This is a genomic window from Sphingomonas sp. TX0543 (genome assembly GCF_048565505.1).
Taxonomy (GTDB): Bacteria; Pseudomonadota; Alphaproteobacteria; order Sphingomonadales; family Sphingomonadaceae; genus Sphingomonas.
On record NZ_JBLZUS010000002.1, the window covers coordinates 747501 to 804848 of the forward strand.

The window sequence follows — 57348 nt, forward strand, 5'->3', positions numbered from 1 at the left end:
CAGGATGAAGGTGCGGTAACACGCACTGGAGGTCCGAACCGATTAACGTTGAAAAGTTACCGGATGAGTTGTGTTTAGGGGTGAAAGGCCAATCAAGCCGGGAAATAGCTGGTTCTCCGCGAAAACTATTGAGGTAGTGCCTCGGATGGACACCCGAGGGGGTAGAGCACTGGATGGATGCGGGGGTCGCGAGATCTACCAACTCTAACCAAACTCCGAATACCTAGGAGTGATATCCGGGAGACAGACGGCGGGTGCTAAGGTCCGTCGTCAAAAGGGAAACAGCCCTGACCTACAGCTAAGGTCCCCAAGTCACGTCTAAGTGGGAAAGCATGTGGGAATCCCAAAACAACCAGGAGGTTGGCTTAGAAGCAGCCATCCTTTAAAGAAAGCGTAACAGCTCACTGGTCTAAACAAGGGTTCCTGCGGCGAAGATGTAACGGGGCTCAAGACGTGCACCGAAGCTTAGGGTGTGTCGCAAGACACGCGGTAGCGGAGCGTTCCGTAAGCCTGTGAAGCGATCTGGTAATGGGTCGTGGAGGTATCGGAAGTGCGAATGCAGACATGAGTAGCGATAAAGAGGGTGAGATGCCCTCTCGCCGAAAGACCAAGGGTTCCTGCGCAAGGCTAATCCGCGCAGGGTGAGCCGGCCCCTAAGACGAGCCCGAAGGGGGTAGTCGATGGGAATGCGGTTAATATTCCGCAGCCTGGTGGTGTGTGACGGATGGTGTGTGTTGTACGTCCTTATCGGATTGGACGTGCTTCGAAACTGTCCCGGGAAATAGCCCCACCGTATAGACCGTACCCGAAACCGACACAGGTGGTCAGGTAGAGTATACCAAGGCGCTTGAGAGAAGTGTCCTGAAGGAACTCGGCAAATTGCCTCCGTACCTTCGGAAGAAGGAGGCCCCGGCTAAGCGCAAGCTCTGTCGGGGGGCACAGGCCAGGGGGTAGCGACTGTTTAGCAAAAACACAGGGCTCTGCTAAGTCGGCTTCAAGACGACGTATAGGGCCTGACGCCTGCCCGGTGCCTGAAGGTTAAGTGGAGGGGTGCAAGCTCTGAAATGAAGCCCAGGTAAACGGCGGCCGTAACTATAACGGTCCTAAGGTAGCGAAATTCCTTGTCGGGTAAGTTCCGACCTGCACGAATGGCGTAACGACTTCCCCACTGTCTCCAGGACATGCTCAGCGAAATTGAATTCTCCGTGAAGATGCGGAGTACCCGCGGTTAGACGGAAAGACCCCGTGCACCTTTACTGCAGCTTCAGAGTGGCATTAGGAAAGAACTGTGTAGCATAGGTGGGAGGCTTTGAAGCATTGGCGCCAGCCGGTGTGGAGCCATAGGTGAAATACCACCCTGTTGTTTTCTGATGTCTAACCTCGATCCATGAAACTGGATCAGGGACCCTCTGTGGCGGGTAGTTTGACTGGGGCGGTCGCCTCCTAAAGAGTAACGGAGGCGCGCGAAGGTTGGCTCAGGACGGTTGGAAACCGTCTGTTAGAGTGCAATGGCATAAGCCAGCCTGACTGCGAGACTGACAAGTCGAGCAGAGACGAAAGTCGGTCATAGTGATCCGGTGGTCCCTCGTGGAAGGGCCATCGCTCAACGGATAAAAGGTACGCCGGGGATAACAGGCTGATAACCCCCAAGAGCTCATATCGACGGGGTTGTTTGGCACCTCGATGTCGGCTCATCACATCCTGGGGCTGGAGCAGGTCCCAAGGGTTTGGCTGTTCGCCAATTAAAGTGGTACGTGAGCTGGGTTCAGAACGTCGCGAGACAGTTTGGTCCCTATCTGCCGTGGGCGTCGAAATTTGAGAGGAGTTGACCCTAGTACGAGAGGACCGGGTTGAACGTACCTCTGGTGTACCTGTCGTCGTGCCAACGGCGCAGCAGGGTAGCTATGTACGGACGGGATAACCGCTGAAAGCATCTAAGCGGGAAGCCTCCCTCGAGATAAGATTTCTTAGGACGGTGAAAGACCATCACCTTGATAGATCGGATGTGGAAGTGCGGTAACGCATGGAGCTAACCGATACTAATTGTCCTATTCGCGCTTGAGAGTCCCACCATCAATGACAGCACTGGATGATCCAGCGCCAGGCATCGTGGTTGGATGATAAGCTCGACGCCAGATGATGACGAATATGCAAAGGTGCATCGATTTTAGAACCGTTTTCTCCGCGCCTCACCGGCTTCATTGCCTGGTGGCCATAGCGTCGGTGTCCCACCCGATCCCATCCCGAACTCGGACGTGAAACCCGACTGCGCCGATGGTACTATCGCCTAAGCGATGGAAGAGTAGGTCGTCGCCAGGCATTGCAGCCGGTGAGCGCACGGAAAAAAACAGAACCCATTTACATCTCCTGCCCCGCGAGGGCGCGACCCGCCTCCGCACGACACATCACGTCGTCGGAGGCGCTCGTCTTCCAGCGGAAGGCGCGGCTCAAATGCCGCAACATGGTGACGCGGGGTGGAGCAGCCCGGTAGCTCGTCAGGCTCATAACCTGAAGGTCACAGGTTCAAATCCTGTCCCCGCAACCAACTCAAACATACAATCGGCGCCATTCGGCCCGGTTGTATGTTTTCCAGCGCCGCGGGCTCCCGCAACCAGCCGAATCATACGACCGCCCTGACGCAAGTCAGGGCGGTCGTTTGCTATGTGGAGTATCTGCGCGAGGCGTCCGTGCACGAGCAGGTCGACGCCGCGACCCTCCTCGCGGGGGACTGCGGTGATCAACTCGATGAGGTTGCGCAACGCGAGCCGTGCCTCTCCCGCCTCCAGCTCCGGCGCGTTCAGCGCGTCGCTCAGCTTCTCGACGTTGCGCCGGTAGGCGTCCGCCAGGTTCGGGTGGAGCGAGACGGCCGGCGCGACCTCGATGTCCTCGAGCTGCCGCTCAATCGCCGCTCGATCGGAGAGCGCCGCCGCCAGGCGCGACTTCATCTCCGCGTAGTCGCCGATGCCGTCCGCCATCATGTCGGTCAGCCTCTCGATCCGGCCGGTCAGCTTCGCGCGGTTGCGCTCCACCTTCGTGCGGTCGGCGAACGCCGCCTTCCGTGCGTCCTCGCTGGCATTTCGGTATTCCTCGATGAACGCGGCCACGAGGTCGGGTTGGAGCATTCTGTTGCGCAACGCGTCCAGTACGCGGGATTCGAGCTGCGCGGTGCTGATCGTCCGGCCATTCCCGCAAGTGCCAGTCGCGCGGGCCGTGCTGCAGCCCCAGCGTTCCGCCCCGACCACCGTGAAGTTGCCTCCGCATGCGCCGCATTTGATCAGGCCTGACAGCAGTCGCTTGGTCGGCGTCGGCCTTACGCCGGCGATCCGCTCCGGCGCTCCCTCGATCGCCGCCACCGCGTCCCACAACGCCTCGTCCACGATCCGCAGTTCCGGCACGTCCTGCCGCTTCCATTCGCTTTCGGGGTTCGGGCGCGACACGCGCTTGCGGGTCACGGGATCGCGCACGAAGCGCTGCCTGTTGAACACGATCCGTCCCGCATAGAGTTCGTTGTGCAGGATGCCGTTGCGGCGCTGCCTGCTGCCGCAAACGGTGGATAGGCGCCACGGGCCACCAGTCGGCCCGGGTACGCCTTCACGATTGAGCTGCCGGACGATGAAGTTGGCGCTCCGCCCCTCGGCGCGCCACGCGAAGATGCGGCGGACGACCTCGGCTTGCTCCGGGACGATGCGGCGGCGCCCCCTGTCGACGGCGCCGCCCGCCAGGATCTGGGGATCGGCGGCATACCCGTAGCTCAGACCTCCGGGGATGCGGCCGGCTGCGACGCGGCCGACCTGCCCGCGCCTCGTCTTTTCAGCGAGCCCCTTCAAGAACATGGCGGACATCGTGCCGGTGAAGCCGACCTGCAGCTCGCCGATCCGTCCTTCCGAGACGGTGACCAGCTTGCAGTCGGAGAACTCGATGCGCTTCCAGATCGCGGCGATGTCCTCCTGGTCGCGGCTGATGCGGTCCAGGGCCTCCGCCAGGACGATGTCGATTTCGCCCACCCGGGCGAGGAGGGCGTTCAGGCCCGGACGGTCTCGGGTCGCGCCCGATAGCGCGAAGTCGGGGAACACCTCGACGACGGTCCAACCCTCGCGCTCCGCGCGTTCGCGACACAGGCGCACCTGGTCCTCGATGGAGCGTTCCGACTGCTTGTCGGAGCTGTAGCGCGCGTAGATGGCGACCTTGGCTTTTTCCGACGTCACGGCACGGCTGCGACGTTAGCCGATATTACGAGTTCGCATCCGGAAGTCTCGATCCTGTCGCGGAACGCATTGGCGACTGCCGGATCGCGTCCGAGGCGGTCCAGCGTCTCAATGACGATCACGTCGAATTCATCGGCTCGGGCGAGCATAGCCTCTAGACCGCCACTTCCGGTCACGGCGCCCGATGCCGCAATGTCCGAGAACGCCTCCACGACCTCGAGGCCATCCCGTCCAGCCCGCACGCGGCAATTGCGCCATTGATCCTCGATCGAGCGAAGCGATTGCCGGACGGCGCCGCATCTGGCGTATATCGCGGCGCGGAGGTGCGGCGTTCCGATGGTTCCGGACGAGGGGCCGTCGATCAGCTGCATTCTTCCTCCGATGTCCTGTCGAGTGCGTTTTCGGTCGCTGATCGGATAGCATCGGCGCGCGCGAGGTCCCGTGCAAGCGCCTTCACGAACGAGATCAGCTCGGCCGGAGCGGGTGTGGCTGTAGACTGCTCGACCCGTGCGACCGGGCCGACGCGACCGCGCCTGCTGTGTCTCGGAGGGGTGAGTTTCCCGGCCATGCGACGGTTCTAGCGTCGCCGTATCTCGGGTAATGCAAACTCGGACCACCCATGTCGATCGCGAGCGATTCAGCAGTCGGATCATGGCGATGGCGGTCCGATCGCGACGAGGTCGGGCTCGAAGGCGAACGTCGTGATCGGGCTCGGGTGTCCACGACCTCCGGCGGTTGCCGACGTGATGGTCCGGCCGTCGATAGCCGGTATGCCGGTGCGGATCACATCGCCGAGCCTTCGGCCGACGGCCGCGTCGCAGATCGTCTGTGGGAGGAGTTGCCAGACCGCCAGCTCGTCTCCGTGGTAGAGCCCTTGCCCGATGAGGGCGCATGTCGAAAGTACGGCGGGTTTCTGACCCGTCTGGTAGATCTCGAAGAAGTATTCTCCGACTTGCAGCACCATCTGCTTCAACTGGGAGTTCGCTGGGTCGTAGAAGTAGTCCAAGGCGATGATGTCCGTCGCGATCCGGTAAAGGTTGATGCCTTCACGCTCCAGGAGCCATCGGAGCTCCCGGTCGATTAGGACATCCTTCGGAAGGCAGTCGTTCGCACGGCTGTCGCCGAACTTCGGTTTTGGCGGGCGGAATTTTCTCATCGCTCGTTCTTGGGGTCGCTTGCCGGCCTAGCGGCCCGATGATCGTCGCGACGTTTCGCGCGGGACACTCCAGATCGCGGTTGTGGCGTCCTTGCCGCCCGGATACTGCAAACGCGGACCATCGGGCGCGTTGCTTGCGTATCAGGGAGGCCGATCGAGACGATGTCCCATGATCCCCGACTTCCATTCCAGCGGCGGACCCTTCCAGCCGGGGTCGGTACCGCGCTCCGGTCCGCGCGAGAGGCGAGGGGCGAGACGCGGGCCGCGGTTGCGGACGCGGTCGGCATCCGGCCCCGGACGTTGGCGCGCATCGAGCGGGAGGCCCAGAAGCCGTCATGGCAGACGCTCGACGGGCTGTGCGACCATCTCGGCGTGAGCGTCGTGGCGCTCGCCCGCCGCTGGATGCGGGATTCGCTGGATGTGCCTTCCAACCCGTCCTCGTCGCCGGGTCTGGGGCTCAGGGCGCTTCGACGCTCCCGAGGCATGACCCTGGTCGAGCTCGCCTCGCTGAGCGGGGTCAGCGCCGCCACGATATCCCGCTTCGAGCGGGGGCTCACCGCGTCCCGCCTGCTGGGCCGCAGGGTAAGGGGCGAGGGCCTGGACCTCGATGCTCGCGACGTGGAACTCGATGGCGATCGGCTCGCCGACGCCTTCGGCTTCACCGACGCCGGCTCGCTTTGGAAGGCGTGTCTCACGGCCTTCGATGCGCAGGAGTGAGAGGTCGGCCATTGGCTGGTTGTGGGAGTGCTCGACATCGGTATCATCACTCGTCGACGAGCCGCATCGCGGGCCGCGTGGGCACGTCTACCCAATCCATGTCCAGGTGGACGCTGAGCGCCGCATTCGCGCCGTAGAAGACGATGCTCGCATCGGCGATGACCGGATCCACGGTTCGCAGCGCCTCGAAGGGCAGCGCTCCCAGACACGAGACGCGGCGTCCGCCGAGCGCGGCCACGGCGGCGGGGGTCAGCTTCGGCTCCGTGATCTGCACGAATGGGAACGTGTCGGCCTCGCAGTAATGGCATGTCCATTCGCCGCTCCCGACTGAGAAGGCGAGGTCCAACGTCTGCCGGTAGGCGGAGATCATTGCACCTTGCGGAAGAGACCCTAGCAACCGGCGGCCGGTGTATGTCGAAGGCGAGACGACGGCGTGTCCATGCCAGGCGACGACGAACTCCACGAGATCGTCGATCGATACGCCGGCGCTGCGGGTGGCCTCGAGGAGGATGGGCGAGGCGCTGACATGTGTCGTCCGCAACAGCCCCGAGGCGTTGCGCGAATGGTTCGGCGATCTCTTCACCATGTGCGTCATCTCCTCCCTTCCGTCGTCGGTGGGCTGGACGGCCCCCGGTTCGCGCCGACCACTCGGCGGCCCGGTCATTGTACGAGCCTGCCGTATCCGCTCTGCAAACGCGGACCATGGCCATGGCCGTCACGCCGCGAAGCGGTCGCCGTCCAGGAACACGTGCTGCCGTGTCCCGTCGTCGTGGCAGACCACGTGGGCGATCGCCCAGCTGCTGGGTCCCCGGTTGTAGCCTAGGTCGAGCTGGCAGACGCCGGCGACGTGCAGACCCCCGCGCGCCACCGGGCGGTGGAAGTGGCCGAGCACCATGTCGATGCCCAGCCGCTCGAACACGCCGATCGCGCCGCGCGTGCCGTCCGGACCGGCATGGCCGTGGATCCCGCACTCCACGCCGCCGACCGTGTAGCCCTCGCCGTCACCCAGAAAGCGGACGCGGTCCAGTCCGTCGGCCGATAGGAACCGCATCGTCTCGGCGAAGAACATCGAGGTGCCGCCGCCTGCGCGGATGCGGGCGAGGAGCGCCCGTTCGCGATCGAGCTGGAACTCCGCGTTCAGCGGATCGGATCGGTGGTCGGCCTCGCGGAGCCAGCGGAGGAAGTGCTGGTCGTGGTTCGACTGGACGACGACGGTCTCACCGTCCGCTATGCGGATCCGCTCGATAAACGCCGCCGTCCCGGCCAGCTCGGCGCGCACGTCGCCCGTGCCGCGCACGTGGTGCTCGAACCTTGCGTGGGCATCGCGCCGCTGGTGGTGGCTCCGCCCGCGCATGTCGCACACGTCGTGCAGTACCTGGACGCGCGGGCGGAGACGGCCGAACAGGCCGTCGCGTCCGCCACTCCCCCAGGTGGCGGCTACCGCATCCCCGTCGCAGTGCGGGTGGTGGAGGTCGCCGACGACGATGCCCGCGACGCGCCTCCCGGTGGTGACGCGCCCACCGGCGACATGCTCGTCCAGGTCGTGGAAGGACCCGTCGCCATGCGCTGCGCTGGAGACCATGCGCGCGAACACTCTACCATCCGGGAGCATCTCGACGATGAGCGCGCCCACGAGTGCCGGGGTCCGCCGGGCAGGGTCCCGGTGGATGCTCGCAGCGCCGGTCGTGAGCTGGACGCGGGTTGGCGCCGACCCGATCCTGGGCAGGCTCTCGAGCTGCTGGACGGAATGCGGGAACGCTGCCCAGCGTTGCGGCGAGATGTGTTGCATCCCGTCGAGGGGCATCCGTGACACCGTCGGCGGAAGCTCGTCGGAGCGCAGGTGAAGTCGGCCGGCGAAGTCGATGGGCACACGGCTCAGCCCCGCCTCGTGCCGCGATCGCGGTCCGAGCGGCGCCACCACGAGCTCGGCGCCATGGTGCTCGGCGTAGGCGGTCAGGTTTTGCATGAACCCGCGATGCCGTTCCCCGTCCGGATTCACCGAAGTCACCACGAACCGGCGGATGCCACGGGTCGGGGGGCGGACCTGCCGCCAGCCGCCCGTGCGCGCGCCCGCCGCCGCCGTGGCCGGCACTGCGATCGAGACCGCGCGCGGATGCGCCGCTGGGCGGCCATTGCGGACGTCGCGCGAGATTTGGAAGCGGGTCGAGATGTCTCCCTTCAACATAGCCTTTAGGGGTGGCGGGCGGAGTCCAGCATCCCGCAGGAGGTTGCGTTCGTATTGGACGAGCGCTTCGCGCACCCTGATTTGAGTGATCCGCAACTCGCGCGCGGTCTCCGATTCCGAGTGGGTGCGCATGTAGGAGTGGAACACGGCGGCCTGCGCGGGGGTCACGTACGTACCGGTGGCCGGCATCGGCTTCGCCGGCGCGACCGCGGTCCACGTACGCGCGGACTGTGGCGTGTCGCGTGGAGCGTCCGACGCCTGCCGTCGCCGCTCCGTCGCGCGGCTGCCGCCGCGCCAGTCACCATCATCTTCGTCCATCGCCGGTCCAATGCCTTGACGTCTCGCTGAAGGTGTATATATACATCATCAACAAGGACGCAACCGCTAGGGAGAACGGCGTTGGAAGGTGCATGGGAAGGTCTGTTGCTCAGCGAGCATGCGCACAGGGCCGCTAACGATATGGCGGTGGCGACCGCGGCTCTGCACTTCGCGCAGCGCCGCCATGGCGCGGATCCCCAGGTGGCCTCGGTGATCGCCAGACTGGAGGCGTCCGCGCAGGTTCAGCGGCTGCTCTGCGCGCGCCCGACTGGCGAGCCCGTCGACCTGGACGCGACCCTGCGGCGCCTCTGCGCGGCGATGGCCTCCGCGCACGGGGGCGCGGAGCTGGCGGTCACCGTCGGCCTCTCGTCCCGACCGCTCATGGTGGCCGACGGGACCGTGATGGCGTTGGCCATGTGCGTGCACGAGCTGGTGAGGAACGCCATCGTGCATGCGCCGTCCATCGGCGCACGGATTCGCGTCGAGGTGCGGGACGACGGCGTATCGACGCGGGTCGCGGTCATCGACCGCGGACCTCCGCGCACCTGGGGCCGTGCCGGGGGTCAGGGAGCGGCGATCGTCGACCAGCTCGTCGCCCGCATCGGCGGCGTGGTCGGACGCCGCGTCTGCGCTGCCGGGGGGCGCGTGGAGATGGTGTTCAAGTGCCTGGCGGTGAACACTGCCGGGATCCTCGAGGAGGCCTGACGATGGAGGCGCTCTCGATCGATCGCGGCGGCTGTCCTGCCGCATCCACTGACGCCGTTCCCTCGGACGACGTCAGGATCCTCCGCCGCCTCCGTTTGGTCGAGGGTCCGACTGGACTCGGCGATCCGGACGCGGGGACCGTCGCCGCCGCCATCGACGTCGAGACGACCGGTTTCGATGCGGAGGAGGACGGCGTAATCGAATTGGCGCTCCGTCGCTTCCGGTACGACGCTGACGGTGTGGTCACCAGGATCGGTCGCCTCTACACGTGGCGCGAGGACCCCGGCCGCCCCATCCCAGCGGACGTCTCGCGCCTGACCGGCCTCACCGACCAGAGCGTGGCCGGTCAGAGGATCGACACCGGGCTGGCGACCAGGCTGCTGTCCGACGCCGCTCTCGTGATCGCGCACAACGCGCCCTTCGACTTGAAGTTCGTTGAAAAGCGGCTGCCGGGGATCGGGCGGCCCGACTGGGCCTGTTCGATGCAGGACATCGACTGGCCCGCCAATGGGTATGATGGCCGCAAGCTCGGCCATCTCCTGTCGCAGGCGGGGTGGTACCACGACGCCCATTCCGCCGGGGCGGACGTCGACGCCGTCATCGCTCTGCTGGGCCAGCGGCTGGCGGACGGCCGCTCTGCGATGGGCCACCTGCTGGAGGCTCATGCCGAGGAGGCCTGGAGCGTCAGCGCGGTCGGCGCCCACATCTCGCTCAAGGACGTGCTTAAGCGGCGGCGCTACCGGTGGGATCCCGAGCGCAAGGTCTGGCACCGCCGCCTGCCGGACCGCGATCGCGACGAGGAGCGGGCCTGGCTGGCGGAGCGCATCTATGCCGCCGACGTCAACCCGTTCGGCAACGAGCCGCAGTGGGACCGGCTGGACAGGGGGCGCCGCCATGCGTGATCGGAACCTGGAGGGTTTGACGATCCTGCCGATCGCGGGCGTCGTGGAGGTCGGGGCGTCCCGGCTGTTCACGGCGACGCTCGCCATCACCGATGGCGAAGGCGTCCTCGAACTCGTCCACGCATGCCGAGCCGGCGGTGTCGGGGAGGTCAGGTCCAGGTTGTCTGCGAGGATCGGTCCGTCGCTCGCCGCGATGGCGACGGTCCGCCCGGGCATCGATCCCTCCGACCCCATCGTCAGCGCCCTGCTCGGCGCTGGCATCGTTCGGACCCTCTCCGCCACGGGCGATCTCTACGGACACGCGCTCTCCGGCGGCGGTGACCTGGTCGTCATGCAGAGGAGGAGCTGATGGCCGGTTTCCCGACGCCGCGCTCCTGCGCCGCCGATCATCACGCGAGGCTCATCGAGCTGTCCGGGATGCTCGGCCACGTGGGTACCGACCTCGTCGCGCGTGCCTATGCGGCGTTGGCCGACCGTGCTGATCATGGCGAGCGCCGTCGCGCGCGCGACGACCTGTCGCTTGCTCTGGCGGGTTTGCGCAGGGACGCCGACGAGCGGCTGTCCGAGCTGTTCCGGAACTACGTCGGGGCGACCGTCTGCGCCGTGTCGCCGCTCGTGGTGGCCGCCTGCCGGATCGAGGGCCTGGACTTGGACGCGACGGTTGGGCTGCTCCGTTACGAAGACGGCCGGCGGCATTGGCTGGGCGGCCCGGCTCCTCTTCCGGCGTCCATCCTGCGGCGGCTGCCGGATCCCGGCACGGACCTCCTGCGCCCCCACGAGGTGGTGCGTCGCTTCCAGCGCTGCGGCGTTGTGATCAGGGAGGACGGGGAGGGTGCCGGCGCCTTGGGATTCCGCGTCGGCGCGACCTGCCTGGAGATCGGCATGCGGACGGCAGCGATGGGACTGTCCACTCGCGAGGGGCGGGCGGTTCTGACCCTGCGCGATCCGCTGCCGGAGACGATCCGCATCGCCATCCGCGGCCGTCGCCTGGACGAGGTTGTGGACTTCCCGCTCGTCAACGGTCGTGGCAACGTCATCACCGGCGCCTTCCAGCGCCCCGGCATCGGCACGGCGCTCGCCTTCCGCGCCGAGCCGCTGCCGTGGCGCATGCCTTGGGCGCGGCGATGGGTTCGCGACGACACGGACGAGAACGCCGGACGCGGTGGCGGTTGAGCCCGGTGGGCAACCTGCGCGCGGACCTGGAGGAATTCGAACGGGTGGTTGGCGAGCGCGTCGAGGCGGTGGCCATCGGGCGTCGCCGCATGTGCGACGACTTCGACCACGACCCCGCCATCGTCCCGATCGGGCGCGACGAGGCCATGGCTATTCTGGACTACGGGTTCGACGGCAGCCTGGGTGGCAACGACAGCCCGCATCCGGTCTACGCCTGGACGGCCAGCTGGTGCGTGTTCCTGGCGGGCGAGGACGGCGTGACGCGGTTGGCGTGGGTACCCCGCGCCCCTCGCCGCTGCGTCCCCGAGCATGGCGGCAGCTGGTGGCTGTGCGGCCCCCACGACTGGCGAAACCTGGCGGAGTGAAAGGGTCGCTAGGCTTGTGAAAATTCCTGTGAAAGCCCTTGCGAACACCATAAAAAGATGTATATAAACACCAACGCAAATTGTGGGCAGTATGATGGCGACCAACCGTAAACCGCGATCCACCGATTTCAATCTGCGCCGGTTGCGGTCGAACCTGCTGCGCAACGCCACCGCGCTGGATCGTCTCGCGGACCTGGGTCTCGGTCCGGACGGTATCGAGGCGTTGGGCCTGGGTATCAAGGAGCCCTATGTCCGCAGTGACGGCACCGAGGTCGACGGCGTGGTGGCATACCCGCTCCAGGTCGCGGGCAGGCGTCGGCGCTATGGCTATCTCAACCTGGATGGCGTGACGGTGAACGGCGAGCACGCCGTGGCGTGGGGGCCGGGCGCGGCGGCGACGGTTCGCGCCGGGCGGGGCGGGACCGCGCTGGTCATGGGTTCCCCGATGGAGGCCTGGCAGATCGGCGCCGCGGCCGGCCGGCTCGGGCTGGAGGTGACGGCGCTTGCGAGTTCCCAGCCCGACGCCTTGCCGGAGGAATGGGAGCGTCCTGCGTTTTGGGCGTCCTGGGACAGGCTCATCCTGGTGGAGGGCCTCTCGTCGGCCGTCGCCGCGCGGGTGGTCGAGGTCGCTCGGCGGCCCGTGGAGACGGCGGCGGGCATCGAGGCGGGCGTCGCCACCGAGCATGCGACGGTGCAGCGCCGCCACGAGGAATGGCTGGAGGAGATCCTGGAGTTCGCCCGTGTCGGTCGCCGCAGCGGCGTGCGCGTGGTCGACGACGGGGACGACGCGGCGGGGGACTTCGCTGCGGCCCCGATTTCGGTCCACGGTGGCTTCGCGCGTGGCTACCTCTTCTACCCGTTCCTGGTCGAGCGTCGGCGCGCCGGCGTATCCGGGGCCGAAGGCGACCTCCTGCACAGCTACGAGACGCTCATACTTCGCTCGGACGGGGCGATCCTCGAGCCGCAGGTCCTGACCGCGCCGCCCGGGACGCCGGCGGGCCGCAGGGTCCACGCTCTGACCGATGGCACCCGCATCGAAGCGCCGCCGCAGGCCAGCCGGCATGCGAGTTGGTCGCTCTCCTCGATCCAGGCATTCGCGGCCGCGCGGGCGAGCGGTGACGATCCCTGTGGCCGTCCGCCCGAGGAGATCCTGAGCGACGTCCATCGCTTCCTGCAGTCCCGCGTCCATTTGCCCGACGCGGACGATGTCTGGGTCGCCACCGCGTTTGTGTTCATGACCCACCTGTTCCGCGTCTTCGACTCGCTGCCGCTGCTGCTGCTTACCGGACCCCGTGGCTCCGGTAAGTCCGAACTGGCCTCGGCCGCAGTGTCGCTCGGGTTCAACGCAGTCATGATGGGTCCGGGATCGGCCGCCGCTCTGGTCCGACTGACGCGGGAATGCGGGGGACTGATTGCCCTCGACGACGCGGAGGGTCTCGCCACCCAGTCTTCCGGCTTCGGGGAGCTCGGACAGTGCCTCAAGGTCGGCTACAAGGCGACCAGCGCCAGGAAGCCGATCGCGCTGGGAAGCGGTCGGATCGACACCATAGACTTCTACGGTCCGCGCCTCTTGACCAGCATCCGGGGCGTCGACCCCGTGCTGGGGTCGAGGTGCATCTCGCTCGCGACCGTCCCGGCGACCGTCGCGCTCCCGTCGGTCGCCCCGCCTGATGCCGTTGCGTTGAGGGACGAGCTGCACTGCCTGGCCATGTCCAGGTCGGTTGAGGTCGAGCGCGCGTATTCCCTCCTGCGCGACGCCTCGCTGGACCGGCGGGACGAGATCTGGGCGCCGTTGCTGGCGGTGGCCGGCGCGCTAGGCGGCGCGGGGATGGTCGCCGCCGTCGGGCGGCGCCGCGATGCCGAGCGGGAAAGGGCAGTCACGGCTGCAGCGTGACGGGCATGCCGACTGCCTTGGCGAGCAGGGCGACGAGCTCGATGGAGGCGGCAAGTCCAATGGTGTGAGGCCGCTGGCCGAAGAACATGTTCCGCCCGCTGCTAGCGACGGTGACGAGGTGGTTGCGCCCGCCGGGGGCGGCGAACTCGCAGCACACCAGTTCCCCGTCGGCCATCGGCTTGGTGATGTACACGTAGCAGCGGAGCCGCTCGCGCGCGCCTAGTTCGCGGATCGATCGAGCCTCCCCCTCGGCCCAGGCGCGCAGCTGCGGCGCGATCTGCGCCTGTCTCGTCCTGTCCTTCGGCGCGAAGACTGCGGCGGCCTCGAGATACAGTTCAGACTTCTTCATGCTTTTTCGCCTTTCAGGTTTTGGACACAGCCGTGGTGCTGGAGGTGTCTTCGCCGCGGCGGGCGTCACGACGCGCCGCGCGGTCCGGTGACGGGGCGGCGGCGATCGGATCGGAGCTGCGGCCGTCCCGCACAGCGCTCGGGCCGAGCGGCTGCGCTGGGATCGCGGCCGGTGTTCGCGCCGCGTTCACGATGCTGTATCTTATCGCGCAGGAGGTCGCGATGGATCGGGCAGTGGACGGCAGCGGAGAGGATGTCCGGTCGTGGGACTTCACGCACGCCGAGGCGAAGGCGCAGTGCTTCTTCTGTTATGATTGCAAGGTGCCGCTCGACGTCGTGAGGATGCCCAACTACTCGCCGCCGCCCGGAGGCGGCCGGCCCAGCGAGATGGCTTCCGAGATCTACTTCAGGAAGCGGCGGACCGACCCTCACCTCGACGACTGCTGGATAAGGCAGGAGGAGGTGGCCGCGATCATCGAGAAGCGGGTCGTGAGGTCGAAGAGTGGCCGGTCGGGCGCGCCGCCCAGCGCGATCGTCTTCGACCGGGAGGAGATCCGCGCGGCCCAATCCGGTTCCAATGGTGAGGACGCCGACCCGGGCCTGGTCAAGCGTTACCGCCACGTGCCGGGGCGGCGACGAACCGCCCCGGCGCGGCGATCGCAAGTCGGTCTCAAGCAGGATTGAGAGGGCGTGCCTTCTGCACCTGGGCGATCTCGTCGAACTCGAGCATCCGCTGAACGTCCAGTATCTGCCCCCCGGCGTCTCCACCTATGGCGACGTCTTCCAGCGCGCGGCGCGCGCCCAACCGGATACGAAGCGCATATGGTTCGCCAAGCTGCGCTACACGATCGCCCCCGTCGTTAGCGGGACGACAATGCGCCTGGCGACGTTCGACCGCGAGTTCCTCGTGGACCGGTCGGGGTGGCGGCCCTCCGTCATTTCGGAATTCGACGACGAACTCGCCGTGTGCCTGGACCACGTCGGCAAGGAGTGGCCGTCCGCCAACGGAATGATCGACCCGTTCGTCTACGCCCTGGGCGAGATGGAGCGCCCGGCCGGTCCCGTGGTTGTCCGCGACCACCGCTTGATCTGCATCGCCGTGCGGGAACGGCGCTAGTCGATCGGTATCGCGGTCAGGCCGAGCTCGTCCAACACCAGGGCGATCAGTGCCTCGGCATGCTCCGGCCTCTCGGCCTCCGACCTTGTGCTGCCGAGAAACGTTCTGCCGCTGCACGCGACGCGGAAGTCGTAGCTGTCGCCGCTTGGGACGTCGAAGAAGCAGTCGATCATCGCGATGCCGTCGATCTCCAGCCTCCTCACGCGGCACAGGACCGGTCCGTCACCCTCCAGGCGTTCGACCCAGTAGGCGTGTTCGGCCGTCCAGTCCCTGAGCTGGGCCTGCGACATCCCGGCGCGTGCCAGGAGGGCCTGCGGTGCGTATGCGTCGTCGTCGCGCCGGCTCATCGTCCCTGGCTCCGCTTCGGACGGGCTGCGGCCGCGCACAAGCCGTTGCCCGCGCCGTCGCTCGCCGGGACTTGCGGCGGGTGGCGGTCGTGGCCACGCCTTCGGCCGCGCCGACCGGGCTGCTGGCTCTCGATGCGGGACCGCTGCGAGGCCTCGGCCGCTGAGATCAGACCGTGGTGATTGCCGCGGTGGCCGACACCGCGCCACCATCCTGAAATCGCATTATTCGGAGTTGTGACACGCTCGGGGGTCCGATTTGGACGATCTATGGAAGTGACGAAAATGCCAACACATTGATTATAGGCGATATTTGATGCTGACGGACAAACTACGCACTTATAGAAGTCGACCTTCTATCAGATGCTGAAGGGAAAAACTGAGGGTGGAAAATCAATTACTTAGCCGCAAATCGCAACACGCTTTCCAGAATCGGTGTGATAATCTTGCGAATTGTAGCCTGACGTCGCCGAGCTAGCGGCCGGATAGGGTGCGGCGCTAGGTCGCTCGCCGGGGGCGGCGGACGGCCGTTGTGGCGGCGTTTCGGCGCGCCCATGGTCCGAGCTTGACCGGTTGGGCGAGGGGGCTGCCCTCGCCCTATGTGTGTCAGTCGATCGCCGGAACGACGTGCTCGATGAGCGACCTGCCGATCTCCAGGTCGATGTAGAGCCATTCGCCCGATTCCTCGACTGCCAGGATCAGCGCGCTCGGCGGAATGGCGTCGATGTCTACGACTTCGCGGAGCCTGCGTCCGACGAGGTCGGCGATGATCGTCGACGGAAGGCCCTTGGATGGGATCAGGAGCTGGTTCGCCTCCAGGCGGTAGGTGCCGTTGCGGTCGCGGTTCTCGATGTAGCCGCGCATGGTGCCGTCCTCCCAATGGACGCCGCCCATCAGATCGTATCCCTCTTCGCCACCGAACATGAACTCGACCTGCCGCTCATCTTCCATCATCGCGAGGATATCCGCGCGGGGAAGGCCGGCTGCGTCGATGATGCGGACCGCAGCGTCGTCGATCCAACCCGTGCCGCCGGCGACCATGGTCTGTGCGAGCACCTTGCTGCGTTCGGCGTGCATCGCAGCGAGCTTCTCTAGGCGCTTCTCCACCCGTTCGACGGAGTGCTCCGCGGCGCGGTCGATGCCGCGCTTGAGGTTGCAGCCGAGCATCTCGACATCGACCGTCATGAGGACATTGTCTTCAACGGGCGACGGGGTGATGCCGATGGCGACGATGCGCATCGGCGAGATGCCTCCGCTCGCAGGCGCGATCGCCTCGTTGGCGGCCTCCCGCATGAGCTCGACGTATTTCTTCAGTTGCGTCGCCATCTGAGCGACCCGGGTGGCACCATCGACGACGTTCTGGATGGTGTCCTCGAGATCGCGCGAACCGGTGTTCCGGGCCGGCATCGGATAGCGGAACTCGATGCCGGACTTGCCGACGGGCTCTGAGCGGATCTGGCCGAAGTAGGAATGGTCGTCGTCGTCCATAGCCTCGGCAATTGACAGCTTGCCCAGCTTCTTCATCGTGGCCTTGGGGATGGCAAGGGTGGCGGCGGCGATCACCAGCTCCAGCTCGGCGCGGCGCTCGACGGGATCAACCCGCGACGGCGTGATGTGCGGACCCTTGGTGGCTGCGGCCACGATGTCGTTCTGCATGTACACTTCAATTTTCCTCTCTGCTGGCTATCACAGCCAGAACATCAACATTCTGCATCTTCGTGGCGCGGGGCCGCCCCATCTCGTCGTCGGCCTCAAGCGGCGAGGCGCTGCGGGGCGACCACGATCTCGTCGGTCGTCATGGACCACCGCCTGGAATCTATCGAGGTCCGGCGGCGTGACGGCGCCGTCGCCGAACGGGGCAGCCGGTCGCCGACCATCGCGGCGAGGCGCCGAAGGTCGGTCCGGTCCAAGGTCTTGATTTCGAACATGTCATCTCCTTGAGCGCGGCCCCGAGGGAATCTATTTTCCCCACGCCTGCACTGCTCACCCGACCCTTAAGAAATCACCACCTGGCCAGCCTTTGATGGCCCAGGCCCTCGATGGCCCTGAACCCGTGGACCGCTGCCGTGGGCAGTCGGATTCGGCCTTTCGACTGCTCAGTCCTCAGAACCTCCGCCCTTTCCGGTTTCTGGCGACCGCGCCTGATCCGGCAACGGCGTCGTCGGCACGACGATCCGCGCGAACCGGACGCCGCCGCGTTCGTATGAGTCGGTGATCACCGCCTCTGGCGACAGGAAGGGGTGCTGCACGACCGCAACATCGCCGAGCCGACGTCCGGGAAGGGAGTCGAACAGCGTATCGGGCAACCCGGCGCCGAACTGCAGTTCCCCGTCATAAAGGCCTAGGTTGGTGGAGCGGTCGTGGATATCGGCGGTGATGACCCCTTCCTTCCACATGAGGGTCGCGGTCCACCGTCCGTTACCGAAGCGGATGGCGAACTGGTTCAGCGGCAGGAGCTGCCGAATGGCCGTGCCGGTTTCCACGCCCGCCTCGGCCAGGACGAGCCGGGCCGTCTCGTCGATCCAGCCGGCCCACCCATTCGCCCGCAGCCGGGCGAGGCTCGCCACCCGGCGCTCGTGGACGGTCAGCGCGGTGGTCAGCCCCGAATGCTCCTTCGAGCCGACCATGCGCCGCAGCGGCAGCACACGGCGTGTCAGGTCGTGACCGAGGATCTCGACGTCGAGCCCGACACGGACGTCGCCGGGGCCGCCGGTCGAGAACGTCATGGCGGTCAGCCGCGACGGAGAGAATGTGTCGTCGCACTCGCCGATGGCCTCGAGCGCCCGTTTCCTCGCGGCGTCGACGGCCGCCGTTGCGGCGCGGCGGTGCAACTCGATGCCGTCGAGGACGTCCTGCACCTCCCGCGCGACGATATGCGGGTTGAGCACACCCATGTCCCCGGAGCCGAGGTTGTGGTGCAGCTGGGCGCCTCCAAAGCCGGGAGCCGGGTCCGAACGCAGCGCAGGCCAGTTCGACGGATGCCCGTCGTGGTCCAGCGGCCCGGGATGGAGCGGGCCGAGTTCGGCCGCGGCCGGTCCGGAGAGCAGCTCGGACACTTCGTTCGCGAGCGTCGCGGCGGATCGCGCCCGCGCTCCGGGGTCGCCGAACCGATGGTGCGTCTCGATGTGGGTGTTCGCGTCATGCTCGATCATCGTCGTGGTCCTTGTAGAGAGTTGGGCGGCGCCCGCGCCCGGTCGCAGCTGGCGGCGGCCGGACGCGGGCGACCGTGGTCACTCCGCCAGGGGCAGCGGCTCGGGCGCCGCGCGGGACTTGCGCAGGTGCACCACCGCGAGCATCGCCTTGTTCCTGGGCAGGAAGTCGACGTAGTGCTGCTCGACAGTGCGCGCGGTGTCCTGGATCGCCCAGGCCGCGATGTAGATGTCGCCGGTCGTTCGCAGCAGCGACGTGGCGATGATGTGGCGTACGGCGTGCAGCCCGTGCGGCAGGACGTTCTCGGTGCCGGTCTCCGCGTCGGCGTCGTGCGCGAGGAAACGGCCGGTTAGGGAGCGGTAGACGTTGCTCAGCCCCGCCGCGGAGAGGGCCTTGCCCTTGTTGCCGATGAACAGGGCGTCGGAGGTTCGTCCGTTGAGGAGGTACGGCCGGCCGCGCGCCATGTAGTCGTCGAGCAGGGCATAGAGACCGTCCTCGTCGTCCAGCGTGAAGTCGTAGTCCTGCGCGTTGGCGAAGAAGGGACTGCTGAAGTTCTTGAACCGGCTGGAGGGGATGACGATCCTCCAGCGCACCGACTTGTCCTTGGCCTCCTCGCGCCGGAGCGTCGGCTCGTCACCCGCCACGGTGAACATCAGCGTTGCGGCGCGCAGCCCGGTCTGCAGGACGACGAGCGTGAGAATGCAGTTGCGGGTGTGCCGGTGGCGGTCCACCATCCCGAGCGGTCTGGAGGCGAGCATCTTCCGCACGTCGGCCATGTAGGGCACCATGGGGTCGTGCTCTGCGAGATAGCCCTTGAGCGGCTTGAACGGCAAGCGCAGCTTCTTCCGCTTGGGGTCGCCGGGGCGCATCTCCTCGATGTCCTCGAGCAGGTAGGCGTGGGTCTCGCCGACCGCGACCTGCCAGTTCTCCACGAAGGCGTCGAGGTCGAGGAAGACGTCGCCCTGGGCGAGAGCGCCTTCCTTGTCCCACCACTCCTGGAAGCGCACGAGGTACTCCTGGTATTCGGTCTTCCAGACCAACCCCGTTTCCGGCTTCAGGAAGTCTGCGGCGTGCTGCAGCGTCTGCGCGATGGTCGGCGCGAAGCGGCCGCCCGACCGCCGTTTCCGCCAGTGGGCGAAGGCGGTGAGGAGGTCGATCACCAGGAAGAGCGCCGGGTGGATGAGCTCGATGGGCATGCCCAGCCCGGGTTCGGCGATAAAGTCCGCTTCTTCCTGCGCCGTCGGTCCCGTCGCGTCTGCGTTCGGACCGCCCGGGACGTCGCCCTCGTCCTTCGGCTTCGCACGCTCTCTCACGAGGAAGCCGAAATAGTAGCCGAGCATGCGTTCCGCCATCCGCTCCGTCAGGGGCCGCCAGCTGCGGTCCTCCTCGCGCTTGGCGTTCGAGCGTTCCGCCTTCGACGGCCGCTTGCCGGGCAGGCGGAGATCCGCCTCGCGATACGGGCGGACCTCGTTGAGTTCCGGGGTGTGCTCGATCCAGGCGTCCTGCATCACCTTCGGCCACTTTGCGAACGGCAGCCGGTAGCGATCGCGGATCTGGCTGGAGAGGCGATTGGCGAACTCCGTTTCCTGCCGGACGTGGTGGGACCACTTCGCCCGCGCGATGGCGAGCTGCTCGTCGGGCGACTTGGTCGCGAAGTCGTCGGGCAGGTTCTTGCTCACTCCCTTGAGGCCGTGATCGCTGAGCTTGAGCTCGAAGCGGCGCGACTGCCACTCCTTGGTCAGGAGCCGCGTGAGCGTCCCGGGCAGCACCCTCAGCAGTTTCTCGAGAGCGAGGATGTGGGACGCCGATTCGACGGTCGGGAAGGCCAGACCGTGGAGCCAGTTGTGGGCGCGGGCCCCGACGGTCCTGATGATCTGGTAGGCGCTGATGCCGACCTCGGCGGCGAGGATCCTGATCGCGGTGGCGAACGTGTTGGGGAGCGGCTTCTCGGACCGCACGGCGTCATAGTATCCGATCCACCGCTGGATCTGGCTCGCCCAGCCCGACCCGAAGCCCTTGGGCCGCGAGGCGATGGCGCGCCTGATGCGGTCGGGCAGGTCGAGCGGCACGAGATCGCTGGTCTTGCCCCCCAGCTTGGGCAGGCCCAGGAACTGGGTGAGCGCGCGGACTGTGATGCGGGCCGTGTTCGCGGGGTCGGCGTGCTCCAATGCCTTAGCCTCCGCCTCCCTGGCTTTGCGCCCGAACTCCTTTAGGTCCTTGATAGTGAACCGCCGCCCCGCGACCATCGGGTGGGGGACGAGCGCCTTCCCGTTGCGGGCGTCCTCCATCGCCTGCAGGTTCTCGGCGGCCAGCGAACCGCCGACGATGTCCCGGACCGTCACGCCGGCGCCTTCGGCGACCTGCACCGCGTCGATCATCGTCGGGTGGAGGGGATCGGCGGGCATCTTGCCCTTGAGCCGCTTCAGCTCGAGCGCCAGGAGGGCAGGCACCGCGGCGTTCCGCAGGGTCGGGTCCCAGTGGGTGGTCGGCGCGACGACCGCTTCGCCGGGCACGCCGATCGCGCGGTCGATGGAGCGCAGGAACGCCTTGCGCCGCTCGTTGAGGTCCTTCGGCTTGCAGCCGATCTCTTCGCACGCGCGACGCCAGCAGTAGCGGCCGCTCGGTCCGTTGAGCGGCAGGCCGAAACCACGCTCCTTCATCGCGATCGCGTAGAACCCGATGAGCACGTCGACGGGCTCGCCGTCGGGCTTGCTGAACGCCTCCCCGTCGTCCGGCAGCAGGTCCTCCAGGCCGACCAGGGCGACGCGGATCGCGTCGGTCAGTTTCGCACCGGCGTGGCCGATGTGCTCGAGGATGGAAATGGAGGCGACGCCGTGGTTGCTGACCGGCGGCCGCAGTCCGTGCTGTACGATCCATGCGCGATACGCGTCGATCTTGCGCAGGATGCGGGCCTCCAGGTGCTTCGTCGGCGACCCGGCGAACTCTTTCTCGGCGTCGATCCCGGCACAGGCGGCCACCAACGCGGGCTTGGCGGCTCGCATGAGCCTGCCGAGCTGCGCGCCACGGAGGATGGTGGGTTTGTCGGACGCGTTACCGGCGAAGTTCTCGCTCTTGCTGACCATGTTCATCTCAACTTCTCCTTGAACGGATCGTGGTGGCCCCGCGTCGCTTGGGGGCGGCGCGGGGCGTGTGGGTTCGTCGGTGTGGTGGTTGCCGCTCATTCCTCTTCGCGGCGGCGGAGCGGGCAGTCCGCGCAGCGGGTCTCGGGGCGCCCGGTCACGCGGGCGGCGAGCCATTCGTCCAGGTCGCTGACCCGGTAGCGTATCGCGCCCTTCAGGATGACGACCCAAGGCGGGCCACCTCCCACCACCCTGGCTTTCTCAAGCGTGCTGGCGGCCAGCCCGACGTGGTGTGCCGCCTCGGGTGTCTTCAGGACCGCGGAGGGCGGCCATCTCTTTCTCGGCATGGTGTGCTCCCTTGTTGCCGGGAGCCGGATCGACAGGATCGCCTATCGTTTGCAGATGCGGGGATTGGCCGCGTCCTGAGGTCGTGGGGCACGAGGGTGCGGGGAGGCCCGTGCGACCTTGCCGCACCCGCTTTCATCTGGTGGTGGGGAGATTGTTTGGCGCGACTCGGGAGGTGCCACGGTCCGCTGATGCCGGCTGCCCGACGAGGTCGTTCGCGCGGGACGGCAAGCGACGTCGCGGCCGCACGATGGAGCAGGTGTCGTGCACGGGATCGCAGGCGAGCGGCTGCCGCCGTCTGCTAGGCCGCCTTAAATTCGGCCTTCGTCTTCCCTCGGCGGCCGGCGCGGGAGCGATCCGCGTGGTCGCCCTTCGGTGGCATCGACGCGAGGTTAGGGATGGAGACCGAGGTTTTGACGGCTGAGGGCATCGTCGGGTTTGCGGCCGTCGCCACTTTTTCGTCGTCCGACGCCCTGAATTGCAGCGCTTTTTCCCATACCTTTTCGAAGATGCGCTTGGTCATGAAGGGGCCGAACTCGGCGATCGCTTCGTCTTGGAAATCCTTCTTCACCATGTTCCCGTCCTTGTCCTCGTTGAACCTCCCGATGAGCCAGGGGACGACCGCGGCGACGAACTTGTTCGTATCGTCGATGTTCAGCGTCGGATGCAGGCTTGGCATCAGCAGTTTCAGCACGCGCTGCGCGCTTCCTTCCGGATCGAGCGCCAGCTTGTTGCCGGCAATCGCGCTGAGGTTGGCGAGCACGATCTCGCCGAGTTCCTCAGCCGGTCCGCGTTCCTCGGTCGGCGCGATCATGTCCGCGATCGCATGGACGCGCTCCATCAGGGCGGCCTCGGTCTTGCCGACGAAGACCCAGTGTGGATGGAGGCGGCGCGACCGGTAGCGCCGCTGCATGGTGCCGGTCGCAACGGCCGTGCGCACGACGGCGTTGGTCCATTCGGCGCTTCCGATCGGCAAGAGAGCGCCGCCGCCGACCGGCATGGCGCTAGCCACGACGCCGCCGCTCATGAGCGCCTGGGCGATGTCCGCGACGACGATGTCGCGGAAGGTCGAGCAGAAGTCGGGGGACAGGTGCAGGTCCAGCGCGGTCACCTCGTAGCGCCGCTCCATGAGCGTCGCGGCGAGATCGACGATGAATCGCTGTCCTTCTGCCGCAGGCCACGTCGCGTTCTCGACGTAGATTTCCCATGGATCCAGCGTGCCCACATCTATCGGTTCACCCATTCCGTCCGCCTCGTGTTCGATCTCCGCGGCGACGCTATCGGACGTGGGTTAATGGTGTCTCAAGCGCGGCGCGTCGGTCAGGTCGGTAGCGTGCCAGGGGGTCAGGCCCTGATGCCAGACGGACTTGGCGTCGCTGCGGCCGTTTCCGCTCGCGCCGATCCCGCGCTGCCGCCATAGTGCCGCTGTGCAGATCGGGGCGATTCGAGAGGTTGGCGAGCGGATAAGGCGGCGGCGGACTGACCGCGGCCTTTCCCAGGCCGAGCTCGCCGACCTGGCCGATCTCGACCGCCTCTACCTTTCTAGATTGGAGCGGGGCCTGCAGAACCCATCCCTGCTGGTGCTGTTCCGCCTTGGTCTTGAGCTCGGCATCGGGTTGTCCGAGCTCGTGGACGGCGTCGTTCTGGACGCTGAGGAGATCCGGGCTGTGAAGCGGCTGTCACGCGGGCCCGGAAGTCGCGCTACCGACGCGGGGGCCGCCGAAGACTGACGCTGCGCTGGGTGCAAAGTAGGTAAGCGACGGAGCGACGGCCCTATCAAGTATGGACGTCCGCCGGGGTACTGCGGCGATGGCGTGGAAGTAAACTGCGAGAACAAGTCTTTTTCTCCCTCATCCGGTGCATTCGCACCGCACAGTTCCTGAACTCTTCCACTGCTTGCAACGCCGCTGTCGGCCTAGCCGACGCTCCGGGGGCGTGCCCGATGATCAGCGCCTGGCTATGGGTATCCGGAAGGCGTCGATCGGGTGTCGGAGTGTCATCCAGGCGGACGCTCGCGTCGTCAGGGGTAGGAATGATCGGGACGGAAGGTAGTGGACCAGGTTTCAGGTGAAGCTGTCGTAATTGTCGATGACCAATAGCATATGCGCTCCATAGCGGATCGCAGCCGCGGCGGGACAGCGTTGCGCTCGTTTGAGCCCGACACCGCGGTTGAAACCCTGGCGGCAACCATGGAGCAGGCAGAATGGAGGGAGCGGAGCGGATGACCGAGCACGGGAGATGGTTCACCGGTTCGGCCGACGGCCTGATCCCTTTGATCTTCACGGAACTCGAGCAGGGCACGCTCGCCGAGATAATCACCTTCGCGAGGGATCCCGCGAACCGCGATCGGGAGTTGCTCCATTGCATCGACGGTGCCGGAACCGCCCTCATCGGTTCATCGACCGGATACAGGAGCGCGCCCGTGACCGACGAGATGAATGATGCTGCGACCGGTGGGCCGGTCCGGTACTGGCACAACCATCCGTCACAGGATTCCATAAGCCAGAGCGACTGGATCCTGGCTGCCACCAGGTCGACGATCGAGATCTTCGCCGTGAACGAGGTCGGTTCCTCGTTCGCGGGCCGCATACTTTCGTGGCGCGACGGGATGTCGGACGTCATCGCGAACTTCGCCGACATCAGTGAGACGGTTGAGCGAGGTGCCGCGGACGCCATGAAGGTCGCAAGGATCGACTTCGCGGACATCGTCGCCTTCTCCCACCGCACCGTGCACGTTGTGAACCTGGCGATGGCGCGAGCCGGGCTGGTGGAATACTCCTACCGCTTCATGAGGGAAGACGCTGCGCTCATGGCGCGCGCTGAGGCGGGTGGCTTCGTCGCGACGGGGATCGCGTCGGCTAGCGCCGAGATCAGACGCGTATGCGCTGCGGAGGTCCACACCCCACCTTCCACATCGGCTCCCTGATCCCTACCGCAGGAACTTGACGGGTCGTCGGCCGTCGACGGGGTGCGGTGCATGCGACCGGACACTCTGTCGGCGAACCGCAAATGGACAGAGCGCCGTCGAATCAGGATTCGTCGAGCTGGATCGCGGCGAAGCGGTCCGGGCGATATCGGCGGAGCCACAGCGCGAACCCGATTCCGGCCACCATCGCGACCAGGATGCCGATCGGAAGCCGATTGACCACCGGGTTATGGCTGCCGCTGAGGAATTCGAAGTTCTTGATCGCGAAGTACAGCGCCACCAGCAGCCCGAGAAAAGCCAGGATCGGCGCGATCACGTGCTGCCACAAGTGCCGCTCGGGGTGTTTGCGGAAATAGGAGACGACCGCCAGGCTGGTGAGGGCCTGCATGAACATCACACCGACCGCAGCGAAGCCCAGGGCGATCAGGCCGAGTCCGAGCATCGGGTGCAGCCCGAGATAAGCGGCGCTCGTGAACACGACGAGCGCAACGACCGAGACCGTGGCGCTGGCCGCGGTCGGTGATCCATGGACAGGATGCGCGCGACCGAGGACACGGGGCAGGCAGCCTTGGCGGCCGAGGACGAAAAGATAGCGCGCAGCCACGTTGTGCATCGATAGGACGGTGGCGAACATGCTGGTAACCAGTGCGGTCTGGATGATCGTCGTGAACGCGCCGCTCACATATCGGTCGCTGAGCTTGAAGTAGATGAGCCCGACGTCCGCTTCCGGTATGCCTTTGATCTTGTCGGGCCCGATCCCGCCCACCGTGATCCACGACGTGACGAAGTAGAAGATGCCTATGATGAGGATCGCGATATAGGTCGCCCGGGCCACCGATTTCTGCGGTGACTTGGCCTCCTCCGAGAACAGCGCAGCCGACTCGATGCCGAAATAGCACGTGAACGCGAGCAGGATGGCGACGCCGGGCGCGCCACCTGTAAGGCCGGTGATGTCCAGTGATTGGATGGGGAACGCCGCGCTGCCAAGCCGTCCGACGAGGACCGCGTCGAAGAAGAGCAGCAGCAAGAATTCGATGACGATGACGACTAGCACCACCCGGGCACTGAAGTCGATCTGGCGAAGGCCGAAGAAACCGATGATGATCCAGGCGATCAGCGAGTAGATCACCCAATGCAGGTGGACCCCCAGCAAGTCGCTGAACGTGGTCTGCATCATGTAGCCGAGATAGCCGAATCCCCCCGGCACGAACATGGTGTAAGACACCACCGCGACGCCGGCCGCTCCCAAGCCCATGACCGGACCAAGTCCGCGCGCGATGTAGGTGTAGAATGCGCCGCCGGTCACAACTTCCCGGCTGAACGCGGAATAGCCCACCGCAAACAGTGCCGTGACGACCGTGGCGACCACGAAGGCAAGTGGAAGCGCCGTTCCGCTACCGAACACCAGCGCTACCGGAAGCACACCGATGACGCAGGCAAGCGGCGCGACGGCTGCGATGACGAAGACCGCGAGCCGAAACGTGCTCAGGGACCGTGGCAGCGCAACGGGTTGGCCCTCGGACAAGGATCTGCCCGACCCGGACGAGGCGGCCTCATTTGCTTGCGTCATTCGGAACTCCATAAAGCGGCCAATGTTACGTCGGATGCCGATCCTGGCGGCCGTCTCCGGTTTCGCGAGCTCTCCGATGCGGACGCGCTCAGCGCGTCGCCGCATCGCCCCGGCCGGCCGGAAGTGTCTTTCGAGATCCTCGCCAGATCAAAGTCTCGCATCCGCCCCGCCCGTTGTGTCCACGCTCGACTTCGCACGTGAGATCTAGATCGGCGCTGGGCAGGCTTTTACTCTCAACCTCGCCACCGGACCCGACCAGCGTCACCGTCGCGGTTGTGTAACAATTTCATCACGCCCTGCAAGAACTTTATTCAGATGCTCATTTCATGCAGATCTACAGCGTGGTTGCCGAAGCCGGATCAGGACTGGGATATATTGCATTAACTAGCTGATAATACGGTAATATTTATATGACGGAGCCACGAGATGACGCAGCGGCGCGACAAGCTCCGTCCTCTTTCCCGCAAGTTGACAGTCTTCTAAATTATGCATTAGAACAATTAAATCAGGGGTGATCGAGCTGATCTGCATCTGGGGCAGACAGTGGGATTTTATGTGGCGTTCGTGGGGATCGCGCTGGGGTAACGAACAGCGGGCGCGAGGAGCGCTCTGACCGAGCGGTGTGCGACCTGCGAAGCGGGTCCGCGCTCAAGGTCGGCGAGACGAGAAGTGCGCAAAGAGGGAAAAAGGGAGAGGTACAATGATCGCTCGAATTACACGCGGCTCGGCCCGAACCGCACTCGCGGTTTCGCTCGCTTCGCTTTCACTCGGATTCTCGACGGCGGCTTACGCGCAGGACGCTGCTCCGCCCAAGGCCGACAACGCGCAAACTTCAGGTGATGGCGATATCGTCGTCACCGCACAACGGCGCGAGCAACGTCTCCAGGACGTCCCGGTAGCCATCTCCGCGTTCGGCGGTGAGTCGATCGAGAAGCGCCAGGCGGTCCAGGTCGGCGATTTGATGAGGCTATCGCCTAATACTCAGGTCGCCACTCCATTCGGTGAGGGCGGCCCGCCCAACTTCGTCATTAGGGGCATCTCTTCAACCGACTATTCCGCCAACCAGAGCAAGCCGATCGCGATCTATGTCGACGAGGGCATCCGCGGACTATCCACCTTCGAGACGATGCCGCTTTTTGACATTGAGCGCGTGGAGGTGCTTCGCGGTCCACAGGGCACGCTCTACGGAAAAAACGCGACCGGCGGCGCCGTGAACATCGTGACGAAGAAGCCGGGCTTCGACACCGAAGGGTACATGACCGGTGCCTACGGTAACTTCAATCGCGTTCGGTTGCAGGGCGCGGTGCAAACGCCGTTGATCCGCGATATTTTGTCGGTCCGCTTCGCCGCACTGTATGTCCACGACACCGGCGTTCTCGAAAACGTAACCCCTGGGCTAGGCAACCTGGATCAGACGGACGTCTTCGCCTTCCGCGGCTCGCTGCAGTTCGAGCCCTCGAGCACCTTCAAGGCGACGCTGCGGTTTAACCATGTCAGGAGCGGTGGCCGCAATTATGCGCCATTCGCCGCGAACATCAACTTCAACGATCCGGCGATCCTTTTCCCTGGCAATAACCTGTCCGGCCTTCCCGGTGCGAACCGAAACGGCCTGGGCTTCTTCCAGACGGCGACGACAGACACGCCTAAGCGGACAATTCAAAGCGACGGGCTGAACCTGATCATGAACTGGGACGTGGCCGACCACCTCAGGCTGACTTCAGTGACGACCTACGACTGGGGCACTTGGGTCGATGTCGGAGACGATGACGGGCTTCCCATCAAGGCTGACGACCCGATCTTCACCTTCGGTCGGAATATCAAGCAATTCGTTCAGGAGTTGAGGCTCGCGACGTCCTTTAGCGGGCCCTTAAACGTTCAGGCGGGTCTTTTCTATTCGAAGGACTCCGTCAACGCAGGGTTTGACTACTCGCTTCTCACGGATCCCGGTTGCGGCCCGGCATGTAGCTTTGGATTCACACCGACCGGTACGGGCTTCGTTCAGTCGAACAGCTTCAGGCAGGATCGCAAGAGCTATGCAGCCTATCTCCGCGGCGACCTCGAGATAACCAAAACGGTTTCGATATATGGCGGCGTGCGCTTCAGTCGCGACAAGGTGGCCGTATCAAACTTCAATGCCTTTCTAGGCGACAATGTGGATCGCGCTGCGGTCCAGACCATAAGCGACTATGCCGATCGCCGCACCTTCAACAACACCAGCTTCGAAGTCGGCGCCAATTGGAAGCCCTCGAAAGATGTTCTGGTCTACGCTTCCATGCGCGAAGGCTACCGTAGCGGCGCTGTGAATGCGCAGGCGTTCAGTGACCCGTCCGAAATCACCTTCGCGCCCCCCGAAACCGCGCGGACCTATGAACTCGGCTTCAAGACCACATTGCTGGATCGCGCGCTGACGATCAACGGCTCGGTTTTCCAGACGGATTACAACAACCAGCAGGTCGTCGTGACCGAGGCGGGTGGGCTGTTTCCGCTGCGTTCGATCAGCGGCGCACGTGTTCGGGGTTTCGAAGGCGAGATAACCGCGCGGCCAGTTGATCGGGTGACGCTTGGCGTCGGCGTCGGTGTGCTGGATCCCAAGTATAACGACAATGCAACCGTATCGGGTTCGAGCGGCACGAATGTCGCCGGGAATCAGATATCTAATTCCGCGAAGTTCAACCTCAACCTCACGGGCGCGGTCGTGCTCGCGAAGCTGGACAAAGGCACGGTCGATTTCAACATCGACGCCTCCTACAGTTCGCGCATCTATTTCGATATCGCGCAGACTGAATCGATTTCCCAGAAGGGCTACTGGGTATCCAACGCCCGTTTGGCCTATAACGGCGATCGCTTCTCCGTCGGCGCAGGTGTCAAGAACCTCTTCAACGAGAAGTATTACGCCTACGGTTTGGCGCTCAGGTTCGCAGGGTTTGACTACCTCATCCGAGGGACGCCGCGCACATACAGCGTCGACGCCACCATCCGGTTCTGATCGGGCAGAGGTCGAGAAATACTCTGCCGACCTCGCCTCCCCGCTGCGTCTTCGCAGTGGGGAGGACGCGGATCGAACGGGACGACCTAGTGTTCGGCTCGGACAAGGCTCAGTGGCCTGGTCCCGCTAGGGCCCCTTCGCTCCACTCCTGCAGTACAACCTTTCGCCGCACATGTTCGACACGATCGATCCCCGGGGCGATTTCGGCGCGAAATGGAACTGAACGGCGGGATGATTGATGCAAAGGTCGTTGTGGGCGGCCGGTGCGGAAGGGAGTGAAGGATCGTCATCGCGCAGCCAGAAATAGGGCGGTCGCAGAATTTTCCCGACATCGCTGTGACTTGTCGGGCGCGGACACTGCCGATCCGGATACGCCGACGCGGGAAGTGTGTCGAGGAGGCGAGTCCGCATCAATTACGGGGGATCAGCAGTATACCGTGCCATAGCGATGATTCTATTGAGGTATTTGCGACTGCTCGGGTTGCGGAGCCGGGTCGTCGAGGCGCGGTTCTGCCCGACGCGCGACCGAGCGACGCAGGCGGCCAATTTCCCTTGTATTTATACGTCTGACGAAATACCAAGAGGGCCGAGGAAATGGAGACCCAAATGAGGACCTTTCGCATCGGCCAGATCGTGCCGAGCTCCAACGTCACTATGGAAACGGAGATCCCGGCGCTGCTGCGCGCGCGCGAGGCGATTTCACCCGAGCGGTTCACGTTCCATTCTTCGCGCATGCGGATGAAGCATGTGACGAAAGAGGAACTGGCTGCGATGGATGGGGCGAGCGACCGCTGCGCCCTCGAGCTGTCCGACGCCGCGGTCGACGTGATGGGCTATGCCTGCCTCGTGGCGATCATGTCGATGGGGCACGGTTATCACCGCGAGTCTCAGGCGCGCCTCCATCAGGTCACGGTCGAGAACGGTAAGCCAGCACCCGTCGTCTCTTCAGCCGGGGCGCTCGTCGATGGCATCAAGGCCATTGGCGCGAAGAAGGTCGCCATCGTCGCCCCCTACATGAAGCCGCTGACGGAGATGGTCGTGAACTACATCCGCAGCGAAGGCGTCGAGGTGGCCCAATGGCGCGCGCTTGAGATTTCCGACAATCTGGCGGTCGCCGCGCACGATCCCGCGCGTCTTCCGGGAATTGTCGCCGGCATGGACCGGATCGGGGAGGTTGATGCGGTCGTCCTGTCAGCATGCGTCCAGATGCCATCATTGCCGGCCGTCTCCATCGTCGAGGCGCAGGTCGGCAAGCCGGTGCTGACGGCGGCGATCGCCACGACCTGGGCAATGCTCAGGTCGCTCGATCTCGACACGCGGGTTCCCGGCGGCGGCACCCTCCTCTCCGGCGCCTATCGGGGGGATGCCGATGCGCGGCTATAACGTCCACGCGAACGGCATCCGCCATCACCTGATCAAGCATGGCGACGGGGGTCCGCAGATGCTGCTGATCCCGGGGATCACGTCGCCTGCGGTCACCTGGGACTTCGTTGCCGGACCCCTTTCGGCGGACTTCGAGGTCCATGTCCTCGACGTGAGGGGGCGCGGGCTCAGTCAGGGTGGAGATCTCGATTACTCGCTCAACGCGATGGCGGACGATGCCGTCGCTCTTGTCGAGGCGCTCGGAATGGACGCGCCGGTCGTGCTCGGCCATTCGATGGGCGCGCGCACCGCGATCCGTGCGGCACGCAAGGCGCCAAAGGCATTCGGAGGATTGATCCTCGCCGACCCGCCGGTGAGCGGACCCGGCCGGCGCGCCTATCCGTCGGCCTGGCCTTGGTACGAGGAATCGATACTGCTGGCGCAGCGCGGGTGTTCGGCTGAGGACATGAAGGCCTTCTGTCCCAGTTGGACCGAAGAGCAGCGCGCGTTGCGGGCGGAATGGCTTCATACCTGTGAGCTTCGTGCGATCGACGTCGCCTATAAGGGTTTTCACACCGACAACATTCACGGCGATCTGCCGCATCTCGATGTGCCGATGCGTCTTGTGGTGGCCGGGGCCTCTCCGGTGATCGAAGATGGCGACATCGCTGAGATTAGAGGTCTCGCACCCGGAATAGAGGTCACGACGGTCGAGGGTGCGGGACACATGATCCCCTGGGACGACCTCGACGGCTTTTTGAGCGCCGTCAGCGATTTCAGAATCTGATAGGATTGGAACGCCCGCAATGGATCCCGCGAGCTTCATCGAAATTTGCCTGCATCAGCTCAAGATGTCCGGAGTACGTGCGGACGAGCGGCTGGTCGTGCTCACGCAGGGCGACGAGCGCCTCGACTATGCCGACGCCTTCCTCGCCGCCGGCAGGACGCTGGGCGCGAACATCTTTCACATGCGACTTCCCGCGCCTTCGCTGAAGTCGGGGTGGGCGGTCGGGCAGACGCCGCTTGCAAGCATGCCGGAGGCTGTCGAGGCCCTCAAGAACGCCGACATGCTGATCGATTGCATATTTCTGCTGTTCTCGCCCGAACAGATGGCGATCCAGGCGGCCGGCACCCGCGTCCTGACCGTGGTCGAGCCGCCAGCGCTGCTTGCGCGCATGTTGCCGAGTCTTGAACTGCGCGAGAAGGTCGAGCTGGCGGGCGCATTGCTGTCGCAGGCGACATCGATGCACATCACATCACCCCATGGGACAGACGTGGTGTATACGCTCGGCACATATCCAACCGTCACGGAATATGCCTGTACCGATCAGCCGGGCCGATGGGACCATTGGCCTTCGGGTTTCGTGTTCACCGGTGGCAACGATGATGGCGTGGACGGTCAGATCGTCGTCGGACCGGGTGACGTGCTCCTGCCGCAGAACATCTACGTTCGCGAACCCATCGTCTACACGATCGAGCGGGGTTGGATCACGGACATCCGCGGCGGGCTGGAGGCTGAACTGGTCAAGTCCTACATGGCCGACTTCGAGGACAGTCGCGGATTTGCGATGAGCCATATCGGCTGGGGGATGAATCCGGACGCCAAGTGGCACCGGATGACACCGGGCGAATTCCCAGGCGGGATGGGAATGGAGCCGCGCAGCTACCTCGGCAACGTCCTGTTCTCCACTGGGCCCAACAACGAACTCGGCGGGTCGAACGACACGGCGTGCCATCTTGATATTCCCATGCGCGGCTGCTCGCTCTTCCTCGACGACGAACCGGTACTGATCGATGGCGAAATCGTGGTCAGGGACCTTCGATCCGACCGTAACGGCAGTTCGGAAACACGGGGAGGCAAGGTTTTCGATGTCGCAGGATGAGGTCTACGACAAGGCTGGGTTCGGTCGCAGTGCACCCAGGGGGACGCGTCCGGCGGTGATCGTTGTCGATTTCTCCTACGGCTTCACCGACACACGTTATCCTACTGCTGCAGATATGCAGGCCGAGATTGCCGCGACGCGGCGGCTGACCGATCTCGCCCGCGAACGGGGCTTCCCCGTCATCTACACCACGATCTCGTATCAACCATGGGAGGCCCAGGTGCTTCCCTGGCTTCGCAAGGCGACCGGGATGCAAGCGTTGATGGCGGGCACGAGGCTAGTCGAAATCGATAGCTCGACCGGCATCACCGATATCGATCCCGTCATCGTCAAGCATGGCGCGTCGGCATTCCATGGCACCAACCTCGCCGGCCTGCTCGCCGCGGCCGGCGTGGACACGCTCATCGTTACCGGTGCGACCACGTCCGGATGCGTCCGCGCCACGGTCGTCGATGCCGTGCAATCGGGCTTCATCGTTCTTGTGCCGCGCGACTGCTGCGCCGATCGGGCGGCCGCGCCGCACGAGGCCAATCTTTACGACATCGACCAGAAATATGGCGACGTCATCAGCGTCGATGACGCCTTGGACTGGCTGGGCCAGACTAAGGTGTCGGACGGGCATGGCTTGTATAATGAAGGAGAGGGAGTTCGATGACCCAGCATGTGATTGTCGCCGGCTCGGGCCCTACCGGCCTGCTTACCGCCATCGGCCTCGCGAAGGCGGGCACGCGGGTCACGATCCTGGAGGCCGAGGCAAAGCTCAACGACAGTCCGCGGGCGCTGGTCTACCATTACCCGGTGCTGCCGTTTCTCGAGAAGATGGGACTGCTGCAGGACTGCGTGAAGGAAGGCTTTCTCCGCCAGACCTTCGGCTGGCACATCCACAGCACGGGCGAGATGATCGAGTGGGCAGGTTCGCCGGCCTACGAGGATGGTCAGGCCCTGCATTTGCACCAAGGCCTGCTCTCGCAGATTCTGGCCCGGCACGTCGCGACGCTTCCCAATATCGAGATCCGCTACGAGGCGCGCCTTCAGGGATGCAGCCAGCATGCTGACGGCGTGATCGTCTCATTGGATGGACCGGGTGGACCCGAGACCTTGGAAGGCGACTTCCTTGTCGGTGCCGACGGTGCGAACAGCGAGGTCCGCAAGACGGTTCTCGGCGTGCAATTCTATGGTGTGACGTGGCCAAACCGTTACATCGCGACGAACACCAAAATCGACCTATCGTCGGCGGGATACGCACCGACGGTTATGCAGATCGACCAGAAGCATGGTGCGGTCATCTGCAAGATCGATCAGTCGGACGTCTGGCGCGTCACCTTCGTGGAGGATCCGGACCTGCCCATCGAGGGGCTGTCCGAGCGCATCGACGACATGTTCGCCGATCATTTGCCTGACCTGCCGTACGAGGTCATCGCCGCGTCGCCCTACCGCATGCATCAGCGCGTCGCGGACAAGATGCGCGTAGGCCGCGTCATCCTCGTGGGCGATGCCGCGCATGTGACCAATCCGACCGGAGGTCTCGGTCTCACGGGCGGGATGTTCGATGCCTTCGCTTTGATCGAAGCGCTGAATCGGATCATCCACGACGGTGCCGATCACGACATCCTGGAATTCTACGAACAGGATCGCCGCCGCATATTCACCGAGATCACGTCGCCGCGCGCATCGCAGAACCTGCGCAACCTCTATTATCTCAAGGAGGGTCAGGAGAAGGAAGACCGTATCCGGTTCCTTCGCGATGTCGCTGGGGATCGGGAACTCATCAAGAGGGAGCTCAGCTTTACCGAGCAGTTGATCACCCGTTTCTGAATCCATCGTGGAACACTATCGGCTCACGGACTTCGGCGGGCGTTTCCTGACCAGCGAACCCGTCCACGCGGACGGCAAGGTCTGGCCGGGCGTCAGCGCATATGTCGAATGGTTCGTACCGGTAGGCGCGCGATCGGTATCCGTCCTTTTTGTCCATGGCGGGGGCGGGCAGGGGTCTGAGTTCCTGCGGACGCCCGATGGTCGGCCAGGCTGGGCGCACGACTTTCTGCGCGCGGGCTATCCGGTCTACATCCTCGATCGGCCTGGTCACGGTCGCTGCGCCTGGAACGAAAGGGCGCTTGGTCCGGCCTTACCGCTTCCCGACTATGGAACGCTCTACCCTCGTTTCGTCGAACCGGCCCGGCATGATCTGTGGCCCGAAGCGGCGAAGCATGCTCGCTGGCCCCAGGACCCGTCGGCCGGCGACCGGTTCATGGCCAGCCAAGGGCCGATGGCGACCACGCTTGCCGCGAGCCAGCGTCATGTCGAGGCCATCGCCGACCCGCTGTTCGAGCTGACCGGATCCACCATCATCGTCAGCCATTCGGCGGGCGGCCCGTGCGGCTGGGCCCTTGCAGCCAAGGGCGGCGACCAGGTCGCGGCGATCGTCGCGATCGAGCCGCTCGGGTTTCCCGGGATGGTCCATCCGCTCGGCACGTTCGACAACGGGCTCTGTGCATTGCCCTATGCGGGCGTGGCGGATCCGTTCGACCGACCCGTGGCAATCGTCACGGGTGAGGCGACTTGGATGCGCGACGCGAATGCGCGAGCCGCGGCCTTCATCCGCGGGCTAGGGAATGTTTTCGAGCATATTCAGCTTGAGGACCATGGCGTTGGCGGCAATGGACACATGTTGATGAGTGAGTTAAACAGCGCGTCTATCGCGGATCTGCTTGTCGCGTGGATCGGGCGGAACGTCCGCGGATAGGCTCTCCTCCTGGCAGCGACCCGTTCCTGGCTGGAAAAGGGTTCGAACCCGAATGCCGAAAGAGTAGAGATGGATTCGAATGCCACTGTGCCCGCCAGCGTCGCCAAGGCGGTGCGGGGAGAGAAGGGAAAGCCGGGAAGGAAGCCTGGGCGCCCTCGTAACAACGGAAAGCTGAAGGAAAAGATTCTGGATGCCGCCGAGATCGCCTTTTCGGAGGGCGGTTACACGGGTGTGAGCGTTCGCGACATCGCGGAACGCGCCGGGGTCAACCAAGGGCTGATCCGCTATTATTTCGATACCAAGGAAGCGCTTTTCGATGAGGTCTACAAGCGGCGAGGAGGGCTGCTTTCCGGACATCGTCACGTTCTGCTGGACCGCTTGCTGGAAGCCGGCGGAATTCCGCAGGTCAAGGACATCATCCGCGCCTATCTCCAGCCGCAGTGGGACCTGAAGCATAGCGGAGAGGCCGGCGCAGCGTTCGCGCGCCTGCAGTCCCGCCTGCACTCGGAGTCCGAAGAGCATGCCATGCGCCTTCGCAAGGAGGTCTACGATGCGTCGGTGAAGCGGTATGTCGATGTCCTGGTGCAGGCACTTCCGCAGATACCCCGTCGCACGATCGGCTTGCGGATGTCCTTCCTGGTCGGGACATACATGTTCATGCTGAATGACCTCGGTCGTATCGAGGACCTGACGGAAGGCGGCATCCATCATTTGTCGAAGGAGGAGATGCTCGATAACATGGTGGTATTCCTGTCTGCCGGGATGCAGTCCGAGCTGCCCTGACCCCACGTGATCGCGGCTCTGGGCAGGGCGCAGGCTGGCTAGGGGGGCGGCCGCTGGGGTCGTCGGCCAGGACCGGCGCGGAGTCTTTCCCGACCTGATCCCATCCATCCGCGGCGGCCCGCAACCGTCTCGCAGAGATCGGCGACCCGGACCAACGCCGTCGCGTCAGGTCGGACGGGACGGCGTCAGTCCGAAGATCCGGAACCCTCCTTTGAACGCTGCTTGAAGAGACCATGCAGACCTGATGCTTGGGGTTCTCATCTGATGTGTTCGGATGTCGCGAGACCGGTTTTTCAGACAATCCAGAGGGCCTCAGATCCGGCGCAGCAATATTATCCAGAAATATAATACATTCGCCGGAATTGCTCCTCGTCCGAATTGGGAACGGCGCTCGGCGCCGAGCGCGAATACATAGAGCTGTCTCGCGAACGCACGGCTCCTCGCCAAGTAAAAAGAGGCACTGGGTGGGCTCCACCCCTCGTCGGCTAGACCTCGACGCAGCGTGGTTCCGGAGACGACATTGACAGTCGTAAAATTATCCGGATAGATAATAAAAGTCCCGGTAGGTCGCTGAAATCGATCCAATTAAGCCGTTGTTCTGAAATCGCCGGAGAGCAGGGAGTGGTAATGGGCAGTATCCTAGTAACTAAGGCGCCCGGAACGACGGGGCGTCACGTAGCCAGCGGCCTCGCGACGCGCGGCATCGCGGTCAAGGCTGCATCGAGAAACCCCGCGATCCCGGTTGAGGGCGGCGCCGTCCCCGTGGTGTTCGACTGGGATGACCGCTCGACTTGGGCCGCCGCTCTGGACGGCGTCGAGGCCGTCTATGTCGTGAAGCCCGAATCCGAGGATGTCACCGGGATCATTCGCGACTTCGTGGGTCTGGCTGAGGAATCCGGGGCGGCGAGGATCGTACTCCTGTCGGAAATCGCGGCAGAAACCCGCGCCGACGACGCGCACGAGCTACAGGTCGAGCGCGTCGTCGAGCAGAGCAAACTTGACTATGCCATATTGCGGCCGAACTGGTTCATGCAGGACCTCGTCGACGAGCGCTTCTTCGGAAACCTGATCCGCGAGGACGGGATCATCGTGATGACGACCGGGGGTGCCGCAATGTCTTGGATCGACGCCAGGGATATCGCGGCCGTCGCCGTTGAACTGCTGGCCGGCGGGAGCTGCGGACGGCAGGCGCTCACGTTGACCGGCCCGGACGCGTTCACCCTCGACCAGCTTGCTACCCGGGTATCGGCATTCGCCGGCACGGCGGTGCAGCCGGTGGAGGAGACGACCGGAGCGGCGGAGGACCGGCTTAAAGCGGGCGGCGCGCCGGCTGGGTTTATCGAGTATTTCTCGAATATCGGCCGCAGCATCATCAACGGGGATACGGCTTTCGTCACCGATGCGGTCGCGCGTGTGACCGGGCAATCTCCACGAACTCTCGACGCGTTCCTTTCCGAGCACGCCGCATCTCTCCAGCGATCAAAGGGATAGGTACGATGAACGACTTCAACGAAATTCAGCTCATGCGCCAGAACGAGGAGTTGCTGCGAAAGCAGTTTGACGCTTGGGCGCGCAATGATCTCGATGCGCTGCTGTCGCTCTACAATGATGAGATGGAATACGTCGACATTCCATTCTCCGATAATCCTATTCGGGGGAAGCAGGATTTTCGGGAATATCTCCAGAGCTACAACGCGCAGTTTGTCACCGGAAGCGTTCGGGCCGAGTTCGTCAACATTATCGCCAGTGGCAAGGCGGTCGTGGGCGAATTGTCGTGCACGGCACGCTATGTCGGCGCGGGGGCGCCGGACGGTGGTGTGGAAATAACGTGGCCCGTCGTGCTGATCGATACCATCGTTAACGGCAGGGTGAGCACCGAGCACGCCCACTTCGACTCACAGGGCTTTGCAAAAGCCATCGAGCGGAGCACTGGCTCAGCGCCGATCGCAGTCGGGTGAATATCGAGGCGCAGCGCCATCCTGGTCGCAGGGCCGGGTTGGCGCGACCGTCGGCTTTGGGAACCTGACCGGATCGTGCAGCTTCGGGACGGAGCGTCCGACCGCCTCCAAGAAGGCGTTCGTCACGACTGACCCGGACATCGGGTACGGCGGTTACTTTGCTTTGGTGCTTGCAAGATAGGCGATTATCGCCTTGCGGTCCGCATCCTTCGCGAGCCCGCCGAACGCCATTGCGGTACCGGGATAGGTCGCCATTGGATTCTTGAGAAATGCGTCGAGCCTTTCCGGAGTCCACGCGCCGCCGGCACTCTTCAGCGCCTGCGAATAAGGGTAGCCCTCCACGCCGCCGATCAGGCGACCGACAACGGCCGCGAGTTGCGGTCCGGCCGGTGACGGAGTGGCGGGATCGGCCGAATGACACACCGCGCAGTTGCTGAACAACTTCTTGCCGGCGGCGACTTGTCGCGCGTCCGAAGCCAACTGCGTGTAGTCGGCCGATCCAGTAGTAGGAGTTGACGAGCCGGTCGCGCCGCCAACACTGGAGTTGTCGGAACCGTCCCCGTTTGACTTAGAACAGGCCGCCATCCCCACAAGACACAGCGCCGACACGAGAGGCAACGCATATTTGCCCAGAGGAACCTTACCCATTTGCCCCATCCTCACGCGCGAGTTTCTCAGTCACTTCCCGGCAAGCGCGTATTCCGCTTTCCACGGCACCGTCGATGTATTCGTGCCAGCCGCCGGCCGTAGCGGCGCCTGCGAAGAACAGGCGTCCTTCTGCCGTCGCCATGTCCTTGTATCGCTTGAACCATCCAACCTTGTATGCTGGCCACGCCTGTTTGGAGAATGGATCCTTGACCCAATTGTAGGGCGCGATGTCTGTGATTTCCGCATCGGGATGAATCTTACGAAGTGCGGCGCCGATCGCGTCCTGATCATTGATATCTAGCAGCGATTGGCGCCCAAGCGTCGCCTTCAGGATCGTACCGTCATTACCGAATTCCTCAGTCTGAATCGCGTTCAGCGGGTTCGGATCATCACAGAAGGTAAAGGTGTTGCCGAGGTTCTTCCTGACCTTCATGTACAGATCGGCCCCGTCGGTGCTATCGCCGTGGGCGATGAACTCGCGTTTTGCGGTCGACAGTCCCGGCTTGAAGTTGATGTCCGGATAGACGGATGTCGGCAACGTGAAGACGGCGGCTCGTGCCTCGACAGTTTGGCCGTCGGCGGTCCTGAGGGTCACACCCTTGTCGCCCTGTTCGACTTCCTTGACCACGGTGCCGAGCCGCACATCGGCCTTGCTGTCGTCAAGGATTGCCTTGGCTAGTGCAGCGGTCCCGCCATTGGCGATATGCCAATGCTTTTCTGAGTCGGTGAAAGTGTATGGATCCCACCCCGCGAGCGCGAAGAGCTTGACGAAGCTCGGATAGCTGAACGTCGCTAGCTGGCCACCCGCATATAGCACGAGCTCTGCGCTTAGCGCCGCTTTCGCCAAGGGATCTAGCCCTAGCGACGCCAGGTGCTGCGCCGCCGATATGTCGTCGAGCTTTAGCACCTCCGGGTTGGTGAAGGGCTTGTAGGGCTGAGGGAACAATGTGCGCGCGCCGGCGCAGAATTTGTTGAAGGCGTCGTTGTAAAGCGCGTCGAACTTCGCCGGTGGCACGTTGTGCACGGTGCCATCCGACGTCACGATGTACGAAGCATCGAGATCGTAGAGGGGCACTTCCCTGAAACCGAAACCGTAACGTTGCATTTCGGCGAAGATGTGCGGCTGCACCCAATGGACGGACGATCCTCCTAATTCCACTTCCCGGCCGAGGAACCGGCTGGTGAACGTGCGTCCGCCGATGCGCGGACGTGCCTCGAGCACGACTACACGCCAGCCCTTGGCGGCAAGGTCGCGCGCAGCGGTGATGCCGGCATAGCCGGCGCCGATGACGGCGACGTCGTAGCGACCGCCTTTACCGCCGCCATCGCGCACCTTTCGGTCGGGATTTTCCTTCGCGCAGCTCGCCAGCGCGACGGAGCCCACTGCGGCAGCGCCGAACCGAATCAGGGATCGCCGATCGACAGTCCGGTTCGCCTTTGCCGGTTCTTTGTCCGAATATTCGATCACAGCATCTCCCTTCCCATAACCCGGTCCCTGAGCCGTCATTTCGCCGCGTTGGTCACTTGGAGTCGGGTGAATTCGCAAACGCCTTCGACCCCGCCCTCTGTCCCAACTCCGGATTGCTTCGCGCCCGAGAACGGTATGTCGGGGAAAATGGCGACATGCTGATTGATCCATACCGTTCCGGCTTCAAGGTCGCGAGCGAGGGCGCGTGCCCGACCGACGTCGCGCGACCAGATGGAAGCGCCCAGGCCGTAAGGACCGGCATTGGCCCGCGAGATCGCGTCCCGCTCGTCGGAGAAGCGCAGGATCGGCACGACGGGGCCGAACTGCTCTTCCGCGACCAGCCGGGCCTCGTCGTCCAGATCGGCGATCACGGTGGGTTCGATGAAGAAGCCGGGTCGGTTCGCGGCATGGCCACCCGTCAGCACCTTGCCTTTGGATGCCGCCTCCCCGATGATCTCTCGCACTTTCTCGAACTGCATGCTGTTCTGGACAGGTCCCAATGTCACGCCGTCCTCGTCCCCCGCGCCGAGCTTCAGCCCTTTGGCCTCCGCGACTAGCCGCGCCGAGAAAGCGTCGTAGATCTCGTCGGCGACGTAGAGTCGCTTGGGCGCCGCGCAGATTTGGCCCGCGTTGAGGAACGCCGTGGCGGCAAGGCCCCGGGCGGCGCTGTCCACGTCGGCGTCCTTCAGGACGATCGCCGGGTCGTTGCCACCCAATTCCAGAGTTACCCGCTTCAAGGTCTCTGCCGCGCTCTGCATGACGCGCTTGCCGGTTCCGGTCGATCCGGTGAAGGAGATCTTGGCGATGTCGGGGTGGCCGGTGATGAGGGGACCGAGATCGTTGTCGTCCGCGATGACGTTGAAGACTCCTCGGGGGAAAATCCCACAAGCCAGTCGGCCCAGTTCAAGGGTCGTCAGCGGCGTGGTCGGTGCAGGCTTCAATATCACGGTGTTCCCAGTAAGTAGGGCCGGGCTGAATTTGTTGCTCGCCAGGATCAACGGGTAGTTCCACGGCGTGATCGCGGCGACGACGCCGAGCGGGCGTCGCTCGATCTCGTAGTCGCCATTGGCATGGCTTCGCGTCTCGGCAGGCAACTCGATGCCGGCGTAATAGCGTATCCCCTGCACCGTGGCGCCGATCTCGAACCGTGCCTCCGCCAAGGGCTTGCCCTGTTCGCTGACGAGCAGGCGGGAAAAGTGCTCGGCTTCGTCCTCGAGCCGTTGCGCAAGCTGCCTGAGGCAATCCTGACGCGTGCTCCAGGATGTTGCCGCCCAGGCGGGGAAAGCGCCTAGCGCCGCCGCCACGGCGGCGTCGAGCTGGTCTTTGTCCGCCACCGGAGCGGTCGTGAAGGGCTCGCCCGTCGCGGGATTGATGACGTCGATCGTCTTCGCTCCGGCGACGAGTTGTCCATCTATGAGCATCTTGTAAGCGAGCATGGTTCACCTGCCTCTTGAATCAGTTGCCCAAATCGCGCGTGACGAGCCGTCGTGCATCTATCGCCCGCTCCAGGACCGATGTCCTTGCAGGGCGAATAATCCCCCAGGACCCGGGCCGCATGGCGGACGGCCTGAAAGTTGATGCTGGCTTATGCCCCGAGCTCCTCACGTGGTGCGTCAGATCCGGTCGCGCCCAGACAATCTCCGTCAAAACCGAATCTGTGACAACGTGATCTTGCTACGACGGTTTGGTCGACCACCGCAACTCAATTATTCAACTGAAGATTTATTACGCTGGTTAGGAGCGATATTAGGGGCGGATTGCCGGCTTGCGATACTTGCCGTTATACGGCTGTTTTTAGGTCACTCTGTTGACCGATCGGGCCTTCTTAGCGTCTCTTCGCGGGGCGGACACTCAAGTCGGAGGCTTGGCGCGGAGTCCCGGTAATTGAGGTAGGAAGCAATTATGCGACGCTGCTATGCCGATCGTAGCTCCAAAAAAGGCACGCTGCCCTACGTGCGCCGCCGGGACGTGCTCGTAGAGATGGGTCTGCCGACCGGCTCCAACGCTCATTTTCCCATTGACGCGGTTCAGAATTCGTCTTCTGTATAATAAATCGGTTCGGTTGATCCGGACCCGGTCCGTCTCGCTTGTGCGATGACGGCATCGGGAGCCTGGGTTTGCCGGGTCGTATTCGCGGAGCGAGGAAAACGGCTCGGCCCCTGATCGCAGACGCCTGGTCTGGGGTCGGTTGCCGACGCCGTGGGCAGCGTTCCGCTTCTGACCGAAGTCGGGATGAAGGCGGGGGCTAAGTGGGAAGTGGAATGATGACCGAGACGGCGAGAATCGATTTCCTGTACCTGTCGGAGCAGGACATGATCAAAGCGGGCGTGACCGACATGGCGCTGTGCGTCGACACCATGGAGGAGATGTTCGGCCTGTTGTGGCACGGCGATTACCGCATGGCGGGGGCGAACAACGATTCCCACGGGGCGATGATCCTGTTTCCCGAGACGTCCCCGTTCCCTGAAATGCCTAGGGGGACTGCCGACCGCCGTTTCATGGCGATGCCTGCCTATCTCGGTGGCCGCTTCCGGACCGCCGGTGTGAAATGGTATGGGTCGAACCTGGAGAACCGGGAAAAGGGCCTGCCGCGCTCGATTCTGACCTTCGTCCTCAACGACGCCGATACGGGCGCGCCGCTCGCCTACATGTCAGCGAACCTTCTGTCCGCTTACCGGACGGGGGCGATCCCCGGTGTTGGGGCGCGGTATCTTGCGCGGAAGGACTCCAGGGTCTTCGGGCTCATGGGGCCGGGAGTCATGGGCAAGACGACACTCATGGCACTGAGTGCGGTCTGTCCGGACCTCGACACGATCAAGATCAAGGCCCGGGGCAAGGCGAGTCTCGATAGCTTCCTCGAATGGTTGAAGGCGGACATGCCGCAGATCGTGAACGTGGAGCTCGTCGACTCGATCGAGGAACTCGTTCGCGGTTCCGATATCGTCAGCTATTGCGGTTCTGGCGCCGCCGGCGATCCCGCGACCTATCCTCTGGTCAAGCGCGAATGGGTGAAGCCGGGTGCCTTCCTGGCCATGCCGTCGACTTGTGAGATCGACGAGGAGATGGAAGCAAAGGGCGTCCGCAAGGTGCTCGACAACACCGGGCTCTACGAAGCCTGGTTCCATGAACTGCCCAAGCCCGCCCACAACATCATCCCGATCATCGGCGTGAAGTTCCTGGACATGATCGCGGAGGGACGGATGGCCAGGGAAGACCTCGAGGATCTCGGCCGGATCGTCGCCGGCGACGCTCCGGGCCGGCGGAACGACGAGGAGATCATCATCCTGTCCGTCGGCGGAATGCCGGTCGAGGACGTTGCCTGGGGCACCGTCGTGTACCGCAACGCCGTCGCGCGCGGCATCGGTCAGTCGCTCAACCTTTGGGATGAGCCGGTTCTGAAATGATGCGCAGTGCCGATGCGGCTGCGGGGGTCCGCACGTCGTGTCCACGCGCAGGGCAGGAGGCTAAATGGTTGAGATTGTGAAGCTGAAGACGGGTTCCCGCTACGAGGACATGGCGAGCTACTCGCGGCTGGTTTGCGTGGACGGCCTGATCTTCGTGTCGAACACCGCAGGTCGAAATCCCGCGACCCAGGAAATACCGGAGGACGCCGCGGAGCAGACGGACCAGGTCCTGGCCAACATCGAACGCGCCTTGCAGGCGGTCGACGCGAGCCTCGGCGATGTCGTCGCCGCGCGTGTCTACATCCAGGATCCTTCCGACACGCCCGCCGTCATGGCCAGGTTCGGCGACCGTTTCCGCGGAATCGATCCCGCAATGACCCTGACCTGTCCACCGCTGAGTTCCCCGGCCTACAAGGTCGAGATCGAGGTGACGGCCTATCGCGGGGCGTCGAGAGGCAATGTGGAATTGAAGGCGATCTGACCGTGGTCGGGCTCTCCGGCCTTCGGCGGGTGCAAGCCGGCTTCAACTTATCGGAAGGGTAGCCGCGTGGCGCCACACATCACCCCTGTGCGAACATCCGAGACCGTTCCGGCTTCCGCTGCGGTCGTCGTCATCGGTGGCGGGATTGTCGGCCTGACGGCTGCACTGACCCTGAGCGAGCGGGGCATCTCGGTCATCGTGCTCGAGAAGGGCGTCGTCGCTGGCGAGCAGTCCTCGCGCAACCAGGGCTGGATCCGCAAGACCAGTCGGGCCGCGGCCGATGTACCTCTTGCCGCAGCGGCCGATCGTCTCTGGAGCCGCATGCGGCAGCGGACGGGATCGGATGTCGGGTATCAGGAAGCGGGCATCCTGTTCCTGGCAAGGAACGAGGCGGACATGGCGCCATACGAGGCCTGGATGCGCTCCGTGGCTTCCCTCGATCTCGACTCTCGCCTGGTAGACCAGAACGAGATCGACCGACTGGTCCCGGGCGGAAGGGGCTCCTGGGCTGGCGGCCTGTACACGCCGTCCGACGGACGCGCGGAACCGTCACTGGCGGCATCGGCCATCGCCCGAGCGGCGGTCGACAAGGGCGCGGTCATAGTCGAGAACTGCGCCGTGCGCTCGCTCGTCCGCACGGCCGGGCGGGTTTCCGGGGTCGTGACGGAGCGCGGGGAGATCAGCTGCGACACGGTGCTGCTGGCGGGCGGCCTGTGGTCACGGCGCTTTCTCGGCAACCTCGGCGTCGGGTTGCCCGTCCTTCCGCTCACGGTTTCGGTGGCCCGCACCGCACCCATGGAGGGTCCTACCGAGATCGCGGTAGGCGGTCCGGATTTCTCCTTTCGCAAACGCGCCGACGGCGGCTTTATCGTGACCCACCGCAGCGCGGTAAAGGCGCCCATTACGTTGGATCATCTGCTCATCGGGCGCAGATACGCATCGTCGCTCAGGACTCAGGGCCGGTATCTGCGTGTCGCATTCGGTCGGGATTTCATCGACGACTTGCGATTGCCGCGCCGGTGGAAGCCGCAAGGTCCGTCTCCCTTCGAACGGGTGAGGGCGAAGGATCCCTCGGTGGACTTGGGCGCGATCGACGAAGCGTTCATCGCGCTTCGCGCGGCATGGCCTGTATTCGATGCTGCCGAGGTTGCGGAGGTGTGGGCTGGCACGGTGGACGTAACGCCCGATTCCCTGCCGGTCATCGATCACGTGTCCGAGATACCTGGCTTGGTCATCTGCACCGGTTTTTCGGGGCACGGTTTCGGAACCGCACCGGCGGCCGGAGAGCTCGCTGCCGACATTCTCACGGGGTCCGATCCGATTATCGATCCGGCACCCTATCGCTTCGCAAGGTTCGAATGATTGGCGGCTGACCGGCACGTTGCCTGAGATAGGCGTGACCGCGCGCGAGCAAGGGAGAGGTGTTGAGTTGCACTGAGAAGTGACCCGGGAGGGTTATAAGTTTTCACTGAGAATTGACCCATGTTTTCCTCGCCCCTGGCTGACAGTCAGGAGGCATCGGAGTGATCGACATGGACCTACTCAGTGTGATCCGCCGCTGGCATTTTCGGCAAGGCATCCCCATTCGCGAGATCCGGCGGCGGACTGGATTATCGCGCAACACGATCCGCAAATATCTGCGCGATGACGCGGTGGAGCCGACGTTCAAGGTTCCCAAACGGCCGAGCAAGCTTGATCAGTTTGCAGAAAAACTGACGACGTGGCTGCGGGTGGAATCTGGCAAGTCGCGCAAACAGAAGCGAACAGCCAAGCAGCTACATGCAGATCTGGTTAAGCTGGGCTACGAGGGATCATACAGCCGTGTTGCCGCCTTCGCCCGCTCGTGGAAGACCGAACGCCAATATGAAAAGCAAACCAGTGGGCGCGGCACATTCGTACCGCTGATCTTCCAGCCCGGTGAGGCCTTTCAGTTCGATTGGAGTGAAGATTACGCCCTTCTGAATGGCCGGCCTACCAAGCTGCAGGTGGCCCATACCAAGCTCTCCCACAGTCGGGCGTTCATCACGCGAGCCTATCTGCTGCAAACGCACGAGATGTTGTTCGACGCACTGACGCAGGCCTTCCGGGTGCTGGGCGGCGTGCCTCAGCGTGGAATATTCGACAATATGAAGACGGCTGTAGACCGGATCGGCCAGGGCAAAGTCCGACAGGTCAATGCGCGGTTCGCTGCCATGGCCAGCCACTACCTGTTCGAAACGGATTTTTGCAATCCGGCCTCAGGCTGGGAGAAAGGTCAGGTCGAGAAAAACGTTCAGGATGCGCGTCGACGGTTATGGCAGCCAATGCCCAACTTCCCAGATCTTGATGCCCTCAATGCCTGGTTGGAAGAGCGGTGCATCGCACAATGGGGAGAAATCCAGCATGGCGTCCTCCCCGGCACAGTTGCCGATGTGCACGCCGTTGAGATTATCAGCCTGATGCCGATGGGGCGGGCCTTCGATGGCTTTGTCGAACATACCAAGCGCGTGTCGCCGACCTGCCTGATCGCGTTCGAGCGCAATCGCTATAGCGTTCCTGCATCCTTTGCGAACCGGCCAGTGAGCCTGCGGGTCTATCCTGATCGGTTGGTCATCGCGGCCGAGGGGCAAATCTTGTGCGAGCACAACCGGATTATCGACCGTTCTCACCAGAAGCCGGGGCAGACGATCTATGACTGGCGGCACTATCTGGCAGTTGTTCAGCGCAAGCCTGGCGCTTTGCGCAATGGGGCGCCATTCCTCGAAATGCCCGAAGCCTTCCGGCAACTGCAGGGGCATCTGCTCAAGCGGCTCGGTGGTGACAGGGAGATGGTCGAAATCCTCGCCCTTGTTCTACAGCATAACGAACAGGCTGTGCTCAGCGCCGTCGAACTGGCCCTCGAAGCTGGGGTGCCGACCAAAACCCACATCCTCAATGTTCTGCACCGCCTGATCGATGGCAAGGCTCCACCGGCATCCCCAATCGATGCCCCGCAGGCCCTGCGCCTCGCCCAGGAGCCTGTTGCCGATGTCGAACGCTACGACACGCTGAGGGCGTTACGCCATGCGTCATGATCCGGCCAGCGCCGCTGTGGTTGTCATGCTACGTGGCCTCAAAATGTATGGCATGGCGCAAGCCGCTGGTGATCTGATCGAGCAGGGCGCGCCAGCCTTTGATGCTGCCGTTCCGATCCTCTCACAGCTTCTCAAGGCGGAGATGTCCGAGCGGGAGGTCAGGTCCATTGCTTACCAGATCAAGGCAGCCCGGTTCCCGGCCTACAAGGATCTGGCAGGCTTCGACTTTGCCGTCAGTGAGGTCAACGAGGCGCTCGTGCGTCAACTTCACCGTGGTGACTTTATGGATAGCGCCGACAACGTCGTACTGATCGGCGGACCAGGCACCGGCAAAAGCCACATCGCGACGGCTTTGGGCGTCCAGGCGGTTGAGCATCACCGCAAAAAGATCCGCTTCTTCTCCACCGTCGATCTGGTCAATGCGTTGGAGCAGGAAAAGGCCGCAAACAGAGCGGGCCAGTTGGCCGAGCGTCTGTTGCGCCTCGACCTCGTCATCCTTGATGAGCTGGGATATCTACCCTTCAGCCCTTCAGGCGGGGCCATGCTGTTCCATCTGCTCAGCAAACTCTATGAGCGGACCAGCGTTGTTATCACCACCAACCTGAGCTTCAGCGAGTGGTCCAGTATCTTTGGCGATGCCAAAATGACCACCGCCCTGCTGGATCGCCTCACGCATCATTGCCATATCCTTGAAACCGGCAATGACAGCTTCCGCTTCAGAGCCAGTTCCGCCGCCCCAAAATCCAGAAAGGACAAATCACCCGCTTGACCCTGCTCGTCGCAGGCAGTACATCATCCACGCCCACCCGGGTCACTTCTCAATGAAAATCCCGGGTCACTTCTCAGTGCAACTCAACAGAGAGGGACAGTATCCAGCATGACACGTGACCCGCGATACGACATCCTCTTCGAGCCCGTGAAGATCGGCCCCAAGACGACAAAGAACCGCTTTTACCAAGTCCCGCATTGCACAGCGCTCGGCACATTCTCGCCGCATGCCACCGCAAAGTTCCGGGAGATCAAGGCCGAGGGCGGATGGGGCGTTGTCAATACCGAGCTCTGCATGATCCACCCGTCATCGGATTCCTCCCCAAGCGGCGGAGAACGGCTCTGGTCGGACGATGACAAACCCGGACTCCGGCTCATGGTCGAGGCGGTTCAGAAACACGGCGCACTTGCAGGCTGCGAACTGACCCATCAGGGCGCCCTCGCGGGAAACCGCATGTCCCGAGAGCGTCCGATGTCCGCTTCTCCCCGGCCTGCGATGGATATACCCGCTGTTGTCCGGCAGATGGACAAGCAGGACATCGCCGATGTCAGGAAGTGGCACCGCGCCGCCGCCCGGCGCGCACGCGATATCGGATTCGACATCGTCTATGTTTACGCCAGCCACATGATGGGTCTACCCGGCGACTTCATCACGGAACGGGTCAACCGCCGGTCTGATGACTATGGCGGCGTCATCGAAAACCGCGCTCGGCTGCTGCGCGAGTTGATCGAGGATACCAAGGAGGAAGTCGGCTCCGACTGTGCCGTCGCCGTCCGCTTTGGGGTCGATGAAGGTCTTGGCGATGCTGGCTACACCTGCAGTGGCGATGGTCGGCGCGTGGTCGAACTGCTCGCCGAATTGCCTGATTTGTGGGACGTAAATGTGCAGAACATCCACCTGGATGTAATGACCGCCCGTTTCGCCGACGAAGGTTGGCAGGAGCCATTCACTGCCTTTGTGAAACAGGTGACGACCAAGCCTGTAGTCGCTGTCGGTAGATATACGTCGCCGGACCGCATGGTGTCCCTGATCAGGAATGGCTTGGTCGACCTGATCGGCGCCGCGCGTCCGTCGATCGCTGACCCCTTTCTGCCAAGAAAGATAGAAGAAGGACGCATCGACGATATTCGCGAATGCATTGGCTGCAACACGTGCCTCTCCATGCAGTACACGGGTGGCGCGATCCGCTGCACGCAGAACCCTACGACCGGTGAGGAGTGGCGGCGCGGCTGGCATCCGGAGCGCATTCCACCGAGGAGGTCCGACGAGCGCATTCTGGTGATCGGGGGCGGCCCGGCAGGGCTCGAGGCGGCCTTGACGCTTGGAAGGCGGGGCTATTCTGTCGCTCTTTCGGAACGGAGCGGTTTTCTGGGCGGGCGGTCCGTACTTGAATCGACGCTACCAGGTCTGTCAACATACAGGCGCGTCGCGGATTATCGAATTGGCCAGCTTCACAAACTGACGAATGTCGATGTCTATCTTGGTAGCGAAATTCAGGCTTCCGACACAGCAATTTTCGACTTCACAAAAATCGTCGTTGCGACGGGCTCGACATGGGACCGAGATGGCATCGGCAAAGCGAACCGGTTCCCCGTCAAGGGTTGGGATCACCCTCATGTCATTACGCCCGACGAAGTCATCGCGGGGCGAACGGTCGACGGGCCGATCATCATAAACGATGATGAAGGCTATTATCTTGGTGGGGTTATCGCCGAGAAACTGGCCAAGCAAGGTCTGGATGTCACGCTCCTTACCCCTGATCCAGAACCGTCACCACTACTGAGATACACGTCAGAGCGGGAGGCCGTGCACCAACGCCTGCTCCACCTCGGCGTGAAGCTCGTCACGGCCAATCGTCTGGTTGAGATCAGCGACGACGACGTGGAGGCTCACTGCATTTATACCGGAAAAGCAACCCGCCTGCCTGCCGAAACAGTCGTAATGGTGTGTATGCGTTCACCAAACGATGCCTTGCTGCGAGACTTGCGTGCAGGATCACAGAATTCATCGACGTTCACCGTCCACGCGATAGGCGACTGCTATGCGCCGGGTACGATCGCGGATGCGGTGCACTCAGGCCACCGGTTCGGCCGGGAGATGGACCAGAAGGCGATCGGTGATATAAATTATCTGATCGAGAAGCCTTTCGTCCGCGACCCGACAGGATGGGACCAGTTCGCGAGCGGGCGTTGAACCTAGCTGTTCCCAATTCTGAGCCACCCTCAAAAGGAGGTCTTTTCGGAACGGTCGTTGGGGAGCGGAAGGGTGCAGTCGAGCACGCGGGTGCTTAACCCTCGAAGTCGAGGATTTGCGCGACGTGGCGGATGTGCGTCGTGGACCAATCCTTATTCCTGGAGATCGCCCTGTAATCCCTCGAAGATCGACCCTTGGATCTGTCTGCGGACCTTTCGCTTGAGAAAGGACCAGGCGAGTTGCTTGCCGGCAAAATCCAGCGGCCACATCGGCCACTTCTTTGGCTTGCGATCGACGATCCAAAAATCAGTGAGTTCGGTCGACCGTTCCGCCAACATATCGGCGACCGTCTGGCCGTGCAGGTGGCTGATGGCCAGGCCATGTCCCCAACACCCGCCGATGTAGACGACGCGCTGATCGCCGATGCTCGTCAGGTGTGGGACCATGTCGCGCGTGCCCGACATGTGTCCCCCCCAGTTATGCTCGAGCCTGACGTCTCGAAGTGCCGGGAATATCCGTTTCAGATGCGCTAGCGACACCTCGCCGCCTTTGGCGCTGACCGCTGGCTCCATCTCGTGACGAACGGGATGGCCGCCATAGTAGATGAAATAGAACTGGATCCGCTGATCTGCGGTCGGTGCCATGTAGTGAAACAAGTCGAGCGAACTCTCGATCGCATTGCCCTGCTTCCAGCCGATTTCCGCCCACTGCGCGTCCGACAGCCGCTCGGTCACCGCCCCTCGGGCAAAAACGGGTGCCTGATACCGCGCGAGGTCTCGGCCGACCGGCCCTTGCAGTTGGTGCGTGAAGGCGTTGGTGGCGATAACCACCTTGTTGGCCCGGACCGAGCCGCCCGGCGTCATCGCGCGAATTCCGCCCGACACTCGCTCGATATGGGTGGCCGGGGTGTTCTCGTAGATAGTGACCCCTGCCGCTTCGGCCAGTCCCTTGAGCGCGCGCACCTGCTTGCAGGGATTGAGCAACCCGAGATCGGTATCAGAGATGGCAGCCTTGAAGTTGCCGTTGCCGTTGTAATGAGCCTGCACGTCCGGCGCCGTCAGCCACGAGACCGTGTCGACGCCGATTTCCTGATAGGTGGAAAACAGGCCATGGAGATCGTCCACCCAACGGTCGTCGAAAGCCACGCGCATCAACCCGGGAGAGCGATAATCGCTATCGATGCCGTTCTGCTCGATGACCTGGCGCGTATAGGCGGTCGCGCGACGGCAGTACGCTAAGGCTGCCCTCGATCGCTCAACGCCATATATCTTGCGGATGGACAATTGATCCATGCCGAACTGGGGCATGATCCAACCCGCGGCGCGTCCGCTCGCCCCGAAGCCGATGATCTCGCTTTCGATGAGGGCGACCTTGCCCAGACCATCCTTGGCGGCATGCCAGGCCGATGACAGGCCCGCGATGCCACCACCGATCACGAGGATGTCACAGTCCAGATCCGTATCCAGATCGGGATTCGCGGAATAGTCGCCAAAGTCGCGGATCCAGAATGATTTCCCGGCATGGGGGGGCGATGAGGGCCGAGCGGGGCTGCTAGACATCAAGATTTCGGACTTCATGTTCAAGATATCTACCTCGGGATCCTAGAGCTCGACATCCGCACGCTGCCGACCTTGGAAGCGTCGCCGCCACATTGAAATCCTGCCTGCCGGTACATGCCACTGAAGCCTTTATGTCGACGTCAGCAGCCGCTCTGCCGTGGAGAGGCGACCCGTACCTCATGATGGCAACGGATCGCGCCGCTGCCGCAAGGTGTAGTAAGACACCAGGATCAACGCTGCTATTGCAGGTATCGGCGCTATCAGGAACACGACGGAGACAGGATATCCGATCAGGACGATCGAGCCGATCGCAGGTCCGATAGACTGTGCGACGACATTCACGATGTAGATCGCGCGCGTGTAGCGTTCGTCCGGGTCGTTCTCGGCGACCACGGACATATAGTATGTGAGGCCCATGCTGAACACTGAGATGTAAATAGCGAAGGCGGCGACATATAGAGTGACCGTCGTCGCGATGTAGAACAGCCAAAGTGCGACGATGAAGAATATCGTCGTCGCACCAAGCCATTTTATACGTCCGCCGGATGCTCCGAACACCGCCGGCAACGCGCAGCCGACGAGCGAGAACAGGCACGCGATCACAAACGAATTGGCTATGGCGTCCGGATTCAGGCCGTTGTCCAGGCCGATCCGCTCGGTAAAGCTGAAGCCTGCATTGGCGCTGGTCGCAAATAGCAGCAGTGCGGCCAGGCCGATCCTGCCAGACATCAGCCTTACGCGCTGGCCGGTTTCCGGCTTCAGGGCGCTCGCCGCGCTTGTCGAGCCGCGCAGGTCGCGTGGCAGCAACAAGGCCAGCCCGGCTGCGACGGCGAGCCACAGAGCACCCGAAGCCAGGCTGAGGCTGTAGCCGTAATCCACCCGTATTGCATTCAAAGTCCAAATCGCAAGCGCCGAAAGGAGGATGCTGAGCGTGAGCCCGGCGCCGAATGCGCGGTCCGGCACAACCGCTCGGGCCAGGATGCAGGCTGACACGGTCGTCAGGAGAACGACGCCAAATCCGGCGACGAACCTGACGAGACATAGGAGGATATAACTGTCAGCCAGAGCTGTCGCCCCATTCGCAATCGTCGCGATCAACGCAGCGACGAACGCCAGCGTCCGCCACGAAAGGCGCGGCATGAGAAGGAACCCGAGAACTGCACCCAGAACACCACCCGCCTGATCGACGGTCTGGACGAAGCCGGCTTCGCTGAGGCTGATATGCAGGGTATCGGCGTAGAGCCCGATGAAGAAAGGGGAGATATTTATCAGGATGATCGAGAGTGCATAGAGAATGCACGCTATCGTCAGCGCCATCAGGGGGTGTTCGCCGAGCCTATGTTCCACCTGTCAGCCTCTCGATCCAAACCCGACCGATTTGATATTCGGCCGATGGCCAGGTGATGCCATTCAAGCCGATCGTGGCATGACGACATAGTGGACGATCAGCTCTCTTGGAAACGGGGCGTAATTCATCGGGAGAATAATTACAATATGCCGCTCGACGCTCCGTCAGGGCACTCGCTTGATCGAGATGTTTCATCCCAAAGGTAATGGAAACTATTGAAATCTAAGCGGTTTCTGATGAGAAAGGCCAGTGGGGTCGCCGCGTCGCGCGCGGTCGGATTCGGTCTTGACACCCAGCAGGGGCTTTTTTAATTGTCGAGATGCCTAATTAAACTGAGAATCGGCAGTTTCGGCATCTATGGAGAGAATGTATGACTTCGTATCTGAAAGCGCGATTGGCCATTTTCTCCATGATCTGCGCAGTGCCGCTGGTCGGGTGTGGAGCTGCGCAAGCCAGAACGCAATCGACGCCGAGCAGCGCGGCCTCGCCGGCTGACGTCGTCAAGGAACTCGTCGCCTTCTACGCCGGTCAGGATCAGGCGAATCGCGACGGGATGACTTCCACGCAGTTGGCCGAGCGGTTCTACAGTGAGGACGCCATCATCACTGGCGAAGGTGACGCCGGGGCGAGGCGGGGACTGGCGTCGTCCGTAAAGGCCCTGGATGATTGGTTTGCCTATCTCGGGCCGGCGGGAAACAAGGGCTGTGCATTCGCGGTCAAGGACACCGTCGTTTCGTCGGACAGCAACATGGCGTCGGTCTTCGCGGTGCTGACCTGCAAGCCGAACCCGCCGACGTTGACGAAGCAGGAGACCATCCGCCAGCTGTTCGTGCTCAAGCGCACGGCCAAGGGCTGGCGGGTGTTCCGCGAGATGTGGCAAGTAGGCGGCTTCGGCGATTGATCGTCTTTGGACTACCACTAGGCTGTCGCGACCGCACAGAGCTTTTTGGGAAGGCGAGGCTGATTAGGGTTCGCGGGTGAACAACCGCCGGAGGGTGATCTTGACGACCGACGGCTCGCACAGGAGAGCGCCACCGGCATCGGTCCGGCGGACAGTCTCGACGAAGGTTTCGGGACGCGCTCCCGGTCGAGCATCTGCCGGTGAAGGAGCATCTGCGGCGATAGGCTGCTCTAGGCGGGTAGGTGGCTCAATTCGGGGTCGAGCCGGTTCATTGGTCCCTCTTCGTGGCCGACAAGAGCCAGTCGAGATCGGCGCCTGCCGCCGCCTCCATGGTCCGCCGCTCGGTCGCCCGGTATCTCGCCAAAAGGTCCGCGCCGAAGTCAGTGAGACGCGCGCCGCTCTGCTCACCGCGCCCGGCCTGCGTTTCCACAACCCGCTCGCGCCAGTCGTCGTTGAGCGCGTCGACCAGGCGCCAGATTTTCCTGTAGCTCATCCCCAGGGAGCGACCCGCGCCGGAGATGGAGCCGGTCCTTCCGATCGCTTCGAGCACAATGGCCTTGCCGGGCCCTATCGCCGGCTCACCCCCGCGCAGGATCTGAAGGCTGAGCTTCAGGGGTCCGTCTATCGCCATCAACAACGCTCCCTAACCGGCGCCTAGGGCAGACGTGCTTGTCAGCCGGCGCCACGATGCCACAATAGGCTCATGGCCCTCTACGCCCTTCTTCTCGCCGCTGGCGAGGGCAGACGCTTCGGCGGTGGAAAGCTCACCGCGCTGCACCGGGGCATGCCGCTCGTGCAACATGCACTCTCCGCCGCCGTCAGGGCACCCGTTAAGGAGATCATCGTCGTGTTGGGCGCCGATGCCGAGGGGGTCGGAAGGGCGGTGGCCCAGAGCGCCGTCTCGGTGCCGGTTCGTATGATCATCGCATCGGACTGGGCGGCGGGCATGTCTGCATCGCTGCGCGCGGGGGTCTTGGCCCTGCCCGAAGATGCCGAAGGAGCGTTGGTCTTCCTGGGCGACATGCCGGACGTCCCTGGCGAATTGGCCAGTCGCCTGGCCGCGGTCGTCAGGAGCGGCGCACCCGCCGCCGTGCCGGCATATCTCGGTCAGCGGGGTAATCCGGTGCTGCTCGGAAGGACGCTGCTGGCGAAAGTCGGATCGTTGACTGGGGACCGGGGAGCCCGCATGCTGCTTGCGGACGCCAAGGTAGTCCACACCGATGACCCGGGCATCCTGCGCGACGTCGACGTGCCGGCCGATCTGGAGTCGCATGGGGACCACCGTCTACCGCGCGGCGCGGTGCCCAGCAGGTGAGGCGTGCACGGGAGATATTCACTTTCCTCACCGAGGCGGCCAAACGCGGCGAACGGACGGCGCTAGTTACCATTACCGACGTGATCGGCGGTTCCTCCCGTGCTCCCGGAATGCACATGGCGGTGAGCGAGACGGGTTCCTCGCGTGGGTCGTTGTCCGGAGGATGCGTCGAGGCGGCGGTCGTCGGTGAAGCCGTCCGCGTTATCGCGCAAGGTCGGGCCGAGAAGATCCGCTTCGGTGCCGGATCGCGATTCCTCGACATTCGTCTGCCTTGCGGCGGGGGTATCGACGTCGTCGTCACTCCCGATCCGCCGGAAGATGTCATTCTGCGAGCCAACCAAGCGCTCACGGACCGAACCGCTGCGGCGCTGGAGCTGGATGTGGATGGCAAGCTCATCCTTGGTGATCCCTCCGCCGCGCGAACGGGCTGGCGGGCTGGGACCTTCACCTCGCTTCATCAGCCAGACCTCCGCTTATTCGTGATCGGACACGGTGCCGAAACCGTTGCCATGGCGGGCCTCGCCGCGTCATACGGCGCCGAGCTGATGGTACTCACACCCGATGGCAGCATAGCCGAGAGGATTAGATCGAGCGGCCAGCGCGTTGCCGTGCTCAACACGCCATCGAAGACGAGTCAGCTCACGGGCGACGAATACAGCGCCGTCGTTATGCTATTCCACGATCACGACTGGGAGCCCGAACTGCTCAGGCAGGCTCTCGCGCAGCCACACTTCTACGTCGGAGCCATGGGAAGTAGGGGCACACACGCCATCCGGCTCGAGCGACTGCGCGAACTCGGGGTGCGTGAGTGTGCGCTGGAAAGACTTACAGGGCCGATTGGATTCATTCCGGCCGTCCGCGATCCTGACACGCTTGCACTCTCGGTCCTTGGCCAGATCGTAGCGATCTACGAGGCCCTTCTCGTGGAACGCGAAGTCGCCCTTGGTAACGGTGAAAAACGCCTGCAACGCCAGCAAGGGTATAAAGCTGCGGTCAGCCGCCCGTGACGCTCATGTGGCGCGCGACCGCCGGTCGAGCGGCTTGCTGGTCGAAATCGTGGCGACGCGGCTTACCGGCTAGCAAGAGGTCGAAGGCACGATCGATATCGGCCTCCCTCCCGTCCCGCAGGATGTCGCGGAACTCGATCCGCTGGTCGTGGCCCAAGCAACCGAACACTGTTCCCGTCGCGGTAACCCGCACACGGTTGCAGCCGGCGCAGAAGTTACTCGTCAGCGGAGTAATCAGACCGAGGCGGCCACACGTCTCCCTAACGTCAAAGTAGCGCGCCGGCCCCGCGGTGCGGTGGGCCGATGGCGTCAGCGTGAACTCTTCCGCCAGCCTCGCCTCGACCTCGGTCAGCGGCAGAAATCGGTCCGTCCTGTTGTCGTCGACCGATCCGAGCGGCATTGTCTCTATGAGGCACAGATCGAATCCCTGCTCGCCGCACCATCGCAGGATGGACCCGATCTCGTCACCGTTCACGCCGCGCATGGCGACCGTGTTGATCCGCACGGCGAGCCCAGCCCCGCGCGCCGCGTCCAGTCCCTCGATCACGGAGGGTAGCACATCCCTCCGCGTGATCGCAGCGAAGCGTTCCGCGTCGAGACTGTCCAGGCTGACATTGATCCTCCGCACACCTGCGGCATGCAGCGCAGCCGCCTTTCCAGCCAACAGCGTCCCGTTGGTGGTGAGGGTCAGCTCGGCGAGCCCATGACCGATGAGACCGCCGATCTCGCTTGCGTGTCAAAGGGCCCCGAACTTTCCGCAGATGTGGGCGCTTAAAATTCCCTATGCTGGCGGTTTGAGCTATGCGGTGATCAGCCGTATTCGGGATCGGGTTTTCCTTTCGTTGGCGGGCGGCCGCGACGCTTTGGCGGTGGATTGAACGTGACGCCGGCGCGGACGTTTTCGGGCACCAGCGCGGCGTGCTCGCGCATCCTGTAGCTGGAGCCCTCGATCTGGATGACGACGGCGTGGTGCAGCAGCCTGTCGAG

At 63.9% G+C, this 57348-nt stretch carries 52 protein-coding genes, 1 tRNA gene and 2 rRNA genes (2 of these 55 running past the window's edge); 33 read left to right on the forward strand and 22 right to left on the reverse strand.

Annotated elements, in window-relative coordinates:
* From ACM61V_RS04245 to ACM61V_RS04255, 3 genes are all read left to right on the forward strand, one after another.
* Positions 1-2063 (forward strand): 23S ribosomal RNA (locus tag ACM61V_RS04245); it begins 729 nt to the left of the window's first position.
* A gap of 141 nt (positions 2064-2204) precedes the next feature.
* A 5S ribosomal RNA gene (gene rrf, locus ACM61V_RS04250) occupies positions 2205-2319 on the forward strand.
* Between the two features lie 149 nt (positions 2320-2468).
* Positions 2469-2545: transfer RNA gene (locus ACM61V_RS04255), tRNA-Met, on the forward strand.
* Here the strand turns inward: ACM61V_RS04255 and ACM61V_RS04260 are convergent.
* From ACM61V_RS04260 to ACM61V_RS04270, 3 genes are all read right to left on the reverse strand, one after another.
* On the reverse strand, positions 2502-3842 hold the full coding sequence (locus tag ACM61V_RS04260) for a recombinase family protein (RefSeq protein WP_419714243.1): 1341 nt from the start codon (positions 3840-3842) through the stop codon (positions 2502-2504). The two genes, ACM61V_RS04255 and ACM61V_RS04260, sit on opposite strands and share 44 nt — an antisense overlap.
* A 359-nt stretch (positions 3843-4201) precedes the next feature.
* Entirely contained in the window at positions 4202-4576 is a 375-nt protein-coding gene (locus ACM61V_RS04265; protein WP_171007639.1) for a recombinase family protein, read from the reverse strand.
* 278 nt (positions 4577-4854) lie between these two features.
* Positions 4855-5361, reverse strand: a complete 507-nt coding sequence (locus ACM61V_RS04270) for a hypothetical protein (RefSeq protein WP_171007638.1) — start codon at positions 5359-5361, stop codon at positions 4855-4857.
* Positions 5362-5523: 162 nt separating this feature from the next.
* Here ACM61V_RS04270 and ACM61V_RS04275 point away from each other — a divergent pair, with 162 nt between their 5' ends.
* Positions 5524-6078 carry a helix-turn-helix domain-containing protein gene (locus ACM61V_RS04275; protein ID WP_137787737.1) on the forward strand — a complete coding sequence of 185 codons (555 nt, stop codon included), beginning with the start codon at positions 5524-5526 and terminating at the stop codon, positions 6076-6078.
* A gap of 46 nt (positions 6079-6124) precedes the next feature.
* Here the strand turns inward: ACM61V_RS04275 and ACM61V_RS04280 are convergent, their stop codons facing one another.
* Entirely contained in the window at positions 6125-6742 is a 618-nt protein-coding gene (locus ACM61V_RS04280; protein WP_137787736.1) for a hypothetical protein, read from the reverse strand.
* A gap of 51 nt (positions 6743-6793) precedes the next feature.
* On the reverse strand, positions 6794-8581 hold the full coding sequence (locus ACM61V_RS04285) for a hypothetical protein (protein WP_137787735.1): 1788 nt from the start codon (positions 8579-8581) through the stop codon (positions 6794-6796).
* A 147-nt stretch (positions 8582-8728) separates the two neighbouring features.
* Between ACM61V_RS04285 and ACM61V_RS04290 the strand changes: the two genes are divergently transcribed.
* The 6 genes from ACM61V_RS04290 to ACM61V_RS04315 all read left to right on the forward strand — a co-directional run bounded on the left by ACM61V_RS04290 (position 8729) and on the right by ACM61V_RS04315 (position 13620).
* Complete coding sequence (locus ACM61V_RS04290; RefSeq protein ID WP_212742215.1) at positions 8729-9286, forward strand: sensor histidine kinase; 558 nt, start codon at positions 8729-8731, stop codon at positions 9284-9286.
* A gap of 2 nt (positions 9287-9288) precedes the next feature.
* Entirely contained in the window at positions 9289-10188 is a 900-nt protein-coding gene (locus ACM61V_RS04295) for a 3'-5' exonuclease (RefSeq protein ID WP_137787733.1), read from the forward strand.
* Positions 10181-10537 (forward strand): hypothetical protein, encoded by a 357-nt coding sequence (locus ACM61V_RS04300; RefSeq protein WP_137787732.1) that lies wholly within the window; start codon positions 10181-10183, stop codon positions 10535-10537. Before ACM61V_RS04295 ends, ACM61V_RS04300 begins: the two co-directional genes overlap by 8 nt.
* Positions 10537-11361, forward strand: coding sequence for a hypothetical protein (locus tag ACM61V_RS04305; protein WP_137787731.1), 825 nt, complete (start codon positions 10537-10539; stop codon positions 11359-11361). Before ACM61V_RS04300 ends, ACM61V_RS04305 begins: the two co-directional genes overlap by 1 nt.
* Positions 11358-11726 (forward strand): hypothetical protein, encoded by a 369-nt coding sequence (locus tag ACM61V_RS04310; RefSeq protein ID WP_419713817.1) that lies wholly within the window; start codon positions 11358-11360, stop codon positions 11724-11726. The genes ACM61V_RS04305 and ACM61V_RS04310 overlap by 4 nt, the downstream gene beginning before the upstream one ends.
* Before the next feature lie 91 nt (positions 11727-11817).
* Positions 11818-13620 carry a hypothetical protein gene (locus tag ACM61V_RS04315; protein WP_419713818.1) on the forward strand — a complete coding sequence of 601 codons (1803 nt, stop codon included), beginning with the start codon at positions 11818-11820 and terminating at the stop codon, positions 13618-13620.
* Here ACM61V_RS04315 and ACM61V_RS04320 read toward each other — a convergent pair.
* Positions 13604-13969 (reverse strand): hypothetical protein, encoded by a 366-nt coding sequence (locus tag ACM61V_RS04320; protein ID WP_137787728.1) that lies wholly within the window; start codon positions 13967-13969, stop codon positions 13604-13606. The genes ACM61V_RS04315 and ACM61V_RS04320 overlap by 17 nt on opposite strands.
* A 32-nt stretch (positions 13970-14001) precedes the next feature.
* On the opposite strand from ACM61V_RS04320, the gene ACM61V_RS04325 reads away from it, so the two are divergent.
* Positions 14002-14652, forward strand: a complete 651-nt coding sequence (locus ACM61V_RS04325) for a hypothetical protein (protein WP_137787727.1) — start codon at positions 14002-14004, stop codon at positions 14650-14652.
* 190 nt (positions 14653-14842) lie between these two features.
* Positions 14843-15085 carry a hypothetical protein gene (locus tag ACM61V_RS04330; RefSeq protein ID WP_419713819.1) on the forward strand — a complete coding sequence of 81 codons (243 nt, stop codon included), beginning with the start codon at positions 14843-14845 and terminating at the stop codon, positions 15083-15085.
* On the opposite strand, the gene ACM61V_RS04335 is transcribed toward ACM61V_RS04330, so the two are convergent.
* From ACM61V_RS04335 to ACM61V_RS04365, 7 genes are all read right to left on the reverse strand, one after another.
* Entirely contained in the window at positions 15082-15432 is a 351-nt protein-coding gene (locus ACM61V_RS04335) for a hypothetical protein (protein ID WP_137787725.1), read from the reverse strand. The two genes, ACM61V_RS04330 and ACM61V_RS04335, sit on opposite strands and share 4 nt — an antisense overlap.
* 603 nt (positions 15433-16035) lie before the next feature.
* The gene (locus ACM61V_RS04340) at positions 16036-17085 is read right to left on the reverse strand and encodes a hypothetical protein (RefSeq protein ID WP_137787724.1); all 1050 of its coding nucleotides are present in this window, start codon (positions 17083-17085) and stop codon (positions 16036-16038) included.
* Positions 17086-17180: 95 nt separating this feature from the next.
* Positions 17181-17357, reverse strand: a complete 177-nt coding sequence (locus ACM61V_RS04345; RefSeq protein ID WP_171007637.1) for a hypothetical protein — start codon at positions 17355-17357, stop codon at positions 17181-17183.
* A 168-nt stretch (positions 17358-17525) separates the two neighbouring features.
* Complete coding sequence (locus ACM61V_RS04350; protein WP_419713820.1) at positions 17526-18581, reverse strand: hypothetical protein; 1056 nt, start codon at positions 18579-18581, stop codon at positions 17526-17528.
* Between the two features lie 78 nt (positions 18582-18659).
* Positions 18660-21668 (reverse strand): hypothetical protein, encoded by a 3009-nt coding sequence (locus ACM61V_RS04355; RefSeq protein WP_137787722.1) that lies wholly within the window; start codon positions 21666-21668, stop codon positions 18660-18662.
* An 89-nt stretch (positions 21669-21757) separates the two neighbouring features.
* Positions 21758-22006: a helix-turn-helix transcriptional regulator gene (locus tag ACM61V_RS04360; protein ID WP_137787721.1), complete on the reverse strand. Its 249-nt coding sequence runs from the start codon at positions 22004-22006 to the stop codon at positions 21758-21760.
* 299 nt (positions 22007-22305) lie between these two features.
* The gene (locus ACM61V_RS04365; RefSeq protein ID WP_137787720.1) at positions 22306-23229 is read right to left on the reverse strand and encodes a hypothetical protein; all 924 of its coding nucleotides are present in this window, start codon (positions 23227-23229) and stop codon (positions 22306-22308) included.
* Between the two features lie 142 nt (positions 23230-23371).
* Between ACM61V_RS04365 and ACM61V_RS04370 the strand changes: the two genes are divergently transcribed.
* Together ACM61V_RS04370 and ACM61V_RS04375 are read left to right on the forward strand one after the other, a co-directional pair.
* Positions 23372-23734, forward strand: a complete 363-nt coding sequence (locus ACM61V_RS04370) for a helix-turn-helix domain-containing protein (protein WP_137787719.1) — start codon at positions 23372-23374, stop codon at positions 23732-23734.
* 473 nt (positions 23735-24207) lie between these two features.
* Positions 24208-24930, forward strand: a complete 723-nt coding sequence (locus ACM61V_RS04375; protein ID WP_137787718.1) for a hypothetical protein — start codon at positions 24208-24210, stop codon at positions 24928-24930.
* 103 nt (positions 24931-25033) lie between these two features.
* Here the strand turns inward: ACM61V_RS04375 and ACM61V_RS04380 are convergent, their stop codons facing one another.
* Positions 25034-26500: an APC family permease gene (locus ACM61V_RS04380; protein WP_171007636.1), complete on the reverse strand. Its 1467-nt coding sequence runs from the start codon at positions 26498-26500 to the stop codon at positions 25034-25036.
* Positions 26501-27200: 700 nt separating this feature from the next.
* Here ACM61V_RS04380 and ACM61V_RS04385 point away from each other — a divergent pair.
* The 10 genes from ACM61V_RS04385 to ACM61V_RS04430 all read left to right on the forward strand — a co-directional run bounded on the left by ACM61V_RS04385 (position 27201) and on the right by ACM61V_RS04430 (position 38215).
* Positions 27201-29486 (forward strand): TonB-dependent receptor, encoded by a 2286-nt coding sequence (locus ACM61V_RS04385; RefSeq protein WP_171007635.1) that lies wholly within the window; start codon positions 27201-27203, stop codon positions 29484-29486.
* A gap of 654 nt (positions 29487-30140) precedes the next feature.
* Positions 30141-30869 carry a maleate isomerase gene (gene ndpH, locus ACM61V_RS04390; protein WP_137787829.1) on the forward strand — a complete coding sequence of 243 codons (729 nt, stop codon included), beginning with the start codon at positions 30141-30143 and terminating at the stop codon, positions 30867-30869.
* A complete protein-coding gene (locus ACM61V_RS04395; RefSeq protein ID WP_137787715.1) occupies positions 30856-31635 on the forward strand; it encodes an alpha/beta fold hydrolase in 780 nt (259 codons plus the stop codon). Before ndpH ends, ACM61V_RS04395 begins: the two co-directional genes overlap by 14 nt.
* 19 nt (positions 31636-31654) lie before the next feature.
* On the forward strand, positions 31655-32731 hold the full coding sequence (ndpE, locus tag ACM61V_RS04400; protein WP_137787714.1) for a 2,5-dihydroxypyridine 5,6-dioxygenase: 1077 nt from the start codon (positions 31655-31657) through the stop codon (positions 32729-32731).
* Complete coding sequence (locus ACM61V_RS04405) at positions 32718-33386, forward strand: isochorismatase family protein (RefSeq protein WP_137787713.1); 669 nt, start codon at positions 32718-32720, stop codon at positions 33384-33386. The genes ndpE and ACM61V_RS04405 overlap by 14 nt, the downstream gene beginning before the upstream one ends.
* On the forward strand, positions 33383-34546 hold the full coding sequence (locus ACM61V_RS04410; RefSeq protein WP_137787712.1) for an FAD-dependent oxidoreductase: 1164 nt from the start codon (positions 33383-33385) through the stop codon (positions 34544-34546). The genes ACM61V_RS04405 and ACM61V_RS04410 overlap by 4 nt, the downstream gene beginning before the upstream one ends.
* 7 nt (positions 34547-34553) lie before the next feature.
* Complete coding sequence (locus ACM61V_RS04415) at positions 34554-35474, forward strand: alpha/beta fold hydrolase (protein WP_137787711.1); 921 nt, start codon at positions 34554-34556, stop codon at positions 35472-35474.
* An 87-nt stretch (positions 35475-35561) separates the two neighbouring features.
* Positions 35562-36257, forward strand: coding sequence for a TetR/AcrR family transcriptional regulator (locus ACM61V_RS04420; protein ID WP_419713821.1), 696 nt, complete (start codon positions 35562-35564; stop codon positions 36255-36257).
* A 627-nt stretch (positions 36258-36884) separates the two neighbouring features.
* Positions 36885-37748, forward strand: coding sequence for an NAD(P)H-binding protein (locus ACM61V_RS04425; protein WP_419713822.1), 864 nt, complete (start codon positions 36885-36887; stop codon positions 37746-37748).
* A gap of 5 nt (positions 37749-37753) precedes the next feature.
* Positions 37754-38215: a nuclear transport factor 2 family protein gene (locus ACM61V_RS04430; protein WP_419713823.1), complete on the forward strand. Its 462-nt coding sequence runs from the start codon at positions 37754-37756 to the stop codon at positions 38213-38215.
* Between the two features lie 153 nt (positions 38216-38368).
* On the opposite strand, the gene ACM61V_RS04435 is transcribed toward ACM61V_RS04430, so the two are convergent.
* From ACM61V_RS04435 to ACM61V_RS04445, 3 genes are read right to left on the reverse strand one after another with little or no spacing between them, the layout of a single operon-like run.
* The gene (locus tag ACM61V_RS04435) at positions 38369-38863 is read right to left on the reverse strand and encodes a c-type cytochrome (protein ID WP_171007634.1); all 495 of its coding nucleotides are present in this window, start codon (positions 38861-38863) and stop codon (positions 38369-38371) included.
* On the reverse strand, positions 38856-40331 hold the full coding sequence (locus tag ACM61V_RS04440; RefSeq protein ID WP_249341659.1) for a flavin monoamine oxidase family protein: 1476 nt from the start codon (positions 40329-40331) through the stop codon (positions 38856-38858). The genes ACM61V_RS04435 and ACM61V_RS04440 overlap by 8 nt, the downstream gene beginning before the upstream one ends.
* Before the next feature lie 35 nt (positions 40332-40366).
* A complete protein-coding gene (locus ACM61V_RS04445) occupies positions 40367-41767 on the reverse strand; it encodes an aldehyde dehydrogenase family protein (protein WP_137787706.1) in 1401 nt (466 codons plus the stop codon).
* 828 nt (positions 41768-42595) lie between these two features.
* On the opposite strand from ACM61V_RS04445, the gene ACM61V_RS04450 reads away from it, so the two are divergent.
* From ACM61V_RS04450 to ACM61V_RS04475, 6 genes are all read left to right on the forward strand, one after another.
* Positions 42596-43735: a tyramine oxidase subunit B gene (locus tag ACM61V_RS04450; RefSeq protein ID WP_137787705.1), complete on the forward strand. Its 1140-nt coding sequence runs from the start codon at positions 42596-42598 to the stop codon at positions 43733-43735.
* A 64-nt stretch (positions 43736-43799) separates the two neighbouring features.
* Positions 43800-44216 carry a RidA family protein gene (locus ACM61V_RS04455; protein ID WP_137787704.1) on the forward strand — a complete coding sequence of 139 codons (417 nt, stop codon included), beginning with the start codon at positions 43800-43802 and terminating at the stop codon, positions 44214-44216.
* A 66-nt stretch (positions 44217-44282) separates the two neighbouring features.
* The gene (locus ACM61V_RS04460) at positions 44283-45578 is read left to right on the forward strand and encodes an NAD(P)/FAD-dependent oxidoreductase (RefSeq protein ID WP_137787703.1); all 1296 of its coding nucleotides are present in this window, start codon (positions 44283-44285) and stop codon (positions 45576-45578) included.
* A 170-nt stretch (positions 45579-45748) separates the two neighbouring features.
* On the forward strand, positions 45749-47269 hold the full coding sequence (gene istA / locus ACM61V_RS04465) for an IS21-like element ISRsp3 family transposase (RefSeq protein ID WP_032490240.1): 1521 nt from the start codon (positions 45749-45751) through the stop codon (positions 47267-47269).
* Positions 47259-48038 carry an IS21-like element ISRsp3 family helper ATPase IstB gene (gene istB, locus ACM61V_RS04470; protein ID WP_006955904.1) on the forward strand — a complete coding sequence of 260 codons (780 nt, stop codon included), beginning with the start codon at positions 47259-47261 and terminating at the stop codon, positions 48036-48038. Before istA ends, istB (ACM61V_RS04470) begins: the two co-directional genes overlap by 11 nt.
* A 108-nt stretch (positions 48039-48146) precedes the next feature.
* Positions 48147-50231 (forward strand): FAD-dependent oxidoreductase, encoded by a 2085-nt coding sequence (locus tag ACM61V_RS04475; RefSeq protein WP_419713824.1) that lies wholly within the window; start codon positions 48147-48149, stop codon positions 50229-50231.
* Positions 50232-50383: 152 nt separating this feature from the next.
* On the opposite strand, the gene ACM61V_RS04480 is transcribed toward ACM61V_RS04475, so the two are convergent.
* On the reverse strand, positions 50384-51790 hold the full coding sequence (locus ACM61V_RS04480) for an NAD(P)/FAD-dependent oxidoreductase (protein WP_419713825.1): 1407 nt from the start codon (positions 51788-51790) through the stop codon (positions 50384-50386).
* 177 nt (positions 51791-51967) lie between these two features.
* Complete coding sequence (locus ACM61V_RS04485) at positions 51968-53137, reverse strand: MFS transporter (protein WP_419713826.1); 1170 nt, start codon at positions 53135-53137, stop codon at positions 51968-51970.
* Positions 53138-53508: 371 nt separating this feature from the next.
* Between ACM61V_RS04485 and ACM61V_RS04490 the strand changes: the two genes are divergently transcribed.
* On the forward strand, positions 53509-54039 hold the full coding sequence (locus tag ACM61V_RS04490; RefSeq protein WP_419713827.1) for a hypothetical protein: 531 nt from the start codon (positions 53509-53511) through the stop codon (positions 54037-54039).
* Positions 54040-54307: 268 nt separating this feature from the next.
* On the opposite strand, the gene ACM61V_RS04495 is transcribed toward ACM61V_RS04490, so the two are convergent.
* Positions 54308-54670 (reverse strand): winged helix-turn-helix domain-containing protein, encoded by a 363-nt coding sequence (locus ACM61V_RS04495; protein ID WP_419714244.1) that lies wholly within the window; start codon positions 54668-54670, stop codon positions 54308-54310.
* 72 nt (positions 54671-54742) lie between these two features.
* On the opposite strand from ACM61V_RS04495, the gene ACM61V_RS04500 reads away from it, so the two are divergent.
* Together ACM61V_RS04500 and ACM61V_RS04505 are read left to right on the forward strand one after the other, a co-directional pair.
* On the forward strand, positions 54743-55354 hold the full coding sequence (locus ACM61V_RS04500) for a nucleotidyltransferase family protein (protein ID WP_419713828.1): 612 nt from the start codon (positions 54743-54745) through the stop codon (positions 55352-55354).
* Complete coding sequence (locus ACM61V_RS04505) at positions 55351-56361, forward strand: XdhC family protein (protein WP_419713829.1); 1011 nt, start codon at positions 55351-55353, stop codon at positions 56359-56361. Before ACM61V_RS04500 ends, ACM61V_RS04505 begins: the two co-directional genes overlap by 4 nt.
* Here the strand turns inward: ACM61V_RS04505 and ACM61V_RS04510 are convergent.
* Together ACM61V_RS04510 and istB (ACM61V_RS04515) are read right to left on the reverse strand one after the other, a co-directional pair.
* Positions 56348-57085: a GTP 3',8-cyclase MoaA gene (locus ACM61V_RS04510; protein ID WP_419714245.1), complete on the reverse strand. Its 738-nt coding sequence runs from the start codon at positions 57083-57085 to the stop codon at positions 56348-56350. The two genes, ACM61V_RS04505 and ACM61V_RS04510, sit on opposite strands and share 14 nt — an antisense overlap.
* A gap of 86 nt (positions 57086-57171) precedes the next feature.
* Positions 57172-57348: the 3' portion of an IS21-like element helper ATPase IstB gene (gene istB / locus ACM61V_RS04515; RefSeq protein WP_419713830.1), read on the reverse strand. It continues 678 nt past the right edge of the window; the window shows 177 of its 855 coding nt (coding positions 679-855); the start codon falls outside the window, past its right edge; its stop codon occupies positions 57172-57174.

Coding starts and splice junctions, on each gene's coding strand:
- ACM61V_RS04410 (WP_137787712.1), top strand. CDS start 33,383: ATGACCCAGCATGTGATTGTCGCCGGCTCGGGCCCTACCGGCCTGCTT.
- ACM61V_RS04350 (WP_419713820.1), bottom strand. CDS start 18,581: ATGATCGAGCATGACGCGAACACCCACATCGAGACGCACCATCGGTTC.
- ACM61V_RS04355 (WP_137787722.1), bottom strand. CDS start 21,668: ATGAACATGGTCAGCAAGAGCGAGAACTTCGCCGGTAACGCGTCCGAC.
- ACM61V_RS04435 (WP_171007634.1), bottom strand. CDS start 38,863: ATGGGTAAGGTTCCTCTGGGCAAATATGCGTTGCCTCTCGTGTCGGCG.
- ACM61V_RS04445 (WP_137787706.1), bottom strand. CDS start 41,767: ATGCTCGCTTACAAGATGCTCATAGATGGACAACTCGTCGCCGGAGCG.
- ACM61V_RS04430 (WP_419713823.1), top strand. CDS start 37,754: ATGAACGACTTCAACGAAATTCAGCTCATGCGCCAGAACGAGGAGTTG.
- istA (WP_032490240.1), top strand. CDS start 45,749: ATGGACCTACTCAGTGTGATCCGCCGCTGGCATTTTCGGCAAGGCATC.
- ACM61V_RS04385 (WP_171007635.1), top strand. CDS start 27,201: ATGATCGCTCGAATTACACGCGGCTCGGCCCGAACCGCACTCGCGGTT.
- ACM61V_RS04480 (WP_419713825.1), bottom strand. CDS start 51,790: ATGTCTAGCAGCCCCGCTCGGCCCTCATCGCCCCCCCATGCCGGGAAA.
- ACM61V_RS04300 (WP_137787732.1), top strand. CDS start 10,181: ATGCGTGATCGGAACCTGGAGGGTTTGACGATCCTGCCGATCGCGGGC.
- ACM61V_RS04490 (WP_419713827.1), top strand. CDS start 53,509: ATGACTTCGTATCTGAAAGCGCGATTGGCCATTTTCTCCATGATCTGC.
- ACM61V_RS04455 (WP_137787704.1), top strand. CDS start 43,800: ATGGTTGAGATTGTGAAGCTGAAGACGGGTTCCCGCTACGAGGACATG.
- istB (WP_006955904.1), top strand. CDS start 47,259: ATGCGTCATGATCCGGCCAGCGCCGCTGTGGTTGTCATGCTACGTGGC.
- ACM61V_RS04315 (WP_419713818.1), top strand. CDS start 11,818: ATGATGGCGACCAACCGTAAACCGCGATCCACCGATTTCAATCTGCGC.
- ACM61V_RS04360 (WP_137787721.1), bottom strand. CDS start 22,006: ATGCCGAGAAAGAGATGGCCGCCCTCCGCGGTCCTGAAGACACCCGAG.
- ACM61V_RS04425 (WP_419713822.1), top strand. CDS start 36,885: ATGGGCAGTATCCTAGTAACTAAGGCGCCCGGAACGACGGGGCGTCAC.
- ACM61V_RS04405 (WP_137787713.1), top strand. CDS start 32,718: ATGTCGCAGGATGAGGTCTACGACAAGGCTGGGTTCGGTCGCAGTGCA.
- ACM61V_RS04450 (WP_137787705.1), top strand. CDS start 42,596: ATGACCGAGACGGCGAGAATCGATTTCCTGTACCTGTCGGAGCAGGAC.
- ACM61V_RS04280 (WP_137787736.1), bottom strand. CDS start 6,742: ATGACCGGGCCGCCGAGTGGTCGGCGCGAACCGGGGGCCGTCCAGCCC.
- ACM61V_RS04330 (WP_419713819.1), top strand. CDS start 14,843: ATGCGCCTGGCGACGTTCGACCGCGAGTTCCTCGTGGACCGGTCGGGG.
- ACM61V_RS04340 (WP_137787724.1), bottom strand. CDS start 17,085: ATGCAGAACGACATCGTGGCCGCAGCCACCAAGGGTCCGCACATCACG.
- ACM61V_RS04375 (WP_137787718.1), top strand. CDS start 24,208: ATGGAGGGAGCGGAGCGGATGACCGAGCACGGGAGATGGTTCACCGGT.
- ACM61V_RS04305 (WP_137787731.1), top strand. CDS start 10,537: ATGGCCGGTTTCCCGACGCCGCGCTCCTGCGCCGCCGATCATCACGCG.
- ACM61V_RS04495 (WP_419714244.1), bottom strand. CDS start 54,670: ATGGCGATAGACGGACCCCTGAAGCTCAGCCTTCAGATCCTGCGCGGG.
- ACM61V_RS04265 (WP_171007639.1), bottom strand. CDS start 4,576: ATGCAGCTGATCGACGGCCCCTCGTCCGGAACCATCGGAACGCCGCAC.
- ACM61V_RS04275 (WP_137787737.1), top strand. CDS start 5,524: ATGTCCCATGATCCCCGACTTCCATTCCAGCGGCGGACCCTTCCAGCC.
- ACM61V_RS04270 (WP_171007638.1), bottom strand. CDS start 5,361: ATGAGAAAATTCCGCCCGCCAAAACCGAAGTTCGGCGACAGCCGTGCG.
- ACM61V_RS04345 (WP_171007637.1), bottom strand. CDS start 17,357: ATGTTCGAAATCAAGACCTTGGACCGGACCGACCTTCGGCGCCTCGCC.
- ACM61V_RS04320 (WP_137787728.1), bottom strand. CDS start 13,969: ATGAAGAAGTCTGAACTGTATCTCGAGGCCGCCGCAGTCTTCGCGCCG.
- ACM61V_RS04380 (WP_171007636.1), bottom strand. CDS start 26,500: ATGACGCAAGCAAATGAGGCCGCCTCGTCCGGGTCGGGCAGATCCTTG.
- ACM61V_RS04260 (WP_419714243.1), bottom strand. CDS start 3,842: ATGTCCGCCATGTTCTTGAAGGGGCTCGCTGAAAAGACGAGGCGCGGG.
- ACM61V_RS04335 (WP_137787725.1), bottom strand. CDS start 15,432: ATGAGCCGGCGCGACGACGACGCATACGCACCGCAGGCCCTCCTGGCA.
- ACM61V_RS04395 (WP_137787715.1), top strand. CDS start 30,856: ATGCGCGGCTATAACGTCCACGCGAACGGCATCCGCCATCACCTGATC.
- ACM61V_RS04500 (WP_419713828.1), top strand. CDS start 54,743: ATGGCCCTCTACGCCCTTCTTCTCGCCGCTGGCGAGGGCAGACGCTTC.
- ACM61V_RS04285 (WP_137787735.1), bottom strand. CDS start 8,581: ATGGACGAAGATGATGGTGACTGGCGCGGCGGCAGCCGCGCGACGGAG.
- ndpE (WP_137787714.1), top strand. CDS start 31,655: ATGGATCCCGCGAGCTTCATCGAAATTTGCCTGCATCAGCTCAAGATG.
- ACM61V_RS04295 (WP_137787733.1), top strand. CDS start 9,289: ATGGAGGCGCTCTCGATCGATCGCGGCGGCTGTCCTGCCGCATCCACT.
- ndpH (WP_137787829.1), top strand. CDS start 30,141: ATGGAAACGGAGATCCCGGCGCTGCTGCGCGCGCGCGAGGCGATTTCA.
- ACM61V_RS04475 (WP_419713824.1), top strand. CDS start 48,147: ATGACACGTGACCCGCGATACGACATCCTCTTCGAGCCCGTGAAGATC.